Genomic DNA, 51198 nt, shown 5'->3' with positions numbered 1-51198 from the left:
GTGTCAACTCGACGAAAAGCGTGTCGAGTTGACACCCCTCTTTGCATGCAGCAAGAGCTGTGGCGCGACTCGTGATGGGACCCCACCGCCCAGCTCTTATGGAAAGACTGCTCGCCTCCGGCATCGCTAGGACTGACTGCTCGCTTCGGCGTCGCTTGCTCGGGACGGCTCGCCTTCGGCATCGCGTTCGAGAAGGTGGCTCGCCTTCGGCTTCGCGTGCGCTGGAAGTGGGCTCGCCTTCGGCATCGCGGGACTGTCAGACCCGCTGGGTACGTTGGGTCGCGGGGGGTTCTCAACTCAAGGGGACGCCTGCGTGAGCGTGCGTCAGGCCGTGCGTGAGCGTGCGTCAGGCCGTGCGTGACGTGATCGGCTTCGTGTTGTCGTCTTGCCGTGGCGCCGGCATCAGGCGTGGCGGGATGTCCAGGCCTGCCACTCGGACCTGGTTCCTGCCGTTCTCCTTCGCCTTGTACAAGGCGGCGTCTGCGGAGTGCTGGGCCGTTGCCATGTCCGGGCCGTTGTCGGGGATCACCGCCACGCCGATCGAGGCGGAGATCGCCTGCAGCGACTCGCCTTCCGGTTCCGGCGGTTGGATTTCGCGGCCGTAGAGGGTGACCACGTTGCGGTGCTTGTCCGTGGTCGGGACGGCCAGGGAGCCGATGGCCTCGCGGATGCGTTCGGCGATCGTCACGCCTTGGGCCACCGGGGTGTCCTTCAGCGCCACCACGAACTCCTCGCCGCCGTCTCGGCCCGCCACGTCTCCTGGGCGGAGCTTCTCGCGGAGGATTCTGCCCACCTCGGCGAGTACGGCGTTGCCTGCTGGGTGGCCCCAGGTGTCGTTGATGCGCTTGAAGTGGTCGAGGTCGATGACCAGGACCGTCATCGGTTCGCCGTCCAGGCGGCAGCGTTCTGCCAGGCGGCCCGCGTACTCGGTCAGGCCGTTGGTGTTCAGCAGGCCCGTCCGGTAGTCGGTGTGGGCGTCCGCTGCCAGGCGCTGGTGGAGCTGTTCCTGTTCGCGCAGCAGGCGTTCGAGGTGGGTTCGGCGTTCGCCTGCCCTGGAGAGCAGGGCGTTCACGAGGATCACCGGGACCATCAGCAGGAGTGGGCCCACCCAGTGGCTCGTCATGAGCATGCCGAGCATCGCGCCGGCGCCGAGGGTGCTCATTTCGAGCATGTTGTCGACCTTGGAACCCAGGAAGTCGAGGACTTTCGAGTTCGGGGTGACGATTTTGAACGCCGCGGCGACCGTCATCACCTGGACGAGCCAGTAGACGACTGCCGCTATCGCCAGGATCAGAACGAGGCTCAGGTCCGTGGGGACGTTTCCCGTGGCGGCTAAAGAGACACCTGAAAGGTGGACAAGTGCCCACGACAGGAGCGTGGAGGCGAGCATGGAGGCGGTGCCGAAGACGAAGCGGTACGGCTGGCGGCGGGCGATCGGCTGGATCAGGATGCGCATCCAGATCGTGGCGATCACCGCCAGGCCGCCTGGGAGTGCCACGGCCGCTGCGAACGTCCAGACAGAGGTCAGGTCGATGTGGGGGCCTGACGCCTCGTTTCGGCGGGCCTCTTCGGCTCTGCGCACGACGGTCAGGTGGATCGTGATCGCGGCGATGAGCGCGCCGAAGCGCAGCCAGTCGTCGTTCGACACGGCGGTGAGCTTCGTCAGGAGCCAGATGGCCGCTACGGCTACGGCCGCTTCGAGCACGAAAAAGTATGCGATCGCACTAGGCGCAACGGTCCAAAGGTCCCAGTTGCGAATCGGAGTCAAGCCGAGTGCCCGCGATCGCCTGCGATCAGTCAAACTGTTCTTCACCACGACCCCCTACGCTCATGGCACTTCATGAGCTAAGCCGCCGCTGACCAGGTCGTAGACCACCACGCTGCCGCTCGTCGCAACGAGGAGGTGTCCTTCCATGTGCAACCGAGACTTCTGAACGCCACCCTTCCTCTACCCGGCTTCAAAACCGCACCTGGATCATCTTGGTGCCTCCACGACGGATATCGCTATTGGTGACCGTTCTGTTTCAGATTGCCACCACCTTCGTGTCGTCGCGACCCCGAGCGCGTCGCCAGGCGAAGGTAGCTTGTGTTGCCAGCAGCAGTCCGATGCCGCCCGCTCCCGCGATCGTGGCCGTCACCGACCCGATCGAATGGGCGACCACGCCCGCCAGCGCCATTCCGCCGCCCTGGCTCGAGCGCAACGCCGCGCGCCCAATGCCATAAGCCCTTCCGCGGTACTGGTCCGGTAGCAGCCGCATCCACGCCGAACGAGCGGGTGTGTGATAAGCCCCGCCTATACCGGCAATCACCAGCAAAACGATCGTCCAGGTCAGGTTCGGGTTGAAAGCGAACATGATCAACGGCGCCAGCGACAGGATCGCCAGCGGACCGATGAGACGTTCCCGCTTCGCCGGGTCCCGGACGAGACGGAAGAGCAGCGCCACGCCCAGCACGTTCGCGGCGGGTTCGATGGCGAGGATCAGGCCCACCGCCCAGACCGCGTTCAGGCTCGCCGCCAGCGGCACCGCGAGGCCTTCCGGGACCATCGCGAGGCCCGCGAGCAGACGGACGCCCAGGAGCGTCCTCAGGCGGGGTTCCGCCACCATCAGCGTCAGCACGCCGCGCGGCTGGTCCTCGTCGTCCTTCTTCTTGCGGCCCAGCGGATCCGCGGCCGGCCTGTGCTTGACCGAGGTCTGCACCAAGATCGCCAGGACGACGAACGTGCCGGCGTTGATCGCGAGCGCCAGGCCCGGGCTGGTGTGCGCGACGAGGAAGCCCGCGGCCGCGAGACCTGCCATCTGGGCTATGTCGACGGACGTGCCGAACAGCGCCACCCCGTCGTCGTAGCGCTTCGGGGGCAGCACGTTCGGGAGGCTCGCCTCCTGGGCCGCGAGGTACGGCGAGGAGATCGCCAGAACCACCACCAGCAGCACGATCATCGCCCACAACGGCATGCCCGGAATGGCCATCGCGGCCATCAGCGCGGCCTGCAACCAGGCCGTCGTCACCATTACCGTGCGTCGTGGGAACCGGTCGGCGACCCAGCCGAGCAACGGACCGGAAATCAGCGGCGGGAAGAGCGTCAACGACCAGGTGAGAGCGGTTGCGGCGACAGATCGTGTCCGCTCGAATACCAGCAGTGACAATGCGACCGCGGCGAGTTGGTCACCGGCGGTCGAAAGCGTCGAACCGATCCACATGGCGCGGAACTCGCGCAAACCCACGAGCTCGCGCAGGGTGCCGCGGGTCGTCATGCGGTACCTCGCGGGGCCGCCGCCCGCGCGCGGCGAATCGGCACGTCCCGATTCGCTCTACGCCGAGTCACGTCGCCCCCGCCGGTGGTAATCAATTCCTATCGACAATCACGGTAGAAGCTGCCTGACCGTTCAACGTCTGTCCTACCACAGTGTGTACCTAAACGGAGCAGAGCAGTTACCTAAAGTAGTTACAATAGCGAAACGTAGAGCTGATCTTCTTGACAGTTGACCTCGGGTTCGCCTGATTGGATCCCAAATGGTCACGTTGCGTGTCAGCTGGTGCCAAACGGGCCTCCGTAGCTCGGCCAACCGGTGCAAGCAGCTCCGACTCCTGCACGGCCTGACCTGCGAATTCCGATCGAGACGAAGGTACCCGTGCCCAGGAGTGGCGCGAAATAGGCCACGCGGTTTGTCATCCTGTTGCACGGCGTAGTTCTGGCAAGTGTGGAGATCTCGTTTCCTCGCCCGCGTAACGAAACCGGTTTCGCAGGCGAGGAAAACGATCACTAACGTCGGTTATGGACGCGCATGGCGTCGCAAACTGATCAATAACGTCAGGCAACCGTCACACAAGAGCCATCAGTAGGGTCAGCCCTTGGCGTCGATGCGGCGGCGACGGGCGACCTCCGCCAGCACGACACCGGCCGCGACCGACGCGTTGAGCGACTCGACACCGGCGGCCATGGGGATCGACACGGTCTGGTCGCACGTCTCCTTGACCAGACGGCCGAGCCCGCGGCCCTCCGAGCCGACCACGACGACGAGCGGGCTCGTCGCGAGCTCGAGGCCGTCCACGTCGACGTCACCGTCCGCGTCGAGGCCCACGATCATCAGGCCCGCCTCCGCCCAGTCGCGCAGCGTGCGGGTGAGGTTCGTGGCGATCGCGATCGGCAGCTTGGCCGCCGTGCCCGCGCTCGTGCGCCAGGCCACCGCCGTCATCGACGCGCTGCGCCGCTGGGGCAGCACGACGCCCTGCGCGCCGAACGCGGCCGCGGAACGGATGACCGCACCGAGGTTGCGCGGGTCGGTCACGCCGTCGAGCGCGACCAGCAGCGGCCGCGTGCCGGACCGCTGGGCGATCGCGAGCAGCTCGTCCGGGGTCTCGTACTCGAACGGCGGCACCTGCAGGCCGAGGCCCTGGTGCATCGCGCCGGCGGTGATCCGGTCGAGCTCACCGCGGGACACCTCCAGCACGGAGATTCCCCGTTCGGCGGCGAGGCGCACGGCCTCCTGCACGCGGTCGTCCGCGTCGATGCCCAGCGCCACGTACAGCGCCGTCGCGGGAGTGCCCGCGCGCAGGCACTCGACGACGGGGTTGCGGCCCGCCACGGTCTCCGCGGAGGCCTTCTCCTTCGTCTGCCGGCGCTGGGTCTTGCTCGCGTCGATCTTCGCCGCCACCTTGGCCCGCTTGTAGGCGGGGTGGTTCGGGCGGTCGGTCGCCTTCGGGGTCGGGCCCTTGCCCTGCAGGCCCTTGGACTTCTGCCCGCCGGAGCCGGTGACCGCGCCCTTCTTCGAGCCCGGATTGCGCATCGCGCCCTTGCGCTTGGAATTGCCAGCCACGGAAGTCAGTCGTCCTTCAAAGTCCACTGCGGACCGTCGGGGGTGTCCTCGACGGCGATGCCCGCGTCGTGCAGCTGGTCCCGCAACGCGTCTGAGCGTGCGAAGTCCCTGCTCTTGCGGGCTTCCTGGCGTTCGACGAGAAGTCGATCCACCAACGTGGTCAACGCCTGTCGCATGCCGAGGTCGGCAGACGACTGGTCGTTCCACTTCGGCGACAACGGGTCGACGCCGAGGATGTCAGCCATCCGGCGCACGCACTCGGCGGCCGCACGGGCCGTCTCGTGGTCGCCGTCGGCGAGTGCCGTGTTGCCCTGGCGCACCTTGTTGTGCAGCGCGGCCACGGCTTGGGGCGTGTTCAGGTCGTTGTCCATCGCGACCACGAAGTCGGGGCACATGTCGCCACGCAGCTCGATCGGGCCGACGCGTTCGACGGTGCGGCGCAGGAACGACTCGATGCGCCCGTAGGACGTCACCGCCTCCTGCAACGCCTCTTCGGAGTACTCGATGTGCGAGCGGTAGTGCGGCGCCACCAGGTAGTACCGCAGCTCCTGGGCGCGGACGACCTCCAGCATCGCCGGGATCGAGACGGTGTTGTCGAGAGACTTCGACATCTTCTCGCCGGAGAACGTCACCCAGAAGTTGTGCATCCAGTAGTTCGCGAAGCCGTCACCTGCCGCGCGCGACTGGGCCTGCTCGTTCTCGTGGTGCGGGAAGATCAGGTCGAGCCCGCCGCCGTGGATGTCGAACGTGCTGCCGAGGTACTCCGTGGCCATCGCCGAGCACTCCAGGTGCCAGCCGGGCCTGCCGTCGCCCCACGGGGTCGGCCAGGACGGCTCACCGGGCTTCGCGGCCTTCCACAGCGTGAAGTCCCGCGGGTCGCGCTTGCCGCGCACCTCGGTCTCGCCCTGCTGCTGGTCGTCGATCCTTCGGCCGGACAACGCGCCGTACTCGGGGAACGAGCGCACGTCGAAGTAGACGTCGCCGTCGACGTCGTAGGCGTGGCCCTTGTCGATGAGCCGCTGCATGAGCTCGACCATCTGCGTGATGTGGCCCGTGGCGCGCGGGGACGCCGACGGCGGCAGGCAGCCGAGCACGTCGTAGGCGTCGTCGAACGCGCGCTCGTGCGTGTACGCCCACTCCCACCACGGCCGGCCGTGCTCGGCGGCCTTGGTGAGGATCTTGTCGTCGATGTCGGTGACGTTGCGGACCAGCGTGACGTCGGCACCGTCGCGGGCGAGCCAGCGACGCAGGACGTCGAAGTTCAGGCCGCTGCGGACGTGCCCGATGTGCGGCACGCCCTGCACAGTCGCCCCACACACGTAGATCGACGCCGTTCCGTTGACCTGCGGGTGGAACTCCCGCATGGACCGGCTCGCCGAGTCATAGATGTGGAGGCTCACACGGGAATGGTACGGGCCACATCCAAAAGAGCAGTGGGCCGGTCACTCGTCGGAACGGGGTTGACGAGCCGGAAGGAGCAACCGACGGCCTCGGCTCCGCCGTCCGCCTCCTCGCTGTCGCCGACCATTACGGCATTGCGGGGATCGACGCCCAGCCGTTCGCACGCGGTGGTGAAGATCTTCGGGTCCGGCTTGATGACACCTTCTTCGTAGGACAGCACGAACTCGTCCACGAGGTGCGTCAGGCCGTGCAGCTCGAACACCGTGCGGATGTCCCAGCCGATGTTGCTGACGACCGCGACCGGCACGTCCTTCAAGTGCTCCAGCGTCGCCTTGGTGTCCGGGTACGGCACCCACGATTCGGGGTGCAGCAGCTGGTCGTAGAACGCCTCGGCGTCGGGCACGAGCGCGTCCTTCAGCACCTTCACGTGGACCCAGCGGTGCACGTCGGGGTCGAGGTCGCGGCGCAGCCAGCCGTCGACCAGGTCGGGGTCCATGCCGTCGGTGATCCCGACGGGGGCGGTGAGTGCACGCATCAGGTCACCGTTGGACTCGAGCTCGGGGTGCTCGAGCCGGAACAGCGTGCCGGAGAAGTCGAAGAGCGCGGCGCGGATCGTCACGCTCCCGACTCTACGTGCGAACGGCTAGGTGGTCTGGACCTTTTTGAGCTCGACCTCGACGGCCGACGAGTCGTAGGACAGCGTCAGCTGTAGATCACCCGCGCCGCGGGCGCTGGCCGCCTGGAACTCCTCGACGAACTGCTCGATCTGCTGCAGTGGCTGGTCGGAGAGGTGCGCCGCGGTGGAGTAGAGCGCGGTGAAGCGGTCCGGCGTCGTGGTGCCGCGCAGCTCGGCGGACCAGTCGAGCAGGCTCTCGTACGCCTCCACGAAGCTGTTCGCCAGATACTTGATCTTGTCGCTGTCGCCGGGGCGGCCGGCCGGGCCGAACGCGCTCTGCAGCCTGCCGGGGGAGAGCAGGTCCGCGACACCGTTGATGATCTTGTCGAACGCCCGGCTGCGCGCCATGAACGTGTCGAGCGCGTCGACGTCCTCGGTGATCATGCGCGTCGGCTTCGAGCCGCCCATCTCGTGGCGGGTCCGCTTGTCCTTGAGGTTGCGCATGTGCAGCCCCACGGTGTCGGCGAACAGCTGGTACTCCCAGCCCGCCTTCGGTCCGGGGACCGCGGTGCCGACCTTCCTGGCGATCATCTCGGCCAGCTCGCGCGGAGTGCGGTTGCTGATGTCCAGGTACCCGGTGCCGGCCCGCAGCGCGGGGATCTCGGTGTCGTCGAAGCGGACGGGCAGCACGTACTCGGTGTCCGAGACCAGCGCGCGGTCGAACGCCGCCTGCCGCTCGTGCTTGGTCCACATCTTCCTGGCGTAGTGCTGCGACACGAACATCACGCAGAAGCGCGAGTCGTGGCGGTAGATCTGGTCGAGGTGCTCGACGAGGTTCTTGCCCCAGAGATCGGCTTGCTCGTCGGTGTCGTAGAAGCGGGTCACACCCAGTTCGGTGAGGTGGCGGGCCACCTCGTCGACGTAGGGGCGGTCTTCGCCGGCGAAGGAGAGGCACACGTCGTACTTGGGCACCAGGCGATGGTAGTGGCGGGAACCACACCGCTGTGCGGGGAGTTGGGAAGGTATGAGCCTGGGGTTCCTGTTCGCGATGTCGTTACCCGCGTTGGTGGCCGCGCTGTTCTTCCTCGCCGTGTTCGAGAGGTTCTTCCGCGGCAGGAAGAAGGGCATGCCGATGTCGACGGCCGGCATCGGGGAGCTCGGGGCCACGTTCGAGGCGGGCAAGCGCGACGAACTGGAGTTCCGCAAGGAGGAGCGGCAGCTGCGCGACGACGAGGGTGATCACGCGCCGCCGCGGAGCCGGGTGGACCTCGACGGCGGCACGGCCGTGCTCAACGTGCCGGCGCAGCGTTCACGGCGTTAGGCGGGCGGGTCCGCTTCGAACAGCAGGGCCGTCGCGATCGCCGCGATGCCCTCGCCGCGCCCCGTGAGGCCGAGGCCGTCCGTGGTGGTGCCGGCGACCGAGACCGGGCCTCCGACTGCGTCCGAGAGGGTCTTCTGCGCCTCTTCGCGGCGCTTGCCGATGCGCGGCTGGTTGCCGATGACCTGCACTGTGGCGTTTCCCACACGGAAGCCGGCCTCCTCGACGAGGCGGCGCACCTCCGTGAGCAGGACCACGCCGTGCGCACCGGACCAGCGCGGGTCGGACGTGCCGAAGACGGCGCCCAGGTCACCCAGGCCCGCGGCGGACAGGAGCGCGTCGCACAGCGCGTGGGAGGCGACGTCGCCGTCGGAGTGACCGGCGCACCCGTCCACGCCCTCCCACAGCAGGCCGGCGACCCAGCACTCACGTCCTGCCTCGATCGGGTGGACGTCGACGCCCTGACCGATCCTCACCGCTGGCCTCCGCTGAACAGTGCCGCCGCGATCGCGAGGTCGAACGGCGTGGTGATCTTCATGGCGTGGGGGTGTCCGGGAACCGTGTGCACCGGGACACCGTTCTTCTCGACGAGACCGGCGTCGTCAGTCGCGGCGATACCGGAGCTGTAGGCGGCTCTGAGAGTCTCGGCGCGGAAACCCTGCGGGGTCTGCACGACCCGCAACCCGGCTCGATCAGGTGTGGAGACGACCACTCCGACCTCGTCCACCTGCTTGATCGTGTCGGCGACCGGCAGCACCGGGATGACGGCGTCGTACCCGTCGCGCACGGCGGCGACGACACCGGCGATGACCTCGGGAGGGGTGAAGGCACGAGCGGCGTCGTGGACCAGCACGATCGAGGTGTCCGGAATCACGCGGAGCGCGTGTTCGAGGGCGAGTCGCACCGAGTCGGTGCGTTCGGCACCCCCTGAAAGCACGTGCACCGCCCCGCCGGCCGGAGCCAGCGAGGCGGTTGCGGTGTGCACCAAGTCCACATCGGACGGTGGAGCGGCGATGACGACGTACTGGACGTGACCCGACTCGAACAGGCCTCGCACGGCACGAGTCAACAGCGGTACACCGTTGACCGGCACGAGCGCCTTGGGCATCCCGTAGCCCAGACGCTCACCCCGCCCTGCCGCGGGCACGAGCGCGACAACACTCATGTTCGCGACTTACATCCGATGCTCAGTTGTGATTTGTGAAAACTACGAAGCAGTGGCGAGAACTTCGTCGAGGAGAACCTCGGCCTTGTCCTCGTCGGTGCCTTCGGCCAGCGCCAGCTCGCTGACCAGTATCTGCCGCGCCTTCGCCAGCATCCGCTTCTCGCCGGCGGAAAGCCCGCGATCCTTTTCGCGCCGCCAGAGGTCGCGCACCACTTCCGCAACCTTGTTCACATCGCCGGAGGCGAGCTTCTCAAGATTGGCCTTGTACCGCCGAGACCAGTTGGTCGGCTCCTCGGTGTGGGGAGCACGCAAGACCTCGAAAACCTTGTCGAGCCCTTCCTGGCCGACAACGTCACGCACGCCTACGATTTCGGCGTTGTCAGCGGGAACCCGTACGGTGAGGTCGCCCTGCGCTACCTTGAGAACGAGGTACTTCTTTTCCTCGCCCTTGATCACGCGGGTCTCGATTGCTTCGATGAGAGCGGCACCGTGGTGCGGGTAGACGACGGTCTCTCCGACCTTGAAAACCATGTGTCCTCTGCCCCTTTCGATGCCTCCATCCTAACACGTCCGGCAACCCTTCGATCGCTGCTCGATGATCCGTTAGTGCTGGTCAGGGCCATGCGGGGGGGTTGACAAACCACCTGTTCGCGTGCAAGGTACGTCTCATCGAAGATCGACTGGCAGCCAGTCGCGCCCTCGATTCGGGCCCCGGTTAGGCTCCTTGCCTGGTGGTTGTTCCCTAGGAAGGACGCTGGAGCCGTGAACTCAGGAGTGTCTCGCCGGATGATCGTGACGGCAGCGCTGGCCGCGGGCCTCGGCCTGGTGGCGGTCGGCTGCAGCGCCGGTCAGGTCACCCAGACCGACACCCAGGTCGCCGCAGTGGACGGTGCGAGCGGCAACGCTGGCCCGATCGCGGTGCGCAACGTCATGCTCGCCTTCCCGCCGGACGGCAACAGGTACGAAGACGGTGCGGACGCGCCGCTGACGTTCGTCATCGCGAACTCGGGGTCCACCCCGGACAAGCTGCTGTCGATCAAGTCGGACGCGTCGGAGTCCGAGGCCGAGGTCGTCGGTTCGAAGGAGATCCCGGCGCAGTACGCGCTGCGGGCCGAGTACGACGCCTCGAAGGCACCGACGAAGACCTCCGCGCCTTCGTCGTCCGCTGCCTCGTCCTCGTCGGTCTCGCCGACCTCGGGCGCCCCCTCGTCGAACGCGGGCACGCCGTCGTCCAGCGCGGGCACGCCGTCCTCGACGTCGGGCAACCCGTCCTCGAACGCCGGTACGCCGTCGTCGAACGCGTCGTCCTCCGGTGCCCCGTCGACGACCGGTCGCCCGTCCTCCTCGGCGCCCGTCGCCGTGGACCCCGACCTCGAGGTGCTGCAGATCCGCTGCACGCTCAAGAAGCTGAACCGCGAGGTGGTGGCGGCCCAGACCGTCAAGATCACCTTCCTGTTCGAGAAGGCCGGCTCCCTGACGCTGGAGGTGCCCGTGGCGCCGTCCGAGCACAAGCGCACGAGCGAGAACCACGAGTCCGGCGGCCACTGATTTTTCTGCCGCTGCTCCGCAGCGGCGGCGAGTTCGCCGGGAAGTCGGCCGTCCGGCCGCCGCGTCGGGCCGAATCGCCTTCTGCGGTTGACCCGACGAGGCGACCGGACGACCGACGCGAACTCGCAAGAACATGTGTGCCAAGCCGTTCCTGGCAAGCGAAACGCCGCCTCCTGGAAGCCAGGGGGCGGCGTTTTCGTTTCTGTCAGGAGGCCTTGAGCATCGGGGCGAACTTGTCGCGGTAGGCCCACGCGAGGCCGATCTCCGCGGCGACCACGAGCAGCGCCATGATCATGCCGCTCGGCTCCAGGAAGACGTGGAACAGGAAGATGTTCACGACCACCGGGGCGAGCAGGGCCAGCGCCAGCGGCACGAACCGGCCGACCACCAGCAGGACACCGGCGATCAGCTGGACGGCGCTGGTGAGCTGCACCATGTAGCCGGTCGCGTAGAGGGCAGCGTTGAACGCCACCCCTTCGGGCGCCATGGTGCTGGGGTCGGGGGCGGGCATGAACATCAGGAAGCCGTTCAGGCCGGTCGTGGCGAACAGCAGGCCGGTCAGCACGCGGGTGACCACGGTGGCGTAGCGGCCGACGGCGAACTTGCGGGTCTGCGTCGCGGGAGCGGTTGCGGTGCTCACTGTGTCCTCCAGGTGTGTCGTGTCCTTCCACTGATGCGTCGAACGGGACCCGTGCCGGATCGACATACCGGCCCAGAAAATCTCCAAGACTTCTGCGCGCGGCTGTGACCTGCGGCGATCGGAAGTGTCAGACCTGTCCTCTACCGTTCTGGTCGTGGCGAAGACAGCGCGGCCGATCTTCCGTTGTGCCGAGTGCGGGCACGAGGTGGCGAAGTGGTTCGGCCGCTGCCCCGAGTGCCAGGCGTGGGGCAGCATCGAGGAACGAGGCACCGCCTCGGTGACGCGGGTGGTGGCGGGCGCGCCGACCTCCCGGGCCCGGCCGATCGGCGAGGTCGACATCGAGTCGGCGCGGGCTCTCTCGACGGGTGTCAGCGAGTTCGACCGGGTGCTCGGCGGCGGCCTCGTGCCGGGTGCCGTCGTGCTGCTCGCCGGCGAACCGGGCGTCGGCAAGTCGACGCTGCTGCTGGAGACGGCGCACCGCTGGGCCGAGTCGCACGGCCGCTGCCTCTACGTCACGGGCGAGGAGTCCGCGGGCCACGTGCGGCTGCGCGCCGAACGCACCGGCAACCTCCACGCCGAGATGTACCTGGCGGCAGAGAGCGAGCTCAGCGCGTTGCTGGGCCAGGTCGACCAGGTGAAGCCGTCGATGTTGATCGTCGACTCCATCCAGACCATGTCGACGGTGAGCGTCGAGGGCGTGCCCGGCGGCGTCACGCAGGTGCGGACCGTCGCATCAGGACTGATCGCGATGGCCAAGGAGCGAGGCCTCCCGGTAGTCCTGGTTGGACACGTCACGAAGGACGGATCCGTTGCGGGGCCGAGGGTTCTGGAGCACCTGGTCGACGTGGTGCTGCAGTTCGAGGGCGACCGCCACTCCAGCCTCAGGCTCCTGCGAGGCATCAAGAACCGCTACGGCGCGGCGGACGAGGTGGGCTGCTTCGAGTTGCGCGACGACGGCATCGCCTGCGTCCCGGACCCGTCCGGCCTCTTCCTCACCCGCCGCGAGAAGGCCGTCGAGGGCACCTGCGTCACGGTGATCGTCGAGGGCAAGCGCCCGATGCTGGGCGAGGTGCAGGCCCTGGTGGCCAAGACGAACCTGCCCGCTCCCCGCCGCGCGGTGAGCGGCCTCGACTCGGCGCGGATCTCGATGGCCCTCGCCGTGCTGGAGAAGCGCGGCAAGGTCAACCTGTTCCAGAAGGACGTCTTCACCGCCACCGTCGGCGGCATGCGCCTCGTCGAACCGGCCGCGGACCTGGCGGTGGTGCTGGCGGTGGCCTCGGCCGAACGCGAGATCGCCCTGCCCGCGGACCTGGTCGTGCTGGGCGAGGTCGGCCTGGCCGGGGAGATCCGGCGCGTCAACGGCGTGGGCAAGCGGCTCAGCGAGGCCGCGCGGCTGGGGTTCAAGAAGGCCCTGGTGCCGCCGGACCACGGGCCGTTGCCCGAGGGGGTGCGGGCGCTGGTGGCGAACGACCTGGTGTCCGCCCTGGAGGTGCTGGGGCTGAACCGGAGGCGCAGCAGCGGCAAGGGAGACGCCAAGGACGAGCCCGAGGACGACTGACAGCCGGCGACGCGAGTCCGGGGATGACCGACCTGCTGCGTCGCGCCGTCGCGCTCGTGTCGGACGTCGAGCGCAGCGACAGCGGGGCCTCGGCCGCGGACGTGCGGGAGTCCTGGAGCGCGACGAGTGGGAGTTCGCGCTCGAACTGCTGGGCGACTTCGGGGGCATCGACTGGCAGCCCTGGGAGTACTGGGCCCTCCTGGTGCGGGCGGCGGAGCAGTTGCGCCTGCCCTCCCAGTGGTGCCGCTGGCGCGAGTACGAGGCGTACCGACGCCTGCTGCTGCGCACGGACCTGCACGTCAGGGCCGAGGGTGGCCCAGGTCCGGACACCGGTGCGCTGGGACGTGGGAACCGGCGGCGCTCAGTCGGCCAGGCCGTGGGGCGAGTCGAACCCGGAACTCCGGCCGGGCGGTCGCGCGACGGTCCGGCTGTTACCCGCGTGGCCGGAATGCCGGCGCCACCTCGTGCCGGGCGACGTCATCACCCTCCATGAGGGACAGCCGGTGGCCGGAACGGCGACTGTGATCGAATTAGCCGGTGTTGGGGAGACACGACAGCGAGATCGGTGAGTTGTTGCGGTTCGCCGCGTTCTTGGTGCCCTCCGAGGTGCGCAGCGCGGACCTGCTCGACTACCTGGACCTCGAGGAGTGGGAGCTGGTGCTCCAGCTGCTGGGGGAGTTCGACGGCAACACCTGGCAGACACCGCGCTTCTGGGCCCTGCTGGCCGAGGCGGCCACGCAGATGGACCAGGACGACGCCTGGTTCCAGTGGCGCTGCGTGGAGTCGATCCAAGGGGTGCTGCGGGTCGAGCTGACCATGGCCGTCGACGCGGAACCGTTGCGGGCCACGGGAGAGCGTCCGATGTGGGACGTCACGGGCAACCACCAGCGGGTGGCGGCGCTGTGGATCGAGTCCAAGCCCGTACTGGGGCCGGGGGAGCGCGGCACGGCCCGGCTTCGGCCGTTCGTGCCGCCGGCGTGGGCGCACCTGATCCGGGGCGACACGATCTCGTTGCTCGGCGGCTCGCCGGGGACGGCGAAGATCATCGAGAAGGTTCCGCCGCGGCTCTGAGGACTCGACGCGAGACGGCGCCAAAGCCACCGCCGCGGCCCTGAGAGGACCGCGGCGGTGGCGAAGCAGAACTACTGGATCACTGCGAGAGCAGCTGGGCGCAGCGGATCAGGCCCAGGTGCGAGTACGCCTGCGGGTGGTTGCCGAGCGAGCGCTCGGCGACCGGGTCGTACTCCTCGGGCAGCAGGCCGGTGGGGCCCGCGGCCGCGACGATCTGGCCGAACAGCTCCTCGGCCTCGGTGCGGCGGCCGGTGAGCAGGTACGACTCGATCATCCAGGCGGCGCAGAGGTGGAAGCCGCCCTCGTCGCCCGGCAGGCCGTCGTCGCGCTTGTAGCGGTAGACGGTGGAACCGGACCGCAGCTCCGCCTCGATGGCCGTCACGGTCGACTGGAAGCGCTCGTCGGCCGGGTCGATCAACCCCGACAGGCCCACGAACAGCGAGGCGGCGTCGAGGTCGTCGCCGTCGTAGGCCGTGGTGAAGGACTGGACCTCGTCGTTCCAGCCGTTCTTGAGCACGTCGGTGGCGATCGTGTCGCGCAGCGGCACCCAGGACGGGTCGAGCTCGCGGCCGAACTGCTCGCCGAGCTTGATGGCGCGGTCGATCGTCAGCCAGCACATGACCTTCGAGTACACGTGGTGGCGCGGCGCGTGCCGCTCCTCCCAGATGCCGTGGTCGGGCTCGTGCCAGCGCCGCGAGACTGCCTCGGCCATCGCCTGGACCATCGTCCAGTCGGCGTCCGAGAGCGAACCGCGTGCGGTGGCCAGTTGCACGACCAGGTCGACGACCGGGCCGAACACGTCGAGCTGCACCTGCTGGTTCGCGAGGTTGCCCACGCGGACCGGACGGGAGCCGGCGTAGCCGGGCAGCGACTCGATGACGGCCTCGGCACCCAGCTGGGTGCCGTGCAGCGTGTACAGCGGGTGCAGCCGCTCGGGGCCCGGGATGGTCTCCAGGACGCCGTGCAGCCACGCCAGGAAGCCGTCGGCCTCCGCGAACGAGCCCACCGACACCAGGGCGGCGGCGGTCATCGCGCCGTCGCGCAGCCAGCAGTAGCGGTAGTCCCAGTTCCGGACGCCGCCGAGCTCCTCGGGCAGCGACGTGGTGGCCGCCGCCATGATCGAGCCGGAGTCCTTGTGCACCAGGCCGCGCAGTGTCAGCGCGGAGCGCAGCACGAGGTCCGTCTGCACCTTCGGCAGGTGCAGGCCCGCGGCCCAGTCCGACCAGTAGCCGGCGGCGCGGTCACGGCGGACCGACTCGGGCGAGGTGTGCTCGGTGATGTCGTCGGTGCCGCAACGCAGCTCCAGCAACACCGGCGCACCCTCGCGAGGACGCACCACGGCGCGTGCGGTCTCCTGCACGCCGTCCGAGGTGATCTCCCAGTCGACACCGGGCGAACGCAGCACCATCGGGTCCGACGTGCCGACGATGCGCAGGCCGTCGCGCTCGCGCAGCAGCCGCACCGGCACCTGGCCGAACTCCGGGCGCGGCGCGAACGTGATCACCGCGTTGGTCGAGCCGGAGATGCGCCGGACGAGGTCCGTGCGGTGCGACGCGAGGCCGTGCTCCAGGTAGTCCGTCACCAGGAGCCGCGACCAGCGGGTCTCCACGATCATCGTGCCCGGCAGGTAGCGCTGGCCCAGGGGCAGCGACCCGTGCTCCGGCTTGATCGAGAAGTGACCGGCGGCGGGCCCGCCGAGCAGGTCCGCGAAGAGCGCCGCGGAGTCCGGCTCGGGGTGGCACAGCCAGTTCACCTTGGCGTCCGGCGTCACGAGGGCCACCGAACGCTCGTTCGCGAGCATCGTCAGACGCTCGATCGGCACGGCCTGGTCGCCGTGCAGCCACGCGCGGCGCTCCTCCAGGAGGAACGCCAGCACCGTCGCCACGTCGGCGGGGTCGGCCACGTAGTGCTGGGCCAGCGACTCGCCGGGACCCACGCGGATGCCGAGGTCCGGACCGTGCAGGCGTTCGAACGCCTTCTCGTCCGTCACGTCGTCACCCAGGAAGATCGCCGCGGTGGCGCCGACCTGGTGACGCAGGATGTCGAGGGCGTGGCCCTTGTTGGTCTCGACGACGGCGAGCTCGATGACGGCCTTGCCCTCGGTGACCTGCACACCTTCCCAGGTGCACGGACCGGAGCGGACGGCGTCGAGCACCGCTGTGCCGATGGCCTCGCTGGCCGCACGGCGGACGTGCACGGCGATCGAGGCGGGCTTGACCTCGAGGTGCACGCCCTCCTGGCCGTCGACGATCTCTTCGAGGGCGGCCTCGATGCGCCGCAGCAACGCCTTGGCGTCGCCGTCGAGCGCGTGCACGAAGCCGACGTCGAACTCGGAACCGTGCGAGCCCACCAGGTGGACCTCGCCCGGCAGTCGGGAAAGGGTGGCCAGGTCGCGCAGCGCACGACCGGAGATCACGGCCGATGTGGTCTCGTGCAGCGACGCGAGTGAACGCAGCGCGTTCACCGACTCCGGGAGCGGGCGGGCCGCCTCCGGGTCGCTCACGATCGGCGCGAGTGTTCCGTCGTAGTCGCTGGCGACAAGCAGTCGCGGGGTCCGCGCGAGCTGGACGATCGCTCGGCGCAGTTCGGCGGGGAGGGCCTCGGCGGTCAACGCCCCTCCTGGAGCACTCGATGGGTCGGATACAAAACGATCTGAAAGGATTCAGACCGAGGTCTGCGTGCCCAACGCCTCCAGGAACGACCTCGCCCAGCGGTCAACGTCGTGGGTGAGGACTTGGCGGCGCAGCGCGCGCATCCTACGGCGGCCTTCGGCGGGATCGATGTCGAGGGCGGCCTGCAGAGCGTTCTTGACACCGTCCAGGTCATGGGGGTTCACCAGGAACGCACTGGTCAGTTCTGCGGCGGCGCCGGCGAACTCACTGAGCACCAGAGCCCCGCCAAGATCATATCGGCAGGCCACGTACTCCTTGCAGACGAGGTTCATTCCGTCCCGAACGGGCGTGACGACCATGACGTCCGCCGCGCTCATGAACGCGACGAGCTCCTCGCGGTTCACCGACTGGTGCAGGTAGTGCACGACGGGCTTGCCGACGCGGCCGAACTCGCCGTTGATCCGGCCGACGGACTGCTCGATGTCCTTGCGCATCGTCACGTAGTGGTCGACGCGCTCACGGCTGGGCGTGGCGAGCTGGACCATCGCGACGTCCTCGGGGTCCACGCGTCCGTCCGCGATCAGCTCGTAGAGAGCGCGGATCCGGACGTCGATGCCCTTCGTGTAGTCGAGGCGGTCCACGCCCAGCAGGATGCGCTTGGGGTTGCCGAGGTCCGCTCGAATCTGCTTCGCGCGGGCCTGCGTCTCCTTGCGCCGGGCCACGGCGTCGAGGCCCGCGCTGTCGATCGAGATCGGGAACGCGCCGACGCGCACGGTGCGGTCACCGACCTGCACGACACCGGGCCTCGTGCGGACGCCGACCGTGCCGCGGCTCGGCTCCAGGCCGACGAGGCGGCGGGCCAGCCAGAGGAAGTTCTGCGCGCCGCCGGGCCGGTGGAAGCCCACCAGGTCGGCGCCGAGCAGGCCGCGGATGATCTCCGTGCGCCACGGGAGCTGCATGAACAGCTCGACCGGCGGGAACGGGATGTGCAGGAAGAAGCCGATCTTGAGGTCGGGCCGCTGCTCGCGCAGCATCGCCGGGACGAGCTGCAGCTGGTAGTCCTGCACCCACACCGTCGCGCCCTGGGCGGCTACCTTCGCGGTCGCATCGGCGAACCGCTGGTTGACCTTCACGTACGTGTTCCACCAGTGCCGGTGGAACGCCGGCTGCGCCACGACGTCGTGGTAGAGCGGCCAGAGCGTGCCGTTGGAGAAGCCCTCGTAGTAGTCCTCGACCTCCTTGGCCGAGAGCTCGACGGGGTGCAGCAGCAGGCCGTCGTCCTCGAACGGCGCCACCTCCGTGTCGGAGACACCGGGCCAGCCGACCCAGGCGCCGCTGTGTGAGCGGAGGAACGGCTCGAGCGCGCTCACCAGCCCTCCCGGGCTGTGCTTCCAGCGCTCCGTCCCGTCAGGGAGTCGCTCCAGGTCGACCGGCAGCCGGTTGGCCACGACTACGAACTCTGCCCCGTTCTCGCCTATGTCCATGCTCACGCGAAAGACGTTAGTTGCTGAGCGTGGAGTCGGCGTGTCGTGTAACCCCCGTCACAGCGAGTTTCACTCCAAACGACGCTTGGTGGGTTTGAGCGGTCCTGACATGCGAGGACCTGCGAACTTGCGCTCCAGACGCCCCAGTCCAGTGCGCACCGGCTGGGCCAGGTACTCGCCGAACACGACACCTCCGGCCAGGGCGAGAGCAATGCCACTCGCGAAGACCAGCGTGCTCAGACCGGCCGGATCGCCCTCCGCGGTGAGCTGGAACAGGCCTCGGTAGGTCGTCCAGCCGGGCAGCAGCGGGACGACGCCCGCCTGCACGACGACGAGCGTCGGGATGCGCAGCCGGCGGGTCATCGTGGCGCCGCCGAAACCGGTGATCGCGGCGGCTACCGCGGAGCTCAGCAGCGCGTCGAGGCCGAGGCTCGTCATGAGTCCGTAGGCGGCCGTTCCGATCGCGCCGGAGATGGCGGCGGCGACGAGCGCGCGGGGCCGGGCGTAACAGGCGAGCGCGAAGAACGCACTCGTCGCCGCGCCGGCCGCGAACTGCATCGGCACCGCGGAGATCAGAGCGGGCAACGGGTCGCTGAGTTTGATGTCCAGTCCGAAGTGGACGGCCGCGCGGATCGCCAGCGCGACACCCGCGATGAGACCGGCGCTGAGCAGCACGGTCTCGACGGTGCGGCCCGCTGCGGTGACGTTGTAGCCGGAGATCGCATCCTGCACGGTGCTGACGAGCGCGAGCCCGGACAGCAGCACGACGATCCCGACGGCGACGAGCAGGCTCGGCCGCACCGGCAGCAACCCGGTCGAGAAGATCGCGAGCGCGGCACCCGTGCCGAGCGCGCCGCCCACCAGTTGCTGGAAGAAGAACGGCAGGTTGCGGCGGTTGAGGATCCGGCCGACCCGGTCGACCACGGCCGTGATGACCGCGGCGGTGAGCGCGAGCACCAGCCCGCCGCCGACGAGAAACGCGACCGCGGCGGCCATGCCACCCCACGCGGCGGTGGCGACCCAACGGGGATACGGGTGCGCGGCGTTCGTGATGTCTTCGAGCCGTGCGTGCGCTTCTTCGATAGGCCCCAGATTGCGCACCAGGTGCTCGACGTCCGCGAGTCGCGTGTAGTCGAGACTGCGCTGACGAACGACGCGGATCGACGTGATCGGCGGCGCCTCCGTGCCGCGATGACACGACACGCTGATAGAGGTGTAGATCACGTCGACTTCCGTGTGCGGAAGTCCATAGCTCTCGGTGACCGAGAGAATCGTGGCTGTCACGTCGGCCGCGCCGGCCCCACTGGACATTTGGACCTCACCGATCTTCAGGGCGAGATCGAGTACCAGGTGAACCGTGGTGTCATCGGGCAGAGCGGGGCCGTGCAGGCTGTTCGTGGAAATCTCGTGCACCTCCGTCGTGTGATCGTGGCGGGCACTTCGACTGTTGCTGTGTCGTCGGCCACCTCCGATCGGGCGACCCGAAAAGGAGGACATGATCACTATCTGTTGGTTACCCTCCTGACCTGGTCAAGGCGGTCGGTCTGACGCTTTGATCCACTCGGTTGGTTGGTGTGACTCCTGTTGGAGCAATCCGATCACACTGAGAGCAGACCGTTCGCCGCAGGTAGCACCCGCAACGGGCGCTTACGATGTTCGCGAACACGCGCCGGCCGGCGTAGCTCAATTGGCAGAGCACTCGCCTTGTAAGCGAAAGGTTAGGGGTTCGATTCCCCTCGCCGGCTCAATTCGGCTCCCTGACCAGCCATGACGGTTGGTCGGGGAGCCTTCATGCTTCCCGGGGTCCGACACCGCGTTGTTTCGCGCGGGCCAAGAAGCCTTCCTTCGCGCTGGTCGACGGGCTCAGCCGCTTGCCAGAAGTCGAGCGGTGTCCTTGCGGAGCCCGTTTTCCGGCACTATCCGCACCGCCTCATGTGCGTTCCGTAGTCGTTTGGTCGCGGTTCGGTTCGTGAAGCCCCGGAACAACTTCGACAGCGCTGGGCGAGTCCACTTCGGGAATGAGCCGACCTCATATGTGAACCGCGGATCTGCGGCCGTGCCGGCGGGGAATCGCATCGGGAGCGGGTCCCGGCGTTCGGCTGCGGCCATCCGGCTTCGTCTGATCGAGTGGTCTGCCCCGGTGTGCAACCGGGCGTGCCGCGACGCGGATCGTCAGTACTCTCGCCACACTTCGACCACTCGGCAATGGGGGATTGCTCATGGCGTTTCTTCGGCGTGTCCTGGTCATGGCGGCGGCTCTTTTCATGGTCGCGACACTGAACACTCCCGCGCAGGCCGCGGAGAAGATCACCTACGTCAAGCGCTCCGGCGAGGTGACGGCCCAGTTCCTGAGCACCTGGAAGAACGTCAACACCGGCCGTTGTCTCGCGGTCAGGGGAGCGGCGAACTACAACGGCGCGCCCGCGTTCCAGCACGACTGCGGGTTCGCGGACCAGGTCTGGGACCTCCGGTACTACGGCTACGACCGGTGGGAGGTCCGCAACGCGTACACGGGCCGGTGTCTCTCCATCAGGTCGGCGGACAACTACAACGGATCACCGGCGTTCCAGCTCGACTGCGCCGGTTACGCCGATCAGCACTGGTTCGTCGTCGACGCCTATGACTCGATCGGCTACTACCTCTACAGCGTCGTCATCAACAACGTCACCGGCCGTTGCCTCGTGGTGAGCGCAGCGGCGAACCACAACGGAGCGCCCGCGTTCCAGTTCGACTGCCACCCGAACTTCAACGACCAGCACTGGCGGATCCAGAACGCGTGACCGCCGGCACGTGGTGACCACGATTCATGTCCTGCACTGTCTCGTTAGGACGTGACATCGTGGTCACCATGTCCTACCTCGCGGATAGCGCGCGCTACGACCAGATGACTTACCGGCGGACGGGACGCAGCGGCCTCAAGCTGCCCGCCATCTCGCTCGGCCTGTGGCACAACTTCGGCGGTGACCGCCCCTACGAGCTGGGCCGCGGGATCGCGCGGAGGGCGTTCGACCTCGGTGTCACGCACTTCGACCTCGCCAACAACTACGGTCCGCCCTACGGTTCGGCGGAGATCACGTTCGGGCAGATCCTGAAGGATGATCTCAGGCCGTACCGCGACGAGCTCGTGATCTCCACCAAGGCCGGCTACGACATGTGGGACGGGCCGTACGGGGAGTGGGGCAGCCGCAAGTACCTGCTCAGCTCGCTCGACCAGTCGCTCACGCGGATGGGCCTCGACTACGTCGACATCTTCTACTCCCACCGGTTCGACCCCGAGACGCCGCTGGAAGAGACCATGGGCGCGCTCGTGTCCGCGGTGCAGCAGGGCAAGGCGCTCTACGCCGGCATCTCGTCGTACTCGCCCGCGAAGACCCGCGAGGCCGCCCAGCTGCTCAAGAGCGCGGGTGTGCCGTTGCTGATCCACCAGCCGTCGTACTCGATGCTCAACCGCTGGATCGAGCCGGAGCTGCTGGACACGCTGGAGGAGGTCGGCGCCGGTTGCATCGCGTTCTCGCCGCTCGCGCAGGGCATGCTGACCGACCGGTACCTCAACGGTGTTCCCGAGGGCTCGCGGGCGTCGCAGGGCAAGTCGCTGTCGACGGACCTGCTGACCGAGCAGAACCTCGGCCGCATCCGGTCGCTCAACGAGATCGCCCGGTCGCGCGGTCAGTCGCTGGCGCAGCTCGCGCTCACGTGGACGATCCGCGACCCGCGCGTCACGTCGGCATTGATCGGCGCCTCCTCCGTCGGGCAGCTGGAGCAGAACCTGGCGGCCCTGCAGGCGCCGCCGCTGACCGACGACGAGCTCGCCGAGATCGACAAGCACGCCGTCGAGTCGGGCATCGACCTCTGGGCGACGAGCTCGCAGGCCGAGTAGCTACGGGTGCCGGGGGAGGCGGATCGTGAAGACCGTCGACCCCGGCCTGCTGGACAGCTCGATCGTGCCGCCGTGCGCCTCCACCAGCGACTGGACCACGGCGAGCCCCAGGCCGCTGCCGCCGCGCTGGCGGGTCCGCGAGTCGTCCACGCGGTAGAACCTGTCGAAGATCCTCGCCTGGTCCGCGGCCGGGATGCCGGGGCCCGTGTCGGCCACCCGGATCACCGCCCAGCCGTTCTCGGCCGTCACCTTCAGCACCACCGCGGTGCCGGCGGGCGTGTGCACGGCCGCGTTGGTCAGCAGGTTGTCGAGCACCTGCCGCAGCCGCGTCGGGTCCGCGGTCATCGAGACCGTGTCCGCGTCCAGGATCAGCTCGTGCGACGGCCTGCCCGCGCGGAACGCGTCCGCGGCGGCCTCCGCGACCACCGAGAGGTCGAGGTCCTCCGGGCGCAACGGCGGTTCGGTCGCCGCGGAGTCCAGGCGTGCCAGCAACAACAGGTCGTCGAGCAGCACGCTCATGCGCGACGCCTCCGACCGCAGCTTCTCCAGGTGCTTCTCGCGCTCGCCCGGTTCGTTGGCCGCCGCGTACTTGAACAGGTCCGCGTAGCCGCGCAACGACGTGAGGGGCGTGCGTAGTTCGTGCGAGGCGTCGGCGATGAACCGGCGCAGGCGTTGCTCTGCGGCCGTGCGGGCGGCCAAAGAAGAGTCGATGTGCGCGAGCATCTTGTTGAACGCCTCGCGCAGCTCCTCGACCTCGACGCCGCCACCGCGTCCGTCCACGCGCACGGTGAGGTCGCCCGAGTCGGTGAGGTCGTGCGACGAGATGTCGTGCGCGGTGTCGGCCATGTCCGACAGGGGTTGCATGCCCTTGCGGATCAGCGCCTGACCGCCCACGACCAACGCGACCAGCGCGGCCAGGAACGCGATCACCCCGACCGTGACGAGCTGGGAGATCGTGCCGTCCCGGTCGTCCGTCGGGGCCGCGCTGACGAGGATCCACTCGTTCTTGACGACCTGGCAGGCGCGCAGCCGGAACTTGCCCTCGCCGCGCAGGTACTCGGTCTGGAACTCGTCGGCGACCAGCGCCCTCTTCGCGAGCGCGTCGAACTCCTCGCGGTCGGCGGGCTGCTGGTCGCCCGGCTGGGGCTTCAGCTCCCCGTCCTCGATCTTGTAGACGACGGCGAGCCAGTCCGGCGGCAGCTTGGAGACCTTGCCGTGGTTGTCGATCTCCTTGACCGCGCTCGTCTGGCTGATCACCATCTGGTCGTCGAGGCGGCGGTCGAGGAAGTCCTTCATCGACGAGATCATGACCCAGCCGACGATCACGAACACCGTCAGCGCGAGCGCACCCAGGCCCAGGGCGAGGCGGGTGCCGAGCCGCCAGTCGCGGACGGGCTTCAACCGCAACTTCATCGTGGGGCTCACTCAGCTGCTCGGCGGAGCACGTACCCCACACCGCGTACGGTGTGGATCAACGGCTCGCGGCCGTCGTCGAGCTTGCGGCGCAGGTGGGAGATGACGAGCTCGACGACGTTGGAGCGGCCGCCGAAGTCGTACTCCCACACGTGGTCGAGGATCTGCGCCTTCGTCAGCACGGCCGGCGAGCGCCGCATCAGGTACCGCAGCAGCTCGTACTCGGTCGGCGTCAGCGTCACGAGCTTGCCACCGCGGCGGACCTCGCGCGTGTCCTCGTCCATCACCAGATCGGACACCTTCAGCACCGATCGCTTCCACGACGGACCCGTCGAACGGCGCAACACGGCCCGAAGCCGGGCCATCAGCTCCTCGACCGAAAAAGGTTTTACGAGGTAGTCGTCGCCGCCTCTGGTGAGGCCTGCCACACGGTCCGCGGTGCCGTCACGGGCCGTCAGAAAGACCACCGGAACCATCGCCCCGGCCGCCCGCATTCGATCTAGGACGGTGAATCCGTCCAGGTCAGGCAGCATGAGGTCGAGCACGACGATGTCCGGCTGGAACTCGGCTGCCTCTCTCAACGCCTCTTCGCCGTTGAGCGCCGTCGCGGCCTGCCAGCCCTCGTACCGGGCGACCGTCGCGACCAGGTCAGCGATGTGCGGCTCGTCATCTACGACGAGCAATCGAACCGAGTTCCCCTTGTCCACGTGCTCATGGTGCGTCACCTGGTGGCTCCGGCGCTCGATCGACAGGAAGTCGACAGCGCGGGCAAAGGGGAGCCACAGCTCGAACGCCAAGGATCGAGATCGACCGCCAGAGACCGCCCGACCGAGGAGCCCGCCGTGACGACCACCCTGCAGCCCCCAGCGCGACAGGCTGCGGCCGGCCGTGCGACGCCGCACAAGATGCTGGCCAAAGCCGGCCTGTACGTGTTCCTCCTGGCCAACGCGGCGTTCGTGACGTACCTGTTCAACGCGGCGGGCGTCGGCTCGAACAAGCTGGTCAACTTCGGCCGGCTCGCGGGTCTCTACGGCGCGCTCGCCATGGCGTTCCAGCTTCTCCTGGTGGCACGGCTGCCCTGGTTCGACCGGCGGCTGGGCATGGACAAGCTCACCGGGTGGCACCGCTGGGTCGGCTTCACGATCTTCTTCACGCTGATCGGCCACCTGGTCTTCATCGCGTTCGGCAACGCGGGCGCCGACGGCCCGGTCGCCGAGATCGTCCGGCAGGCGACCGAGCTGGAGGGCATCCTCCGCGCGCTGGTGGCGTGGGCGATCATCATGGTCGTCGGCACCGTCTCGGCCCGCTTCGCGCGGCGCCGGCTGGCCTACGAGACCTGGCACTTCATCCACCTGTACACCTACGTCGCGATCTTCCTGGCGTTCTCGCACCAGGTCGCGGTGGGCAGCACGTTCCGCAAGTCCGCGCTCGCGACCGGCTACTGGTGGGGCCTGTGGGCGTTCGCGCTCGGCTCCGTCCTCCTCGGCCGCGTGGTGCTCCCGCTCTACCGCAACTGGAAGCACCAGTTCCACGTCGCCGCCGTGGTGCCCGAGGCGCACAACGTCGTCTCGGTCTACATCGAGGGCAAGGACCTCGACCAGCTGGGCGCGAAGGCGGGCCAGTTCTTCCTGTGGCGCTTCCTGACCAAGGACCGCTGGTGGCAGGCCAACCCGTTCTCGCTGTCCGCGGCGCCGAACGGCAAGTACCTGCGGCTCACCGCGAAGGCCCTGGGCACCGGTAGCGCGGACATCCGCAACATCAAGGTCGGCACCCGTGTGTTCGCCGAGGGCCCGTACGGCGCGTTCACGACCATGCACCAGACCAAGCCGAACGCTCTCCTCGTCGCGGGTGGTGTCGGCATCACGCCGGTGCGCGCGCTGCTGGAGGAGATCCGCGGTCACGTCGTGGTGCTCTACCGGGTCAGTGACCCGCGCGAAGCCGTGCTGCTGCGCGAGATCGAAGGCCTCGTAAGGGCCAAGGGCGCGGTGCTGCGCCTGGTCACCGGTTCCTCGAAGACCATCACCGCGAACGGCCCGCTGCTCGGACCGGAGAACATCGCCGCGCTCGTCCACGACGTGCTGGACCGCGACGTCTTCATCTGCGGCCCCGGCGGCATGACCGACACGGTGATCAAGAGCCTCGACGAACTGGGAGTGCCCAGCAACCAGATCCACGCCGAGCGCTTCGCGCTGGCCAACTGAAGGGGTTCGACGACGTGAAGTGGGCAATTCCCGTAGCGGTGCTCAGCGTGGCCGGCCTGGTCCCGGTCTGGCTCTACTCACCCGGTGCCGCGCACGAGGGCGAGATCAACGAGGCCGCCGCTCCGGCGGCCCAGGAACAGCAGCAGACCGCACCCCGGACCACCACACCCCAGACCACCGCCCCGAAGGCCACCGGTGCCGCACCGAAGACGACGGGCGCCGCACCCAAGACGACCCAGCAGCAGCAGACCACCCAGCAGCAGGCCCAGAACCGCACCGTGCCCGGGCCCGCGGTGAACACCTCCGAGGGCACCGTGCAGGTGCAGGTCACGTTGCAGGGCACCAAGATCGTTGACGTGAAGGCGTTGCGGGCGCCCAACAGCAACCCGACCAGGATGGCGCTGCCGCTGCTGCGCGAGTCGGCCCTGAAGGCGCAGAGCGCGGACATCGACACGGTGTCCGGCGCGACCGCGACCTCCGACGGCTACAAGCAGTCGCTGCAGGCCGCCCTCGACGGGGCGCGGTAGCCGTGGCGGTGCGGCGCGTCGACCACGTCATGGGCCTGCCGATCTCGGTGGACCTGCGTGACGGGGACGCCGCACTGGCCGAGCGGGCGTTCGCCTGGCTTCGTGAGGCGGACGCCCGGTTCTCGCCGTTCAAGCCCGACAGCGAGGTGTCCCGGCTGGACCGGGGTGAGCTCACCAGGGAAGAGCTCACCCCGGACCTGGTCGAGGTGCTGTCGCTGTGCGACTGGTACGAGCAGTCGACGGGTGGCGCGTTCACGGCACAGGTGCCGGGCCGCGGTCTCGACCCGTGCGCGGTCGTGAAGGGCTGGGCGGTGCAACGGGCGGCGGACGTGCTGCGCGAGGGCGGAGCGACCTCCTTCTGCGTCAACGCCGGCGGCGACGTCGTGACGGCCGGCGAGCCCGAGCCCGGAAAGCCTTGGCGCGTGGGCGTTCGGCACCCCGATCTCGCCGACCAGCTCAGCGTCGTGCTCGGCGTGCGGGACGGAGCCGTTGCCACGTCAGCGTTGTACGAACGCGGACAGCACATCCTCGACGGCCGCACCGGCGAGCCCGTCACGGGAATCCTGTCGGTCACCGTTTTCTCCGACGACCTCGCGATCGCGGATACCACTGCCACAGCAGCGTTTGCGCTGGGCAGGGACGGGATCGAGTGGGCGGCGGCACAGGAGGAGTGCGAGGTCTTCATCGTCGACGAAGATCGTCGCGTGTACTCGAGTCCTGGACTTCCCGTACACATCTGTTAACATGCTCGCCCAACGGAGCCTTGACTCCGGGGCACGTTTTTCGTTGATCAAGAGCTGGATCGGAGCTCGCGCTCGGGGCAAGACCCGGCCTGCTGTTGACCAAGTGATCGTGCGGAACAGCCCGTGGGTGAGCGAATTCGGGAGCGCTCCCCACGGGCTGTTCCTGTTTTTTTTGGTCGCTGCTCCGCAGACTCCGGCTCGTTCGCCGGGAAGCTGGCCATCCGCCCGCCGCTTCGCCCTGATTGGGCTTCGCCGATTCACGACGAAGAGGCGAACGGACGACCAGCGCGAACTCGCAACCACGCGCGGTTGGCTGGTCGGCCGAAGTTACGCGTAGCGGTCTTCGTTGAAGTCCAGGTTCACCGCGGACATGCCGAGATCGCGGCCCATCGCGTCCAGCACGTCGACCATCTCGAGGCCCATCAGCCAGTCGCGGGGCAGCGCGTCCGTGCCGTGCAACGCGCCCAGCACGTTGCCGGTCAACGCCGCCGTGGCGTCGCTGCCGCCGGAGTGGTTCGCGGCCGCGCGCATCGCGTCCACGAACTGCGACGGCTTCGGGTGCGTCAGCACGGTGTAGACCGCGATCGCCAGTGCCTCCGGACCGGTCCAGCCGCTGCCCAGCCTGTCGACGCGCACGGGCGACGAACCGTCGTGCTCGTCCGCCAGCACCACGGCCCGTGTCAGCACCGTCGCCGTGTACGTGTCGTCGCGCAGCACGCGTCCGATGACCTGGTCGATCGCCTCACGCAACGGGCGCGCCTTCACGGCGAGCAGGTGGACCAGCAACGCGAGCGCGCCGCCGGAGACCCAGCCGCCCGTGCCGCCGTGCGTCAGGGCCGCGAACCGGCAGCCGAGGTCGTACGCGATCGCCGCGGACGGCGCGAAGCCCGCCGGAGCGGTGCGCGTGACGCCGTTGCAGCCGGACGACTCGTTGTGCGGATTCTCCGGAGTGGACGGTGTCTCGGCCGCCAGCGCGCGCAGGCACGTGAGGCCCGGCGAGCGGCTCTCGTACAGCCGTTCGTCGGCGAGCAGCCCGACCGCACCCCGCTCGGGGGCCGGTTGCTGCTGGGTGATCAGCCAGCGTCGATAGCTGTGCCAGACCATCTGGGACGGTTCCCAGTCCCCGGTGCGTTTGCCCCGCACCCAGGCGCGCAGGTAACCGTCGGCGGTGAACAGGGTCAGCTGGGTGTCGTCCGTGAACAGCGCTGGCTTCGGTGGTCCCAGGACGCCCTCGGGACCGTGTTCGCGCTGGATGTCGGCCCAGCCGAGGTACTGCACGGGCGCACCGAGCGCATCACCGAGAGCGCCGCCGAGGAGACACCCGGCGCCGCGGTCAACCACGGAGTTCCGATCTCGCGGCACGTGTGAACAGTAGCGTCCCGCGAATCTGGGCCGTACTTGTATCTGAGACTCGGGCTTGCCCACCTTCTGAAGTGACGAGGTCAGCGCACTTGAGGAGGGGCATGCGGAGCAAAACCGGACTCGAGTTCGGCGTGCTCGGTCCACTCCAGGTGCTCGCGGACGGACGGCTCGTCCAACTGGGCCGCCGCGGCATGCGCGGACTGCTCGCCATGCTGGTCGTCGAGGCGAACCGACCCGTCTCGATCGACCAGATCGTCGACGCGCTGTGGACGGACACGCCTCCGGCCACCGCGCGGACGATCGTGCACGGGTACGTCTCGCGGCTGCGCAAGGTGCTGGAGGAGTCCGATCCCGCGGGCTCCGCGACCATCCGCACCACGCCCACGGGCTACCAGCTGACCGTCGATCCGTGGCGCCTCGACCTGCACCGTGCCAAGCAGCTCGTGGCGTCCTCTCGCGGCAAGCCCGCCGCCATCAGGGCGGGCTTGCTGCGCGAGGCGCTGGGTCTGTGGCGCGGTCCGGTGCTCGCGGACGTGCCGGGCGACCCGATGACGTCCGACCTGGAGGAGCTGCGGCTGTCGGCGCTGGAGGAGCGCATCGACGCCGAGCTCGAACTGGGCCGCCACCTGGAGCTGGTCGGCGAGCTGCGCGGGCTGTGCACCGAGTACCCGTTCCGCGAACGCCTCGTCGCCCACAGCATGCGGGCGCTGTACCGCAGCGGCCAGCGCGCCGACGCCCTCGAGGCCTACCAGCGCTTCCAGCGCCGCGCCGTGGACGAGCTGGGCATCGACCCCGGCCCGCAGCTGCGGGCGCTGCACGAGCAGGTGCTGCGTGACGACCCGTCGTTGAGCGTGATCGGCCCGGTCGAGTCGCGCCCGGTGGCCCCGCGCGCCGGGATCGTGGCGCCCGCCCTGCTGCCCGCGTCGGCGTCCCGGCTGTTCGGCCGCGACGACGACAGGGTGTGGCTCGACGACGTGGTGGCGACCCGGAACCTGCTGGCGACGTCGGTCGCCGTGCTGACCGGTGCGCCCGGTGTCGGCAAGAGCGCCCTCGCGATCACGTGGGGGCACGAGAACTCCGAGCTGTTCCCGCACGGCGTGCTGTTCGCGTCGCTGGGGGAGACCGAGCCGGGCGAGGTGCTGACCCGGTTCCTGGTGGCGATGGGCGTTCCGGCGGACGGCGTGCCGGTCGGCGTGGAGGACCGCGTCGGGCTGTACCGCTCGTTGCTCCACCGCCGTCGCGTGCTGGTGGTGCTGGACGACGCGACGGCCCACGACCAGGTCCAGCCGTTGCTGCCGCCGGGGTCGGGCTCGGTGGTGCTGGTGACGTCGCGGTCGCTGATGGAACGGCTGGTCGTCACCAACAGCGCTCGCGTGCGCAAGCTCGGCCCGCTGGACGACCCGTCGTCCCGCGCGCTGGTGGACGACGTGCTGGGCAAGCCGCTGTCGGTCGAGGACCCGGCGGCCTCGCAGAAGCTCGCGGAGCTCTGCGGAGGGCTGCCGCTCGCGCTGCGGGTGGCCGCCGCGAAGCTCGTGATCAGTCCGGAGTGGACGGTCGAGGAGCTGGTGGGGGAGCTGGCCGACGACGGGCAGCGGATGCGCGGCCTCGACCTGCCCGGGGCGGGACTCGGGGTGGCGCGGGCGCTCGACCTCTCGACCCGTGACCTGCCGTCCGAGCTGGGCGAGATCTTCCAGTCCGTCGGCATGGCGCCCGGCCGGTGGATGTCGCCGCACGCCGTCGCCGCGCTGACCCGCGTCCAGGTCGAGTCGGCCCGGTCCCGGCTCGCGCAGCTCGTCGGGGTGAACCTGCTGGTCGAACCGTGGCCGGACGGCTTCACGATGCACGAGCTGGTCCGCCTGTACGTGCGCGGGGCGGGCCGTGCGGACCTGGACTCGTTGCGGCGCCTGGTGAACTACTACCTCGTGGCGTGCGACCACGTCCGCCGGGCCATCAGGCCCGCGCGTGACGGACTCGACTTCGCGTTGGCGGACAACGGTTCCACGGCCTTGCCGGCGTTCGGCGACCCGCTCGACTGGTTCGACCAGGAGTGGCCGAACATCGTCGCGGTCGTGCACGCGTCCGCCGAAAGGGGCCTGCACGACCAGGTGTGGCAGCTGGTCCGGCTGTTGCACCACTACGCGACAGTGCGCGCGCTCACCGGCGAGTGGGTGGCGTTGGTCGGGTTCGGCCTGGCCGCGGCCGAGGTGACGGGGAGCCGCCTCGGCCTGGTCCTGATGCTGGACACGACCTACACGACGAACGCCCGGCTGGGACGGCCCGTCCTGCTGCCGGACGCGCGTCGCGCGCACCGGATCGCGGTGGAGCTGGGTGAGCGCCAGTACCTCGTGCTGACGCTCGCCCAGCTCGCCGACGTCCTGTTCCGGCTGGAGCAGCACGACGAGGCCCTGCTGCACTTCTGGGAGTCCGTGCAGCTCGCGCAGCAGTCCGGTGACGTCGTCGGCGAGGCGCACGGCCTCAACAACGTGGCGCAGGTCGAACAGGCCCGCGGGCACGTGGAGATCGCGCTGCAGCACCAGGCCCACGCCGTCGAGGTGTACCGGCGCTCCGGTGACAACGTCGCGTTGATGCGCGGACTCGCCAACCTCGCCGAGCTGCACCTGCAGGCGGGAGCCCTGGACCAGGCCGAGATGCTGGCCCGCCAGGTCGTCGACCAGGCCGCCGTCGCGGAGGTGACGTACCTCGAGGGCTTCGGCCGGCACGTGCTCGGCGGCGTGTTGCTCCGTCGGGCGGAATGGGTTGCTGCGGCAGCGGAATTGACGGAGGCGCTGCGCCTGTACGCGCAGGTCAACTCGGCTCGGGCGGTCGAGGTGAGAGCCGCCTTGGACTCGTTGTCGTCCGAGGTTTAGCGGACGTTTAGTCGTCTGGTCCCAAAGCATGGGATGTTGGACGAGCAGGCCGCCGAGTGGGGGATTACCGAGGGGGTAAGGCGCCTGCTTCTGGAGGGCCCGACCGGCATTCGGGGGAGAGTGCCGGTCGGGCCTTCCTCTGTTCGGGCACCTCCGGGCGGGCGGCGGAGCCGTTAGCCTGCGGTGCGTGGGGGAAATGGTGGAGTGGCCGGGGTCCGGTGGTCCCGCCCACGTGCTCGGTGATCTCGGCGCGGACCCGGAGGCGGTCGCGCTCACGGTGGACGACGGCCCGCACCCGCTCTGGACACCGGCGCTGCTCGACCTGCTCGCGCGCCACGAGATCCACGCGACGTTCTTCCTGATCGGCAGCGAGGTCCGCGCCCACCCCGAGCTGGCCCGCCGGATCGTCGCCGAAGGGCATTCGGTCGGCAACCACACGATGCACCACCCGCAGTCGTTCGCCGCGCTGACGAAAACCCTGCTGGAGAAGGAGATCGTGGACGCGCAGCGGTGCATCGAGGACGTGACGGGAGTCGCGGCGACGTGGTTCCGCGCGCCTTACGGCGACTGGTCGCCGTTGGTGCTGCGGCGACTTCACGCGCACGGGCTCCGAGGCGTCGACTGGAGCGTCGACCCGGAGGACTGGAGCGAGCCCGGCGCGGAACACGTGGCGCGGGTGATCGGCGGGAGCCGGCCGGGGGACATCGTGCTGTGCCACGACGGCGGTGGTGACAGGTCCGGCACGGTGGCGGCCCTGCGTGAGGTCCTGCCCGTGCTGCGAGACCGGGGGACGCGGTTCACGGCGCTGTGAACCGCACTCTCCTCAGTTGCCGATGCGGCTCTCGTCGCTGCACCGGGCGACGGGCAGCAGGTCGGGCCGCTTGGGCGCCAGACCGTCCCCCATCGACTCACCGCGCAGCGTGCGGCCGATCCACGGCACCACGTACTCGCGCGCCCACTTCAGGTCCGCCTTGCGCTGGGTGACCCAGTCCGCCTGCTCCAGGGCGGCGGGCCACGGCGCGTCCCAGGAGCGGTCGTCGACCAGCCCGAGCACCGCGGCGGCCTTGAGCGCGACCCGCTGGTGGCCCTCCGGCGAGAGGTGCAGCCTGTCGGCGCTCCACGCGCGCCGGTCGTGCAGCGGGTGCATGGCCCACAGGTCGACCATCCGGCAGTGGTAGCGCTCGGCGATCGACCACAGGTGCGAGTTGTAGATGGCGACCTTGCCGCGGATGCTCCTGAGCAACGGCGTGGAGCGGGTGTCGAAGCCGGTGAAGATCACGACGTCGGCGCCGGTGGCGCGGAGGTCCGCCACCGCCACCTCGTAGACCTCGGCCAGCGCGTCCGGGTCGCTGTTCGGCAGCATGATGTCGTTGCCGCCGCCGCAGAACGTCACCAGGTCGGGCTTGAGCGAGATCGCGAGCGGCACCTGGTCGTCGATGATCTCCTGCAGCATCTTGCCGCGGACGGCGAGGTTGGCGTACCTGAACTCAGGCGCCTGCTGGGCGATCATGCCCGCGAGGCGGTCCGCCCAGCCGACGTAGGTGTCTTGTGGACCAGGATCGTCCATGCCCTCGGTGAAGCTGTCCCCCAGGGACACGAGACTGTTCCATCGCAGCAGCACAACATCCCCCTCACTCGTGCGACGTGCCGGTCTGACCACTCGCCGGCGGGCTCCCGTCCGGAGGCGACTAGTTAGCATGCACAACGAACCCGTGGTTACGCCACCGTCGGTTATGGCATCTTAAGTTTGGTCGCAGTGCGTGACGATTCTTTTACCACTCGATTGAGGGATGGTTGAGCACGTTCCTGCGGATTCGTCTGATTCGATCGCTAAGTTCTGCCGGATGCGTTCTGGTTTGCCGCTTCCGTTCCTCTCGCTCGGTGTCGCCCTTCTCACAGCAGCCGCTCTGGCCTGTGTCGCACTGAGCGGCCCGGCGTCACCGGGGGCCGGCGGGCGCCTGGAGGTCAGGCCGCCCCCGCACTCCAACCCCGTGGTCACGCCCGAGGTGGCGACGCCCCGCGAAAGCGTCGTCGGCACGACCGTGGCACCGCCCCGCGCCCTCAACGCCGAAAACCCCCGCAACGACCTCGGCGCGTGAGGTCGCTGCGGGGGTCGCTGGGCCTTTCCGAAGGGGCGCCGCCGCCGGACTTGCCCCCTCGGAAAGGGGTGGGACCACTACCCGGGACGCCGCCGCCGATCTGCCCCGGGCAGTGGGACTGGGACCGTCTCAGGGGGCGCCGCCGCCGATCTACCCCCTGAGACGGGATCTGGAAGGTCAGCCGCTGGCCGCGACGTCCAGGGCGGCCGCCGGTACCTGTTCGCTGTACGCCGAGCGCAGCCTCAGCTCCGCGCCCGGCGAGGCCCCGATGTGGTCGAGGCCGAGGAGCGCCGCGCCCACCACGGGGGGCACGTCGACCAGGCGGACCTGGGCGAGTGGGGCGGCCTCCAGGATCTGCTGCCGGACCGGGCCGACCACCGTGTCACCGGTGTGCGTCAGGACCCCGCCGCCCAGCACCACGTCCACGGGCTCGTCCATCAGGTCGAGCTTGCGCATCGACACGGTGGCCAGCACGACGATCTCCTCGACGAGCCGGTCGACCTGGGAGAGCGCCACGGCGTCCCCCTGCGCGGCCACCTCGAAGACCAAGGGGCACAACGCGTGCGGGTCCAGCTCGATCTCCTCGAAGTGGATCTTCTCCACCACGGTGGAGATCGACGTCTCGCCGTAGTGCTTCAGCAGCGCGGGCAGCAGCAGCGTCGGCTTGCCGCGCCCGTCCTCGGCGCGCACGGCGTGCCAGAGCGCGTCGTTGCCGAGCTGGCCACCGCCACCCCAGTCACCCGAGATCGCGCCCAGGGCGGGGAAGCGGTGCGTGCGACCGTCCCGGGCCACACCCACGGCGTTGATGCCGGCTCCGCAGACGACCGCCACACCCCCAGCGGCGGCGGTACCTGCCCTCAGAAGCGCGAACGTGTCGTTGCCGACGAACGTCGTCCTGGACCAACCCCGCTCGGCGATCGCCCGCGTCAGGTCCTCCTCCTCGCGCGGCAGATCTGCTCCCGCGAGGTAGGCGGACGTGTGCGAGGCGATCGGCTCGTCGGGGGACAGTCCCGCCTGAGCTGCGGCCTCGCGTGCCAGTCCCTCGAACACGTCGAGTCCGCGCTTCATGCCCACGGTCTGCGGCGGGGCACCGGGCCCGCGCACCTGCGCGAGCACCTTGCCGTCCGCGTCGACCAAGAGCACCGCGGTTTTGCTGTTCCCGCCGTCGATGGCGAGCACCCGGTCGGTCATCGTTGTCAGTTTCCCTTCACCCACGGCAGCAGATCGCGGTTCTGCGCGATCAGCTCGTCGGCCAGCTGGTCCGCGATGGCGTGCTGCCCGATCAGCGGGTGAGCGAGCAGCGCGTTCGCCACCCGGTCCCGGCCGCCGTGCTTTGCGGCTTCCAGCGCCAGGTACTCGTACGCGGTGACGTGTGAGATCAGGCCGGAGATGGACGGTTCCACGGGACGGACGGGCAACGGCCTGCCGCCGTTTCCGTCCACAGTGGACGAGACTTCGATCACGGCGTCGTCGGGCAGGAAGGGCAGCGAGCCGTTGTTCTGCACGTTCACCACGTGCTTCTCAGCGCCCTCACCGCCGGTCAGCGCGTGCACGAGCTGCACGGCCGCCTCGGAGTAGTAGGCGCCGCCGCGCTGCGACAGCTGCTCCGGCTTCGTCACGACCGACGGGTCGCCGTAGATGTCGAGCAGTTCCTTCTCCACCGCAGCCACGACCTCCGCGCGCGGAGGAGACGTGAGCTGCTTCTTCACGACGGCGTCGTGGTTGTAGAAGTAGTTCAGGTAGTACGACGGCACCATGTTCAGGCGCCGCATCAGCTCACCGTCGATGCCGATGTGCTCCGCCAGACCCTCGACGTGCTTCTCGAGCAGCTCCGGCAGCCGGTCGACGCCGTCCACGTACACGCCGCGCTCCCACGTGAGGTGGTTCAGGCCGACGTGCTCCAGCTCCACAGTGGACGGATCCACGCCGAGCAGCGCGGAGGTCCAGCGCTGGAACGTGATCGCCACGTTGCACAGGCCGATCGCCTTGTGCCCCTCCTGCAGCAGGGCACGCGTCACGATGCCGACGGGGTTCGTGAAGTTCACGATCCACGTGTCCGGCCCGGCGATCCGACGCACCTTCTCGGCGATGTCCAGGACCACCGGCACGGTCCGCAGGGCCTTGGCGAGGCCACCCGCGCCGGTGGTCTCCTGGCCGACGCACCCGCAGGTCAGCGGGAACGTCTCGTCCGAGGCACGCGCCTTCTGCCCACCGACCCGCAGTTGCAGCAGGACAGCGGACGCGCCCTCGATGCCCTCTTCGAGCGACGAGGTGGTGCGCACCTTCGCCGGGTGGCCCGCGTGGTCCAGCAGGCGCTGGCTGAACGGGCCGATGAGCGAGAGGCGGTGCTGGTCCGGGTCGACGAGGACGATCTCGTCCACCGCCAGGCTGGTGCGACGGCCGGCGATGCCGTCGATCAGCTCAGGTGTGTAGGTGGACCCGCCACCGACGACGGTGAGTTTCATCCCTTGACTCCCGTGAACGTGATTCCCTTGACGAACGACTTCTGGGCGAAGACGAAGAGGACGACGGCCGGGATCATCGTCAGGAACGTGACGGCCATCGAGGAGTTCCACTGGACGATGTGCATGCCCTTGAACGTCGCCAGCGCCAGCGACAACGTCCACTGGTCCTTCACCTCGCCGGTGTAGAGCAACGGCCCGAAGTAGTCGTTCCAGGTGAAGAGGAAGCAGAACAGCGCGGTGGCCGCGATGCCGGGCTTCGCCATCGGCACGATGATCCGCACCAGCGCCTGGAACTCCGAGCAGCCGTCCACCCGTGCGGCGTCCACGTAGGACTGCGGGATGGTCAGCATGAACTGGCGCAGCAGGAAGATGCTGAACGCGTCGAACAGGAAGTACGGCGCGATGAGCGGGACCAGCGTGCCCGTCAGGCCGAGTCCCGACCACGTGTCGTACAGCGGCACGGCCACGACCTGCGGCGGCAGCATCATCGCGCCGATGACGAGGATGAAGGCCACGTTCCGGCCGCGCCACTTCAGCTTCGCGAGCGCGTAGGCCGCCGGGATCGACGAGATCAGCATGCCCAGCGTCGCCAGCAGCGAGTACGTGAGGCTGTTGACCAGGTACTGGAACAGCGGCGCCTTGTCGAAGACCTCGACGAAGTTCTCCCAGTGCCACTCGCGCGGCCACAGGTCCGAGGTGAAGGCCTGGTTGTCCGACATCACCGCGGTGAGGAAGACGAACACGACGGGTGTCGCGAACATCAGGCCGAGCGCGAGGCCGATCGCGTGTGTCGCGACCCAGTTGAGAACAGCGCTGACGTTGAGCTTCTTGCGCGGCTGCTCCGGCTCCGAAGGGGCGTCGACCGGTGGTTTGGTCAGCGTGGCGGTCATGCTCCAGGACCCCCTTCCTCAGCGGTGGAGTTCTTGCGCATTCGTTGCACCAGAACGATGGTCACGGCGAACGAGATGATGAACAGGACCGTGGCCATGGCAGCCGCGTAGCCCATGTCGAAGTAGCGGAAGCCTTGCGTGTACAGGTAAACCGGGAACGTCAGGGTGGAGTTGTCCGGGAAACCGAGGTATTTGGTCGATCCCGTCGCGTCCGCCGCTCCCGAGCCGGCCGACCCCGCGACGACCGCCTGTGTGAACAGTTGCAACGCGAGGATCACCGAGTTCACGATGCCGAAGAGCAGCACCGGGGAGATCGTCGGGAGCGTGACGTGCCACCAACGCCGGATCGGGCCGGCGCCGTCGAGTTCGGCCGCCTCGTACTGCTCCTGAGGCACGTCGAGGATCGCGGCGAGGATGATGATCATCAGGTCGCCGGAGATCCACAGCATGATCGCGGTGATGCCGGGCTTGGCCCACGCCGGGTCCGAGAAGAACAGCGGCGAGTCGACTCCGAACCAGCCGAGCACGGTGTCGAGCGGACCACCGTTGGGGCGCATCACCATGAAGAACACGAGTGTCGCGGCCACCGGCGGTGCCAGTGAGGGCAGGTAGCAGAGCGTGCGGATCAGGCCGACGCCCGACTTCAGACGAGCGATGACCGACGCCACGCCCAGCGCGAACACGGTCCGCGCGATCGTGAGCACCACGACGAACCAGAGCGTGTTCGCGATCGCCTTGCCGAGCAGGGGATCCTTGAACATGAACGAGTAGTTGTCGAGTCCGTTGAACTCCGGCGGGTTGATCAGGTCGTACTTCGTGAACGAGAGAACGACCGTGGTGACCAGCGGATAGCCGAAGAACAGGACGAAGCCGATGATTGCCGGGGCCATGAACCCCAGCACGGCCAAACGGTGGCGGGACCGTGCCCGCCCCCTGCCGGGGGCGGGCTTGGCGCCGAGCGTGGCGGTCATCTTGCGAGTCCTCTACTTGCCGCTCTTGGCGATCAGGTCGTCGATGTTCTTGTCGACTTCCTTGAGGCCTGCCGCCAAGTCCGGGACCTTGCCGGACTGGTAGGAGACCGAGAAGTCGGTGACGGCCTTGATGTGCGCGTCACCGATCGGGGTGACGGGGTTGCCCTTGAGCTTGTCGCTCTTGGCCAGGTCGATGAACGTCTTGAACTGCTCGTCCACCTCGAGCTCGGGGCTCTCCATGGCGGCCTTGGTGCTCGGGACGTTCTTGATGGCGTTGGACAGGTCGACGATCGTGTCGGTGTCGAACGTCAGGTGCTTGATCAGCTCCCACGCGGCGCCGGGGTTCTTGGCGCCCTTGGGAATGCCCATGATCGTGCCGGTGGTGAACGCCGTGCCGTAGGCGACGCCCTTCGCCGTCGGGAACGGGGCGGTGCCGAACTTGATCTGCGGCGCCTGGGCCTTGAGGAACGCGGTGCGGTACTCACCGTCGACCATGATCGCGATCTTGCCCTGGTGGAACGCGTGGTCGGCCGAGTACTCCTGGCCGAGGCCGGCGCGGAACCGCTCGAGGGCGTCGTAGCCGTAGAAGTCGACGAGCTTCTTCTGGAACGTCATCATCTCGGTGAAGCCGGCGGAGCTGGCGAGCGAGGACTTGCCGTCCTTCTCCCACTCCGCGCCGAACGTCGGCGCGAGGATGGTCGGGCGGTTGGCGTAGAAGCCCATCGTGGGCAGGTAGCCCGCGACCTCGATGTCCCCGTTCGGCGCCTTCTTGGTCGCCTTCACGGCCGCGTCGTACAGCTCGTCGAGCGTCTTCGGCGGGGTCGTGATGCCGGCCTCGGCGAGCTTGTCCTTGTTGTAGTACATGGCGTACACGTCGGTGAGCATGGGCATCGCGCAGCGGTTGCCCTTGTACTCGGTGTACTGCTGGACCGCCGGGGTGAGCTGGTTCAGGTCGACCTTGTCGCGGTCGATGTAGGACTTCAGCGGCTGGAACGCCCCGGAGGAGCAGAACTGGCCGATGTTGTCCGTGGTGAACGACAGCGCGACGTCCGGCGTGTTGCCCGAACGGATGCCCGCGGTGATCTTGTCGTCGTCCTGCGAGCCCTCGTGCTTGATCTCGATGTTCGGGAACTTCTTGTTGAACGTCTTGATGGCCTTGGTGACCTCTTCGAGCTCGCGGTCGGAGTAGTTGCTCCAGACCGTGAGGGTGAGCTTGTCGTCCTTGCCAGGAGCAGGTGCGGCATCGGAACTCGCGCCGCCACCCTTGCCCGCCGCACATGCGGTGAGGGTCAGCGCTGCGGCGACACAGAGCAAGGCAGCACGGGTGTGCTTGCGCATGTGCACTCCTTCTCGATCAACGTGGGGACCCGGCGACCACTGGGCCGCGGAATGGAGCCGTGGTGGCTGCCGGGAGGCCGAACACCTGTTCACGTGCCACGGCCAGGGCCGAGTGCAGTGCGCCGCTGCGCACCGGCTTCCCGGTCACCAGAGCCAGCTGAATAGGTGTTCTCGGCACCACCAGTTGCCGCAGTTCCGCGGCAACGAGGTCGTTCAGCGTGGTTCCGCCTGCCTGGGCGATGTCGCCGGACAGGAGGATGAGTTCCGGGTCGAGCACCGCGACGACGCTAGCCACGCCCGTGGCGATGCGCTTGGCGAGATCGGCCATGAACTCACGGCCCGCCGGACCCGCGGCCAGCGCCTTGCGCACGGCCCCGTGGCCGTTGCGCGCGGCGAGCCCGTGGGCGCGTGCGAGCTTGCAGATCGACGTGCTGCTGAGCAGTTCGCCGTACGTGCCGCCGGAGCGGTCCGTGTCGGTGTCGGCCGCCGCGCGGTCGGGGATCATCAGCCCGTCGATCTCGCCCGCGCCACCGGAGGCGCCGCGCAGCAGCGATCCGTTGACGACGACGGCGGCACCGACGAGGTCCGCGGGCCAGATGACGACGAAGTCGCTCACCTCGGTGGCCCGTCCAGCGACCATCTCCTCCAGCGCGACGAGGTTGACGTCGTTCTCGACGCTCACCGAGGTCGCGAGCTGCTCCCGCAACCGGCCGGGCATGTCGAAACTGCTCCAGCCGGGCAGATGGGGTGCGTAGGCGAGCTCACCGTTCGCGGGGTTCACCGCTCCCGGACAGCCGACCACGACGTGCAGCAACTGGTCGGCGCTCAGACCTGCCTGACCGCAGGCCTTGCCGACCGCGCTCACGAACGCCTCCAGCACGCCGTGCCTCGCGGGCATCGGCGCCTTGTGCTCGGTGAGCACGGCACCGGAGATGTCCGCGATCGCGATGTCGACCGTCTCGGGGGTGAGATCGACAGCGGCGATGTGCGCAAGCGCCCCGTTGACCGACCACAGCTGCGCCCGGGGCCCGCGTCCGCCGCCGCGCAGTCCGTTGCGGACCACGGTGTCGGCGTCTTCGAGGCGGGTGAGCAGCTGTGCGGTCGCCGGCTTGGAGAGACCGATCAGGCCTTCCAACTCCGACCTGGTCAGCGGCCCGTTGCGCAGCAGAGCCTCGATGGCTGCGCGGTCGTTGATCTCCCGCAGCAGTCGTGGGCTTCCGGCACGCATTAGGTCCGCTCCTGTCTGTTAACTTTCCAGACGATTTCGTGGAGACGGTAGTGACCTGGTTCACCGCGGTCAATCCCCGATGCGGGTCCGTTACCTGACTTAGGCTGACCTAAGGCACTCTGGAACCATGACGGACGTGCGCCAGGAGTCACTCGCATCGCTCCTGGGAGGCCGAGGCGGCGCCCTCGACGCCTCCCTGCCTCCGCTGGCGTTCGTCGCGGGCTGGCTGCTCTTCGGCCACTCGATAGGCGCGGGCGCCGTCGCTGCTGTCCTGTGCGGAGTCGCGATCGGCGTCTTCCGCTTCGTACGAGGTGAGAAGCCCCGCGCCGTCGTGTTCTCGGTCCTGCTCGTCGTGGCGGCTGCGTTGGTCGCGCTCTACACGGGCCGTGTCGAGGACTTCTTCCTGATCCAGCTGCTGTCCAACGTGGCCTCCGCACTGGCGTGGGCAGGCTCCATCGCCGTGCGCTGGCCTCTGCTCGGGGTGGTGGTGGGCACGCTGTTGGGGCAGAAGACTCGGTGGCGGCGAGATCCTGCCCTTTTGCGCGCTTACTCCATCGCCTCGTGGGCGTGGGTCGGGCAGTACGTGCTGCGTGTCGCCGTCTTCACTCCACTGTGGCTGGACGCTCAGGTGTTCTGGCTGGCGACCCTGCGGGTGGCGATGTCCTGGCCGTTGCAGATCGTCTGCATCCTGGTTTCCGGGTGGATGTTGCGGCGGGCTTTGCCTGCCGACCACCCTGGGTTCCGGCACCCGCAGGTGCCGGAGACCGCCTCTTAGGTCAGTGCCCTCCTACGTCGTGCTGGGGGAACGGCGTGAGGCCTGCAGGTAGGACGCGTGGAGCGGTTCCACGCTGCGAATGATCTTGCCGCTCGGCGTCCTGGGCAGCGTGTCCATCACGTGGATGTGCAGGGGGAGCTTGAACTCCGCGAGCCTCTCCGTGCACCACCGCGACAGCGCCTGGGCGGTGAGCGTGTCGCTCCGGGTGCCCACGTACGCGCGGATGTCCGGGCCTACGGCCACGGCCTCGGTCACCTGCGGATGTCCGCGCAGGACCTGCTCGACCTCGGTCAGGTCGACCTTGTTGCCGCGCACCACGACCAGCGAGTCGGCGCGGCCCAGCAGGCGCAGTTCGTCGCCCGCGAACTCGCCCCGGTCGCCCGTGCGGAACCAGCCGCCCGAGAACCGTGCGGAACCCGAGTCCAGGTAGGGAGATTCCGGCAGCGCCACCTCGACCAGGCCGTCGCGGACGCGGGCGGTGACGCCCGGCATCAGCGGGCCGACGGACGGGCGGACGGTGCCGCCGACGGCCATGGTGAGGGCGCCGGTCTCGGTGGTGCCGAAGCACTCGCCCACCGGGAAGCCGTGGGCGGCGAGGAAGCGGTCGGCGACGTCGGGAGGCATGAGCTCGCCGCCCGCGAACGCGCCCCGCACCTCGGGCAACCGGCCGGAGGCGAGAAGGTCGAAGTGGAACGGCAGGCCGGTGATGAAGTCGACCTCGAACGCCCGTGCCTGGTGCGCGGCCGCGGCGGGGTTCGTGGCGAACACGAGGTGCACGCCGACGGCGAGCGAGTGCAGCAGACCGCCGATCAGGCCGAAGCTGTGGGCGGGGGAGTTGAGGAGCAGCAGGCGTTCGCCTCGGCGCACCATGCCGTCGGAGGCGGCGAACCGCGCCACCTCGTCGGCCAGTGAGGAGGTCGACCGGCCGATCACCTTCGGGCGGCCCGTCGAGCCGGAGCTGAACTGCACCAGGCGGTGCGCGGTAGCTGCGGGGAGGCCGTCGACGGGAGAAGCCACCAGGCCGTAGCGCTCCTGGAAACCGGGGGACACCTCTCCGCTGGGGTGCACGAGGAACTGCGGGCGCGTCAACGAGTGCAGGACGTGGGCCTCGGCCGGCGTCAGGCGGTGGTCGATCGAGATCACCTGGGCGCCGAGGCTCCACAACGCGAGCACCGCCTCCAGGTGGCTGAAGCTCGGCGGGACCTGGACGGCGACCGTGCTGCCTTCGCCGATTCCCACCGCGGCGAAACGAAGAGCGTGCGCTGCCACGTCGGCGCGCAACAGCCCGTGCGTGACTGTGCTGCGGTGACTGAAGATCGGCACTTCGTCGCCGTGGCGGTGCAAGAGGTCGGTGATGAACGCACGCATGTCAGGACTCATTGCAGAACTCGCCGATCGGCAGCCCCACGTGCCGTTGCTCGGACGCGATGTAGCCGAGCACCGAGTCGCCGGGGCGGAGTTCGGTCACGTTCAGCACCGTGCCGCCGGGACCCAGGACGCGGACGTGCCAGTCGTCCTGGACCATCAGGTCGACCACGACGCCCTCCGGCGAGCGCGCGGTGATGGTGAGCATCGGGCGGGACTCGAGCTTGGCCCTGCCGACGGTGATCTCGCGGGTGTGGCCCTGGGCGTCGACGGCGAGGACCTTGCTGCCCGAGCGCAGCTCGGACAGGTAGTTCGTGCGGTTCGCCGGGCCCAGCACGTACGAGTGCAGCGCGCCCGCGTTCACCCGGAACGGGCGCGTCGGCATGTAGGGCAACGGGTGCGTCTCGCTGCAGCACAGGACGAAGCCCGAGGAGAACGAGCCGACGAGGATGCCCTCGTCCTCGCGGAAGTGCGAGGCGGTGTCGACGCAGACGCGGTCGCCGAGGCCGTTGTGGGTCAGCGCCTCGACGGTGAGCGTGGCCAGGGTCAGCGGCGGGGACGCGGCTTCGAGCAGCCTCGCCAACGCGAAGACCTCGGTCGCGTCCGAAGGGGCCATGAGCACGCCGTCCGAGCCGTGTTCCAGGCATTCCAGGACGATGGCGGCCTCGGCGAGGTCGGAGACGACGGTGACCAGCTTGCCGGGGGCGCCGTCGGCGGCCGCGATCACGATCTCCAGCGGGATCTTCGTCGGGTCGGTGAACGCGACGACGGTGTGGTCCAGTCGTTCCGCCGCGGCACAGGCGAGCTTGAGCGTGCGGTCGTCGCTGACCGTCACGTACGCGGCCCGCGAGGGCAACCGGTCCAACGAGTCCTGGTCGTCCACCGGCGCGATCACCAGGTGCGGGCTGTCGCAGGGTTCGGCGACGAGCAGCACTCGGGTGATCGTCGGCGGCAGGCCGTCCAGCAGCGCGGGGTCGTCCGCGACGACGCCGGCGACGCGGCTGTGCACGGCCGCGTCGACGACGGCGGTCCGGTGCGCTTCCGGCACGGTCCTCAGGTCGATCCAGGCGAACTTCACCGGTTCTCCAAAGCAGTCAGAGCGTGGATGAGACTTGCGTCGGCGGGCGCGTGGACGATCGACGCCAGCTCCGCGACCAGCGACATCGGCGTCGGCGAGGTGAAGACCCGCCGGCCCACGGCGAGTCCCGCGCAGCCCGCCGCCATCGCGACCCTGGCGTGCCCGGCGAGGCTGTGCGTGGAGGCCGGGCCACCCGCGACGATCACGGGGATCGGACAGCTCTCGACGACGTCCGCCATGTCCTCGGCCGGGTGCGCGAGGTTCGTCTTGACGATGTCCGCGCCCAGGTCCGCCGCGATGTTGACGACGTGCGCGAGGAGAGCGGGATCGCGCGGGGCGCCGACTCGTGGGCCGCGCGCGTAGGCCATCACGACCAACGGGACGTTCCACGCGTCGCACGCCGCCGCGACCCTGCCGAGGTCGGTGAGCTGGCGGGCCTCCGTGTCGGAGCCGATGTTGACGTGCACGCTCACCGCGTCGGCACCGAGCCGCAACGCCTCGTCGACCTCGCCGACGAGCACCTTGGCGTTGGCGTCGGCCATGTGCGCGGTACCGGCGCTGAGGTGCACGATCAACGCGCATCCGCCCAGCACGGCGGGGTCCACGGTGCGCACTCGTCCTTTGTGGACGATGACGGCGTCCGCTCCGCCCTGCACGACGGCGCGGATGAGCTCCTGCCACCGGTCCCGCGGCACCACCGGCCCGTCCGAGACGCTGTGGTCCAACGGCACGAACAGGTACCTGTCGTCGTGCGGACGGGAAAGGCGTCGCAGCCGCAACGCTTTCCTCATGGCTCTCACACCCCTGCGGTCGTTTGGTGGTCAACAGCAGCCTGGGGCAGCCCGCGCGCATTGCGGCAGGTGTGAGCTGTCGATAACTGCGGAGTTATCGGCCGGACAGAGCAACCGCGCTCGCCATGACGACAGAGCGTGATCTGGTGACACCCGCGTGGCCGTGTTTGTGGCTCGTTGACTGCTTTAGGCTTCCTCAGTGCGAATGGAGCTGAGGCATCTGCACGTGGTGCTGACCGTGGCGCGAGCAGGCAGCATCAGCCGCGCCGCCTCGCAGATGAAGATCGCCCAGGCCGGGCTCACCACGCAGGTGAAGCGGATCGAGGCGAGTCTCGGTGGCCCCCTGTTCCTGCGCAGCACCGAAGGCGTCGAACTGACCGAGCTGGGCCGCCACGTCGTGCTGCGGGCCCAGGACCTGGTCGAACGGTTCGACGACCTGCTCGTCACCTCGCGCAAGCTGGCCGAACGCGGTGACTCCGGCATCCGGCTGGGAGGGGTCGCGGGCTCCCCGACGGCGTTGCTGGTCGGGGTGGTCCGAGAAGTCCTGCCCGGTCTGCCGCAGACCACGCACATCGAACGCGGCGGCGACGCCGTGCTGGAACTGGTCCGCACGGGCGCCCTGGACCTGGCCCTGGTGGTCGAGTTCCCGCGCAGCCCCCTGCGGTTCCCGGCGGCGGTCGGCCTCCGCGGCCTCGTCACGGAACGCATGCTGGTCGGCGTCCCGGTGGGCCACCGGCTGTCCGGGCGCACCGAGGTGCTGCTGTCCGAGCTCGCCGGCGAGGAGTGGGTCGTGCCGGACGAGAACCACGGCGGCCGGCTGAACCTCGAGCTCGCCTGCGAGGCCGTCGGGTTCACCCCGCGGTGCGCGCACTTCGGCGTCGACCCGGTCGCGGCGGCGGACCTGGTGCGCTCGACCGGTGCGGTGGCGGGGTTCTTCCCCGGTCACGACCTGCCGGGCGTGCTGCTCAAGCCGATCATCGGCAACCCGTTGCACCGGCGGATCTCGTTGGTGTGGCACGCCGACGCCGCCGAACACGTGGACGACGTGCACGCCGGACTGCTGCGCGCCTACCACGAGCGGATCCCGCACTCGGGCCGCCTGCTGGCCTCATGACCTGCTGGGCCTCGGCGCGTCCGGCCCCAGCACGTCGACGGCCGCGAGCCACGCCGCTCCCGCCGCACCCTCCGTCGCCATGATCACCTGGGCGGTGCAGCGAGCGAGCAGTTCTTCCTTCAGGTGAGTGCCGACCGGCGTCTTGATCAGGCTGCCGACCAGCACGATCGGCGAGGTGTCGGACGGCTCGCGGACGGCGGTGGCCGTGTCGGCGAGCAGACGGGCGGCGGAGCCCACGATCGCCAGCGCCTCCGGATCGCCGTGGTGGTAGGCGGAGCTCACCAGCGGCGCGAGCTGGGCGAGCTTGATCGGCGGCTGCGCGTTGACCGCGGTGATCAGCTGACCCCGGTTCTTCGCGCCGGCCGCGGTCAGCACGGCGGTCGCCAGGCCCTCCAGCGGCGCGTCGAGGTCGAGGAGCTTCAACGTGGCGCGGACGGCCTCGCGGCCCAGCCAGAACGCCGACCCGTCGTCGCCGATCAGCCAGCCGTACCCGCCGGACTGGCCGACCATGCGGTGGCCGGTGATGCGGCCCGCGATGGAACCGGTGCCCGCCACCAGGACCGTGCCGTCGGCGGACGAGGTGCCGGTGGCGAACGCGGCCTCGCAGTCGGTGATCACCCGCATCGGGCAGTGCAGCCCCGCGCGTTCCCAGGCCGCCTGGAACAGGTCGAGGACGGCCGGGTCGGTCATCCGCGAGGCACCCGCCATGCCGAGCACGCCGGAGCGGACCTTGCGGGAGTCGAGACCGTCCAACGCCTCCAGCAGCGCCTCACCGATGTGGGCGGCGGCCACCGCGGGCGGGTGCGAGTTGGGGTTCGCGCCGCCCGCCAGGCCCTGGCCCAGGCGGGCGCCGTCGAGTCCGAGCACCAGTGCCCTGGTGGACGTGCCGCCAGCGTCGAGTCCCACGACCAGATCCATGAAAGCCGAGTATGGCCGAGAGACGGTCGGCTGAGGCACGCCCAACCGGGTGTCACCTCACGACGGCCCGGTTACCCGTCGCGTTGTGGTGGAACAACACCAGCGATCCAGCCGGAACACGATCACCCGGACGGACCACAGTGGACAGTGAGGGGACGATCAGGCCGTAGTCGAACGACGCCGCCGGGACGACGTCGACGAGGTCGTCCTCGTCCGCCGGAGCGGTGTAACGGCTCTGCACGCCAACGGTGTAGGTCACCGGTCCGGATGGCAGCGAGGCCCGCGACACGGGCAGCACCACGACGTCGCTGTCGAACAGGTTCGTGTCGGTCGACCCGTCGAACCCGTTGAGCGGCTGCTCGTCCACGACGTCCTCCGTACCGGCCACGACGGTCCGCGCGAGCCAGACGTCGGCCGTCACGTCACCGTCGGGGTTGGTGGGCTTCACGGCGGTCGTCACGAAGTCCTTGCCACCCACCGAGAACCGCACCCGCGGCTGGGTGTTGCTGCCGAGGTTCGCCCAGGTGTCCCAGGTCGCGACGCCGAACGCCAGCAGGTCCCGGGTCGCCGTCGCGCCGACGTACCGCAGGTCACCGCCGCGGGCCGTGCGGTTCACGGCGCAGTCGTCCTGCACCTCGGGGCCGCACGAGGGCAGCCGTTCGGAGCGCGCGCCGAGCTGCAGCACGGTCGTCCGCGACTGGTAGCCGGGCTGGTCGAGGCCACGGCCCGCGACGCGGTCGCCGGACAGGCTCAGGCGCGACACCGGCTTCGGCGCCGCGTAGACGGGCACGCGCAGCGAGCGGTCACCTGTGAACGTCACCAGCCCGGACGCCTCCGCCAGGAACTGACGGCCCTCGTCGAGGGCGACCGTCGGGTCGGGGGTCTTGCGCAACGCGGCGGGGTTGGAGATCCGCAGCTGCACGGGCACCGACGCCGAACCACCCGGCCGCAGCACCACGTACGGCGCGGTGACCTGGAAGGACACCCCGGGCACGCTGGTGATCGGGTCGTACTGCGCGCGCAGGCGGACGGTCTGCGAGCCCTTGTTGACCAGGCTGAGGGTGCGGCTGGTCAGCACCGGGCCGCCCACCTCGACCGTGCCGAACGACGCGTCGCCCAGCACCAGCACGTCCGACGAGAGCGCGGCGAGTCCGTCGACCCGGCCAGCGCCGACCCGCATCGGGGCCTCCCGCACGCCCTTCGAGTCGCGGATCACGCCGGACGCGGTGTTCATCAGCGCGGCCTTGACCTCCGCGACCGTCCACTCCGGATGGACCTCGCGCAGCAGCGCGGCGATCCCGGCGACGTGCGGTGACGCCATCGACGTGCCGCCCATCGACACACCCGCGGAGGCCGTGCCGGACGCGGCGGAGAAGATCGTGTCACCCGGAGCGGCCACCGCGATCGACGACCGCGAGCGTGACGACGACGGCGTGATCGTGTCCTGGATCGACGGCTCGACCGAAGGCACGGCGACCTTCAAAGCCGAGGTCAGGCGCACCTTCAACGTCCCGGCCTCCAGCGCCGGGCGCACCGCGGACGAGGCCGCCGCCGTCAGCTGGAACGCCGGGATGTGGGCGTTTCCGGCGATCCCGGCCGCGAACACCGGCAGCGCGGTCGGCAGCAGCACCCCGGCCGCCCCGGCCTTCCAGGCGTTGTCCGTGCGGGCACCCGAACCGCACGCGCGGGTGGCGTCGCTGTCGTCCCACTCCAGCCAGACGATCTTCCCCGCGAGCGCCTCCGAGATCGGCTTGCAGCCGTCCACATCGGACGAAAGCCGCACAACGGGCAGCGTGAGGTCGAAGGAGTCCTTGAAGTTCTGGCTGTACTGGCCCGCGTACTGCTTCCCGGCGACCTCGAGGCCGTCCAGCATCGAGAACGAGTCGCGGCTGTTCGCCACGGAGATCGCCTCGGGCGAGTTGCCGGGGGAGCCGGACACGTCGTAGAAGTCGCCACCGTTGCCGGCCGCCGCGACCACCACCACGCCGTGCTCCACGAGCTTGCGCACGAACAGCCCGTCCGGGTCGTCCGGGGCGCCGAAGTCGCTGCCCAGCGACAGGTTCACGACGTCGAGCTTGTCGGAGAAGTCGCCGTCGCCGTTGGGGTCGAGCGCCCAGTCGAGCGCCCGCGCGGTCAGGTTCGTGCCGCCCTCGCAGCCGAACACCTTCAACGCGTAGAGCGACGCGCGCGGTGCCGTACCAGGGCCGATCTTCATCGAGTCGAGGTCGACCGACGAGTAGGAACCGCGGTAGGTCGTGCCGTCGGCGTTGACCCCGTACCCGGCCGCGGTGCCGGCGACGTGCGTGCCGTGGCCGTCGCAGTCGACCGGGTCGGCGTCGGGCTCGGGGATCGACCCGGACGCGGCGGTGTAGGCGTCGCCCGCGAAGTCGTAGCCGCCGACGACCTTGGCGTTCGGGAAGGTGCCGCCGCCGAAGTCCGCGTGCCGGTAGTCGATGCCGGTGTCGATCACGCCGATCCGCACGCCGTCGCCGAACCTCCCGAGCGACTTCCACACCTCGGACGTCCGGGTGAGCCGGACGGCGTGCGCGTTCGCGAGCTTCTTGGGGACCATCCGGTGGACCGCCCTGACCTCGGGCATGCGCGCCAGGGCGGCCAGCCGCGTCCGGTCCGCCGCCAGGACGACGCCGGGCACCGCGTTGGTCGTTCGGGCGACCTCCCGGCCGCCGGACCGGGAGACGACCCGGGAAACGTGCTCCGATGTCCGGTCCCGGGCTGAACGCGCCTGCGCGACCGTGCCCGAGTCGACCGCCGCACCCGAGGTCAGCTCGACGAAAACGGTTACAGTCTCGACCGGGGCCACCGGTGCCAGCAGTGCGCCCGCCAGGAGCGCCGCGGCCACCAAATTCATGATCAACTCCTCTTATTCATCGGACGACTTCGGGCTGAGCCCTAGACGCGAGCGGTGTCGCAGGGCTATACATCCGATGTATTTCGTAGGTGTGAGCAGAGGAGGAACGGCCGTGCAGTTCTTGCGCCTCGGCCCGGTCGGTGACGAGCGTCCTGCCGTCAGGACCGACGACGGGACCACATACGACCTCCTGCCGATCACCCCGGACATCGACGGGGCGTTCCTCGCGAACGACGGCGTCGCCCGCGTGCGCGCCGCCCTCGAAGCCGGTGAGCTCGGAGCGCTGAGCACCGAGGGCGTGCGCGTCGGCTCGCCGCTCGCGCATCCGGGCAAGGTCATCTGCATCGGCCTCAACTACCGCGACCACGCGGAGGAGACGGGAGCGGAGATCCCGGGCGAGCCGGTGATGTTCCTCAAGACGCCCGACACGATCGTCGGCCCGTACGACGAGGTGCTCGTGCCGCGCCGGTCCGTGAAGACCGACTGGGAGGTCGAGCTCGGCGTCGTCATCGGGCGCACCGCCCGTTACCTGGAGTCCGAAGAGGACGCTCTGGCGTGCGTCGGCGCGTACGTGCTCTCGCACGACGTCTCCGAGCGCGAGTTCCAGATCGAGCGCGGCGGGACGTGGGACAAGGGCAAGAACTGCGAGACGTTCAACCCGCTCGGCCCCTTCCTCGTGCCCGCCGACGAGATCGCCGACCCGCAGAGCCTTCAGATGCGGCTCTGGGTGAACGGCGAGATCAAGCAGAACTCGTCCACCAAGAACATGATCTTCCCGGTGGCGGAGATCGTGCGCTACCTCAGCCAGTTCCTTGTCCTTCGTCCGGGTGACGTCATCAACACGGGTACACCCGCTGGTGTCGCGCTCGGCCAGCCCGAGCCCAAGCCGTACCTGCGCGCCGGTGACGTGGTCGAGCTGGAGATCGAAGGCCTCGGCAAGCAGCGCCAGACCCTCGGGCAGGCCTGACGCCATGCCGAAGATCACCGCACTGGACGTCCTGGACATCCGGTTCCCGACGTCGCGCGAGCTCGACGGCTCCGACGCGATGAACCCGGACCCGGACTACTCGGCCGCCTACGTCGTGCTGCGCACGGACGACGGACCCGAGGGCCACGGGCTCGCGTTCACCATCGGCCGCGGCAACGACGTGCAGGCCGCCGCCATCAAGGCGCTGGCGTCGCACGTCGTCGGCAAGGACGTGCCGGAGAACGCGAAAGCGCTGGCGGAGCTGTACTTCGAGCTCATCGGCGACTCGCAGATCCGCTGGCTCGGCCCCGAGAAGGGCGTCGCGCACATGGCGATCGGCGCCGTCGTCAACGCGGCCTGGGACCTCGCCGCCCGACGCGCCGGGTTGCCGGTCTGGAAGTTCCTCGCGCAGATGACGCCCGAGGAGATCGTCAGCCTCGTCGACTTCCGGTACCTGAGCGACGCGCTGACGCCGGACGAGGCGTTGCAGATCCTGCGCGAGGTCGAGCACGGCAAGGCCGAACGCGCGGACACCATCGCCCGCGACGGGTACCCGGCGTACACGACGTCACCGGGCTGGCTCGGCTACTCCGACGAGAAGCTCGCCCGGCTGGCCCGCGAGGCCCTCGCCGACGGCTTCGACATGATCAAGCTCAAGGTCGGCGGCAGCCTCGACGACGACGTTCGCCGGATGAAGCTCGCCCGCGAGGTCGTCGGCGAGGACACCCGCGTGGCGGTCGACGCGAACCAGCGCTGGGACGTCGACACGGCCGTCCGCTGGATGAAGGAGCTCGCGCCGTACGACCCGTACTGGATCGAGGAGCCCACCTCGCCGGACGACGTGCTGGCACACCGCGCGATCGCCGACGCGCTGGCACCGATCCGGGTCGCCACCGGCGAGCACGTGCAGAACCGCGTGATCTTCAAGCAGCTGCTGCAGGCCGGTGCGATCGACTTCCTGCAGCTCGACGCCTGCCGCGTCGCCGGCGTGAACGAGAACGTCGCGATCCTGCTGCTGGCCAAGAAGTTCGACATCCCGGTGTGCCCGCACGCCGGTGGGGTGGGCCTGTGCGAGCTGGTCCGGCACCTGTCGTTCTTCGACTACGTCGC

At 69.3% G+C, this 51198-nt stretch carries 44 protein-coding genes and 1 tRNA gene (1 of these 45 only partly in view); 17 read left to right on the top strand and 28 right to left on the bottom strand.

All coding sequences use genetic code 11. The features are described from left to right. Positions 1 to 346 precede the first annotated feature (346 nt). The 6 genes from ACWF7A_RS32615 to ACWF7A_RS32590 all read right to left on the bottom strand — a co-directional run bounded on the left by ACWF7A_RS32615 (position 347) and on the right by ACWF7A_RS32590 (position 7806). Positions 347 to 1705: a GGDEF domain-containing protein gene (locus tag ACWF7A_RS32615; RefSeq protein ID WP_452254339.1), complete on the bottom strand. Its 1359-nt coding sequence runs from the start codon at positions 1703 to 1705 to the stop codon at positions 347 to 349. Between the two features lie 319 nt (positions 1706 to 2024). After that, positions 2025 to 3254: an MFS transporter gene (locus ACWF7A_RS32610; protein WP_452254338.1), complete on the bottom strand. Its 1230-nt coding sequence runs from the start codon at positions 3252 to 3254 to the stop codon at positions 2025 to 2027. Positions 3255 to 3845: 591 nt separating this feature from the next. Further along, on the bottom strand, positions 3846 to 4817 hold the full coding sequence (gene rlmB / locus ACWF7A_RS32605; RefSeq protein WP_452254337.1) for a 23S rRNA (guanosine(2251)-2'-O)-methyltransferase RlmB: 972 nt from the start codon (positions 4815 to 4817) through the stop codon (positions 3846 to 3848). Between the two features lie 5 nt (positions 4818 to 4822). Continuing rightward, positions 4823 to 6217 (bottom strand): cysteine--tRNA ligase, encoded by a 1395-nt coding sequence (gene cysS, locus ACWF7A_RS32600; RefSeq protein WP_452254336.1) that lies wholly within the window; start codon positions 6215 to 6217, stop codon positions 4823 to 4825. Further along, entirely contained in the window at positions 6214 to 6837 is a 624-nt protein-coding gene (locus tag ACWF7A_RS32595; RefSeq protein ID WP_452254335.1) for an HAD family hydrolase, read from the bottom strand. The genes cysS and ACWF7A_RS32595 overlap by 4 nt, the downstream gene beginning before the upstream one ends. 24 nt (positions 6838 to 6861) lie before the next feature. After that, complete coding sequence (locus ACWF7A_RS32590; protein WP_452254334.1) at positions 6862 to 7806, bottom strand: toll/interleukin-1 receptor domain-containing protein; 945 nt, start codon at positions 7804 to 7806, stop codon at positions 6862 to 6864. A gap of 52 nt (positions 7807 to 7858) precedes the next feature. Here ACWF7A_RS32590 and ACWF7A_RS32585 point away from each other — a divergent pair, with 52 nt between their 5' ends. Beyond that, positions 7859 to 8155 (top strand): DUF6191 domain-containing protein, encoded by a 297-nt coding sequence (locus tag ACWF7A_RS32585; RefSeq protein WP_452254333.1) that lies wholly within the window; start codon positions 7859 to 7861, stop codon positions 8153 to 8155. On the opposite strand, the gene ispF is transcribed toward ACWF7A_RS32585, so the two are convergent. The 3 genes from ispF to ACWF7A_RS32570 are packed head-to-tail and all read right to left on the bottom strand — an operon-like array spanning position 8152 to position 9848. Further along, positions 8152 to 8628, bottom strand: a complete 477-nt coding sequence (ispF, locus tag ACWF7A_RS32580; RefSeq protein ID WP_452254332.1) for a 2-C-methyl-D-erythritol 2,4-cyclodiphosphate synthase — start codon at positions 8626 to 8628, stop codon at positions 8152 to 8154. The two genes, ACWF7A_RS32585 and ispF, sit on opposite strands and share 4 nt — an antisense overlap. Next, positions 8625 to 9317, bottom strand: a complete 693-nt coding sequence (gene ispD / locus ACWF7A_RS32575; RefSeq protein ID WP_452254331.1) for a 2-C-methyl-D-erythritol 4-phosphate cytidylyltransferase — start codon at positions 9315 to 9317, stop codon at positions 8625 to 8627. The genes ispF and ispD overlap by 4 nt, the downstream gene beginning before the upstream one ends. A 42-nt stretch (positions 9318 to 9359) precedes the next feature. Continuing rightward, positions 9360 to 9848 (bottom strand): CarD family transcriptional regulator, encoded by a 489-nt coding sequence (locus ACWF7A_RS32570; RefSeq protein WP_012782996.1) that lies wholly within the window; start codon positions 9846 to 9848, stop codon positions 9360 to 9362. 255 nt (positions 9849 to 10103) lie between these two features. On the opposite strand from ACWF7A_RS32570, the gene ACWF7A_RS32565 reads away from it, so the two are divergent. Next, positions 10104 to 10865, top strand: a complete 762-nt coding sequence (locus ACWF7A_RS32565; RefSeq protein WP_452254330.1) for a hypothetical protein — start codon at positions 10104 to 10106, stop codon at positions 10863 to 10865. A 205-nt stretch (positions 10866 to 11070) separates the two neighbouring features. On the opposite strand, the gene ACWF7A_RS32560 is transcribed toward ACWF7A_RS32565, so the two are convergent. Continuing rightward, positions 11071 to 11505, bottom strand: a complete 435-nt coding sequence (locus ACWF7A_RS32560) for a hypothetical protein (protein WP_452254329.1) — start codon at positions 11503 to 11505, stop codon at positions 11071 to 11073. Positions 11506 to 11659: 154 nt separating this feature from the next. Between ACWF7A_RS32560 and radA the strand changes: the two genes are divergently transcribed. After that, a complete protein-coding gene (radA, locus tag ACWF7A_RS32555; RefSeq protein WP_452254328.1) occupies positions 11660 to 13063 on the top strand; it encodes a DNA repair protein RadA in 1404 nt (467 codons plus the stop codon). 537 nt (positions 13064 to 13600) lie between these two features. After that, on the top strand, positions 13601 to 14134 hold the full coding sequence (locus ACWF7A_RS32550; protein ID WP_452254327.1) for a hypothetical protein: 534 nt from the start codon (positions 13601 to 13603) through the stop codon (positions 14132 to 14134). A 79-nt stretch (positions 14135 to 14213) separates the two neighbouring features. On the opposite strand, the gene otsB is transcribed toward ACWF7A_RS32550, so the two are convergent. The 3 genes from otsB to ACWF7A_RS32535 form a co-directional block, all read right to left on the bottom strand. Next, positions 14214 to 16745, bottom strand: coding sequence for a trehalose-phosphatase (gene otsB, locus ACWF7A_RS32545; RefSeq protein ID WP_452254326.1), 2532 nt, complete (start codon positions 16743 to 16745; stop codon positions 14214 to 14216). Between the two features lie 51 nt (positions 16746 to 16796). Next, positions 16797 to 18230, bottom strand: coding sequence for an alpha,alpha-trehalose-phosphate synthase (UDP-forming) (locus ACWF7A_RS32540; RefSeq protein ID WP_452254349.1), 1434 nt, complete (start codon positions 18228 to 18230; stop codon positions 16797 to 16799). Between the two features lie 69 nt (positions 18231 to 18299). Then, a complete protein-coding gene (locus tag ACWF7A_RS32535; RefSeq protein WP_452254325.1) occupies positions 18300 to 19727 on the bottom strand; it encodes a threonine/serine ThrE exporter family protein in 1428 nt (475 codons plus the stop codon). A 175-nt stretch (positions 19728 to 19902) separates the two neighbouring features. On the opposite strand from ACWF7A_RS32535, the gene ACWF7A_RS32530 reads away from it, so the two are divergent. The 3 genes from ACWF7A_RS32530 to mgrA all read left to right on the top strand — a co-directional run bounded on the left by ACWF7A_RS32530 (position 19903) and on the right by mgrA (position 22107). Beyond that, positions 19903 to 19975 (top strand) — tRNA-Thr (locus ACWF7A_RS32530). A gap of 474 nt (positions 19976 to 20449) precedes the next feature. Next, on the top strand, positions 20450 to 21010 hold the full coding sequence (locus tag ACWF7A_RS32525; RefSeq protein WP_452254324.1) for an RICIN domain-containing protein: 561 nt from the start codon (positions 20450 to 20452) through the stop codon (positions 21008 to 21010). Positions 21011 to 21078: 68 nt separating this feature from the next. After that, entirely contained in the window at positions 21079 to 22107 is a 1029-nt protein-coding gene (gene mgrA / locus ACWF7A_RS32520) for an L-glyceraldehyde 3-phosphate reductase (protein ID WP_452254323.1), read from the top strand. Here mgrA and ACWF7A_RS32515 read toward each other — a convergent pair whose 3' ends face one another. Then, positions 22108 to 23520 (bottom strand): sensor histidine kinase, encoded by a 1413-nt coding sequence (locus ACWF7A_RS32515; protein WP_452254322.1) that lies wholly within the window; start codon positions 23518 to 23520, stop codon positions 22108 to 22110. Between the two features lie 8 nt (positions 23521 to 23528). After that, entirely contained in the window at positions 23529 to 24227 is a 699-nt protein-coding gene (locus tag ACWF7A_RS32510; RefSeq protein ID WP_211335635.1) for a response regulator transcription factor, read from the bottom strand. Between the two features lie 198 nt (positions 24228 to 24425). Between ACWF7A_RS32510 and ACWF7A_RS32505 the strand changes: the two genes are divergently transcribed. The 3 genes from ACWF7A_RS32505 to ACWF7A_RS32495 are packed head-to-tail and all read left to right on the top strand — an operon-like array spanning position 24426 to position 26991. Beyond that, entirely contained in the window at positions 24426 to 25721 is a 1296-nt protein-coding gene (locus ACWF7A_RS32505) for a ferredoxin reductase family protein (RefSeq protein ID WP_452254348.1), read from the top strand. Positions 25722 to 25735: 14 nt separating this feature from the next. Continuing rightward, complete coding sequence (locus ACWF7A_RS32500) at positions 25736 to 26248, top strand: FMN-binding protein (protein ID WP_452254321.1); 513 nt, start codon at positions 25736 to 25738, stop codon at positions 26246 to 26248. A 2-nt stretch (positions 26249 to 26250) separates the two neighbouring features. Continuing rightward, positions 26251 to 26991: an FAD:protein FMN transferase gene (locus tag ACWF7A_RS32495; protein ID WP_452254320.1), complete on the top strand. Its 741-nt coding sequence runs from the start codon at positions 26251 to 26253 to the stop codon at positions 26989 to 26991. Positions 26992 to 27318: 327 nt separating this feature from the next. Here the strand turns inward: ACWF7A_RS32495 and ACWF7A_RS32490 are convergent, their stop codons facing one another. After that, positions 27319 to 28353 (bottom strand): ADP-ribosylglycohydrolase family protein, encoded by a 1035-nt coding sequence (locus ACWF7A_RS32490; RefSeq protein ID WP_452254319.1) that lies wholly within the window; start codon positions 28351 to 28353, stop codon positions 27319 to 27321. A gap of 101 nt (positions 28354 to 28454) precedes the next feature. Here ACWF7A_RS32490 and ACWF7A_RS32485 point away from each other — a divergent pair, with 101 nt between their 5' ends. Both ACWF7A_RS32485 and ACWF7A_RS32480 read left to right on the top strand, forming a co-directional pair. After that, positions 28455 to 31220: a BTAD domain-containing putative transcriptional regulator gene (locus ACWF7A_RS32485; RefSeq protein ID WP_452254318.1), complete on the top strand. Its 2766-nt coding sequence runs from the start codon at positions 28455 to 28457 to the stop codon at positions 31218 to 31220. 196 nt (positions 31221 to 31416) lie between these two features. Then, positions 31417 to 32031 carry a polysaccharide deacetylase family protein gene (locus tag ACWF7A_RS32480; protein ID WP_452254347.1) on the top strand — a complete coding sequence of 205 codons (615 nt, stop codon included), beginning with the start codon at positions 31417 to 31419 and terminating at the stop codon, positions 32029 to 32031. A gap of 12 nt (positions 32032 to 32043) precedes the next feature. Here the strand turns inward: ACWF7A_RS32480 and ACWF7A_RS32475 are convergent, their stop codons facing one another. Then, a complete protein-coding gene (locus ACWF7A_RS32475; protein ID WP_452254317.1) occupies positions 32044 to 32817 on the bottom strand; it encodes an SGNH/GDSL hydrolase family protein in 774 nt (257 codons plus the stop codon). A gap of 247 nt (positions 32818 to 33064) precedes the next feature. Between ACWF7A_RS32475 and ACWF7A_RS32470 the strand changes: the two genes are divergently transcribed. Further along, complete coding sequence (locus ACWF7A_RS32470; RefSeq protein ID WP_452254316.1) at positions 33065 to 33319, top strand: hypothetical protein; 255 nt, start codon at positions 33065 to 33067, stop codon at positions 33317 to 33319. 177 nt (positions 33320 to 33496) lie between these two features. Here the strand turns inward: ACWF7A_RS32470 and ACWF7A_RS32465 are convergent, their stop codons facing one another. From ACWF7A_RS32465 to ACWF7A_RS32440, 6 genes are read right to left on the bottom strand one after another with little or no spacing between them, the layout of a single operon-like run. Further along, positions 33497 to 34510 (bottom strand): N-acetylglucosamine kinase, encoded by a 1014-nt coding sequence (locus tag ACWF7A_RS32465; protein ID WP_452254315.1) that lies wholly within the window; start codon positions 34508 to 34510, stop codon positions 33497 to 33499. Positions 34511 to 34515: 5 nt separating this feature from the next. Next, positions 34516 to 35784, bottom strand: a complete 1269-nt coding sequence (locus ACWF7A_RS32460; RefSeq protein ID WP_452254314.1) for a 6-phospho-beta-glucosidase — start codon at positions 35782 to 35784, stop codon at positions 34516 to 34518. Continuing rightward, the gene (locus ACWF7A_RS32455; protein WP_452254313.1) at positions 35781 to 36674 is read right to left on the bottom strand and encodes a carbohydrate ABC transporter permease; all 894 of its coding nucleotides are present in this window, start codon (positions 36672 to 36674) and stop codon (positions 35781 to 35783) included. The genes ACWF7A_RS32460 and ACWF7A_RS32455 overlap by 4 nt, the downstream gene beginning before the upstream one ends. Continuing rightward, entirely contained in the window at positions 36671 to 37645 is a 975-nt protein-coding gene (locus tag ACWF7A_RS32450; RefSeq protein WP_452254312.1) for a carbohydrate ABC transporter permease, read from the bottom strand. Before ACWF7A_RS32450 ends, ACWF7A_RS32455 begins: the two co-directional genes overlap by 4 nt. Before the next feature lie 12 nt (positions 37646 to 37657). After that, on the bottom strand, positions 37658 to 38983 hold the full coding sequence (locus tag ACWF7A_RS32445; protein WP_452254311.1) for an ABC transporter substrate-binding protein: 1326 nt from the start codon (positions 38981 to 38983) through the stop codon (positions 37658 to 37660). A 16-nt stretch (positions 38984 to 38999) separates the two neighbouring features. Beyond that, entirely contained in the window at positions 39000 to 40211 is a 1212-nt protein-coding gene (locus tag ACWF7A_RS32440; protein WP_452254310.1) for an ROK family protein, read from the bottom strand. Between the two features lie 127 nt (positions 40212 to 40338). Here ACWF7A_RS32440 and ACWF7A_RS32435 point away from each other — a divergent pair, with 127 nt between their 5' ends. After that, the gene (locus ACWF7A_RS32435) at positions 40339 to 40986 is read left to right on the top strand and encodes a DUF3159 domain-containing protein (RefSeq protein WP_452254309.1); all 648 of its coding nucleotides are present in this window, start codon (positions 40339 to 40341) and stop codon (positions 40984 to 40986) included. Positions 40987 to 40998: 12 nt separating this feature from the next. On the opposite strand, the gene ACWF7A_RS32430 is transcribed toward ACWF7A_RS32435, so the two are convergent. Genes ACWF7A_RS32430 through ACWF7A_RS32420 form a run of 3 tightly spaced genes read right to left on the bottom strand, consistent with a single transcriptional unit; the run spans position 40999 to position 44220 of the window. Next, positions 40999 to 42354 (bottom strand): class I adenylate-forming enzyme family protein, encoded by a 1356-nt coding sequence (locus tag ACWF7A_RS32430; RefSeq protein WP_452254308.1) that lies wholly within the window; start codon positions 42352 to 42354, stop codon positions 40999 to 41001. Position 42355: 1 nt separating this feature from the next. Then, positions 42356 to 43429 carry a 3-dehydroquinate synthase II family protein gene (locus ACWF7A_RS32425; protein WP_452254307.1) on the bottom strand — a complete coding sequence of 358 codons (1074 nt, stop codon included), beginning with the start codon at positions 43427 to 43429 and terminating at the stop codon, positions 42356 to 42358. Next, entirely contained in the window at positions 43426 to 44220 is a 795-nt protein-coding gene (locus tag ACWF7A_RS32420) for a 2-amino-3,7-dideoxy-D-threo-hept-6-ulosonate synthase (protein WP_452254306.1), read from the bottom strand. The genes ACWF7A_RS32425 and ACWF7A_RS32420 overlap by 4 nt, the downstream gene beginning before the upstream one ends. A gap of 205 nt (positions 44221 to 44425) precedes the next feature. Between ACWF7A_RS32420 and ACWF7A_RS32415 the strand changes: the two genes are divergently transcribed. Next, positions 44426 to 45334 carry a LysR family transcriptional regulator gene (locus ACWF7A_RS32415; protein ID WP_452254346.1) on the top strand — a complete coding sequence of 303 codons (909 nt, stop codon included), beginning with the start codon at positions 44426 to 44428 and terminating at the stop codon, positions 45332 to 45334. Here ACWF7A_RS32415 and ACWF7A_RS32410 read toward each other — a convergent pair. Together ACWF7A_RS32410 and ACWF7A_RS32405 are read right to left on the bottom strand one after the other, a co-directional pair. Continuing rightward, complete coding sequence (locus tag ACWF7A_RS32410) at positions 45329 to 46252, bottom strand: N-acetylglucosamine kinase (RefSeq protein WP_452254305.1); 924 nt, start codon at positions 46250 to 46252, stop codon at positions 45329 to 45331. The two genes, ACWF7A_RS32415 and ACWF7A_RS32410, sit on opposite strands and share 6 nt — an antisense overlap. 52 nt (positions 46253 to 46304) lie before the next feature. Beyond that, positions 46305 to 49121, bottom strand: a complete 2817-nt coding sequence (locus tag ACWF7A_RS32405) for a S8 family serine peptidase (protein ID WP_452254304.1) — start codon at positions 49119 to 49121, stop codon at positions 46305 to 46307. Positions 49122 to 49233: 112 nt separating this feature from the next. On the opposite strand from ACWF7A_RS32405, the gene ACWF7A_RS32400 reads away from it, so the two are divergent. Continuing rightward, a complete protein-coding gene (locus ACWF7A_RS32400) occupies positions 49234 to 50088 on the top strand; it encodes a fumarylacetoacetate hydrolase family protein (protein WP_452254303.1) in 855 nt (284 codons plus the stop codon). A gap of 4 nt (positions 50089 to 50092) precedes the next feature. Then, positions 50093 to 51198, top strand: the 5' portion of a protein-coding gene (locus tag ACWF7A_RS32395) for an enolase C-terminal domain-like protein (RefSeq protein WP_452254302.1). Its footprint extends 205 nt past the window's final position; the window shows 1106 of its 1311 coding nt (coding positions 1-1106); its start codon is at positions 50093 to 50095; its stop codon lies off the right edge, out of view.

The sequence above is a fragment of the Lentzea sp. NPDC055074 genome (assembly GCF_053608005.1).
This window is presented reverse-complemented; position numbering and strand designations above follow the sequence as displayed.

What these genes read in the sequence shown, in the direction of transcription:
- ACWF7A_RS32610 (WP_452254338.1), bottom strand. Translation starts at nt 3,254, where the DNA reads ATGACGACCCGCGGCACCCTGCGCGAGCTCGTGGGTTTGCGCGAGTTC.
- ACWF7A_RS32585 (WP_452254333.1), top strand. Translation starts at nt 7,859, where the DNA reads ATGAGCCTGGGGTTCCTGTTCGCGATGTCGTTACCCGCGTTGGTGGCC.
- ispD (WP_452254331.1), bottom strand. Translation starts at nt 9,317, where the DNA reads ATGAGTGTTGTCGCGCTCGTGCCCGCGGCAGGGCGGGGTGAGCGTCTG.
- ACWF7A_RS32570 (WP_012782996.1), bottom strand. Translation starts at nt 9,848, where the DNA reads ATGGTTTTCAAGGTCGGAGAGACCGTCGTCTACCCGCACCACGGTGCC.
- ACWF7A_RS32565 (WP_452254330.1), top strand. Translation starts at nt 10,104, where the DNA reads ATGATCGTGACGGCAGCGCTGGCCGCGGGCCTCGGCCTGGTGGCGGTC.
- ACWF7A_RS32540 (WP_452254349.1), bottom strand. Translation starts at nt 18,230, where the DNA reads ATGGACATAGGCGAGAACGGGGCAGAGTTCGTAGTCGTGGCCAACCGG.
- ACWF7A_RS32535 (WP_452254325.1), bottom strand. Translation starts at nt 19,727, where the DNA reads ATGTCCTCCTTTTCGGGTCGCCCGATCGGAGGTGGCCGACGACACAGC.
- ACWF7A_RS32525 (WP_452254324.1), top strand. Translation starts at nt 20,450, where the DNA reads ATGGCGTTTCTTCGGCGTGTCCTGGTCATGGCGGCGGCTCTTTTCATG.
- mgrA (WP_452254323.1), top strand. Translation starts at nt 21,079, where the DNA reads ATGTCCTACCTCGCGGATAGCGCGCGCTACGACCAGATGACTTACCGG.
- ACWF7A_RS32515 (WP_452254322.1), bottom strand. Translation starts at nt 23,520, where the DNA reads ATGAAGTTGCGGTTGAAGCCCGTCCGCGACTGGCGGCTCGGCACCCGC.
- ACWF7A_RS32505 (WP_452254348.1), top strand. Translation starts at nt 24,426, where the DNA reads ATGCTGGCCAAAGCCGGCCTGTACGTGTTCCTCCTGGCCAACGCGGCG.
- ACWF7A_RS32485 (WP_452254318.1), top strand. Translation starts at nt 28,455, where the DNA reads ATGCGGAGCAAAACCGGACTCGAGTTCGGCGTGCTCGGTCCACTCCAG.
- ACWF7A_RS32480 (WP_452254347.1), top strand. Translation starts at nt 31,417, where the DNA reads ATGGTGGAGTGGCCGGGGTCCGGTGGTCCCGCCCACGTGCTCGGTGAT.
- ACWF7A_RS32470 (WP_452254316.1), top strand. Translation starts at nt 33,065, where the DNA reads ATGCGTTCTGGTTTGCCGCTTCCGTTCCTCTCGCTCGGTGTCGCCCTT.
- ACWF7A_RS32465 (WP_452254315.1), bottom strand. Translation starts at nt 34,510, where the DNA reads ATGACCGACCGGGTGCTCGCCATCGACGGCGGGAACAGCAAAACCGCG.
- ACWF7A_RS32460 (WP_452254314.1), bottom strand. Translation starts at nt 35,784, where the DNA reads ATGAAACTCACCGTCGTCGGTGGCGGGTCCACCTACACACCTGAGCTG.
- ACWF7A_RS32455 (WP_452254313.1), bottom strand. Translation starts at nt 36,674, where the DNA reads ATGACCGCCACGCTGACCAAACCACCGGTCGACGCCCCTTCGGAGCCG.
- ACWF7A_RS32450 (WP_452254312.1), bottom strand. Translation starts at nt 37,645, where the DNA reads ATGACCGCCACGCTCGGCGCCAAGCCCGCCCCCGGCAGGGGGCGGGCA.
- ACWF7A_RS32445 (WP_452254311.1), bottom strand. Translation starts at nt 38,983, where the DNA reads ATGCGCAAGCACACCCGTGCTGCCTTGCTCTGTGTCGCCGCAGCGCTG.
- ACWF7A_RS32440 (WP_452254310.1), bottom strand. Translation starts at nt 40,211, where the DNA reads ATGCGTGCCGGAAGCCCACGACTGCTGCGGGAGATCAACGACCGCGCA.
- ACWF7A_RS32435 (WP_452254309.1), top strand. Translation starts at nt 40,339, where the DNA reads ATGACGGACGTGCGCCAGGAGTCACTCGCATCGCTCCTGGGAGGCCGA.
- ACWF7A_RS32430 (WP_452254308.1), bottom strand. Translation starts at nt 42,354, where the DNA reads ATGCGTGCGTTCATCACCGACCTCTTGCACCGCCACGGCGACGAAGTG.
- ACWF7A_RS32420 (WP_452254306.1), bottom strand. Translation starts at nt 44,220, where the DNA reads ATGAGGAAAGCGTTGCGGCTGCGACGCCTTTCCCGTCCGCACGACGAC.
- ACWF7A_RS32415 (WP_452254346.1), top strand. Translation starts at nt 44,426, where the DNA reads ATGGAGCTGAGGCATCTGCACGTGGTGCTGACCGTGGCGCGAGCAGGC.
- ACWF7A_RS32410 (WP_452254305.1), bottom strand. Translation starts at nt 46,252, where the DNA reads ATGGATCTGGTCGTGGGACTCGACGCTGGCGGCACGTCCACCAGGGCA.
- ACWF7A_RS32405 (WP_452254304.1), bottom strand. Translation starts at nt 49,121, where the DNA reads ATGAATTTGGTGGCCGCGGCGCTCCTGGCGGGCGCACTGCTGGCACCG.